Source organism: Hymenobacter lucidus, from assembly GCF_020447265.1.
Classification (GTDB): domain Bacteria; phylum Bacteroidota; class Bacteroidia; order Cytophagales; family Hymenobacteraceae; genus Hymenobacter; species Hymenobacter lucidus.
On the sequence record NZ_JAJADR010000012.1, the window covers coordinates 1 to 55,765 of the forward strand.

The 55,765-nt window shown below is 59.7% G+C and carries 53 protein-coding genes and 2 tRNA genes; 31 read left to right on the forward strand and 24 right to left on the reverse strand.

Annotated elements, in window-relative coordinates; translation table 11 throughout:
• On the reverse strand, positions 1 to 1,307 hold a 1,307-nt coding region (locus tag LGH74_RS22815), incomplete at its 3' end, for a glycine-rich protein (protein WP_262904755.1).
• Positions 1,308 to 1,635: 328 nt separating this feature from the next.
• On the opposite strand from LGH74_RS22815, the gene LGH74_RS22820 reads away from it, so the two are divergent.
• Together LGH74_RS22820 and LGH74_RS22825 are read left to right on the forward strand one after the other, a co-directional pair.
• On the forward strand, positions 1,636 to 2,328 hold the full coding sequence (locus LGH74_RS22820) for a helix-turn-helix domain-containing protein (RefSeq protein ID WP_226180298.1): 693 nt from the start codon (positions 1,636 to 1,638) through the stop codon (positions 2,326 to 2,328).
• Positions 2,329 to 2,443: 115 nt separating this feature from the next.
• Positions 2,444 to 2,812, forward strand: coding sequence for a hypothetical protein (locus tag LGH74_RS22825; protein WP_226180134.1), 369 nt, complete (start codon positions 2,444 to 2,446; stop codon positions 2,810 to 2,812).
• Between the two features lie 227 nt (positions 2,813 to 3,039).
• Here LGH74_RS22825 and LGH74_RS22830 read toward each other — a convergent pair whose 3' ends face one another.
• Positions 3,040 to 3,681, reverse strand: coding sequence for a chloramphenicol acetyltransferase (locus LGH74_RS22830; RefSeq protein WP_226180136.1), 642 nt, complete (start codon positions 3,679 to 3,681; stop codon positions 3,040 to 3,042).
• A gap of 70 nt (positions 3,682 to 3,751) precedes the next feature.
• Between LGH74_RS22830 and LGH74_RS22835 the strand changes: the two genes are divergently transcribed.
• The 9 genes from LGH74_RS22835 to groL all read left to right on the forward strand — a co-directional run bounded on the left by LGH74_RS22835 (position 3,752) and on the right by groL (position 12,967).
• Positions 3,752 to 4,447 carry an HAD family hydrolase gene (locus LGH74_RS22835; protein ID WP_226180138.1) on the forward strand — a complete coding sequence of 232 codons (696 nt, stop codon included), beginning with the start codon at positions 3,752 to 3,754 and terminating at the stop codon, positions 4,445 to 4,447.
• Between the two features lie 307 nt (positions 4,448 to 4,754).
• A complete protein-coding gene (gene miaB / locus LGH74_RS22840; protein WP_226180140.1) occupies positions 4,755 to 6,200 on the forward strand; it encodes a tRNA (N6-isopentenyl adenosine(37)-C2)-methylthiotransferase MiaB in 1,446 nt (481 codons plus the stop codon).
• 37 nt (positions 6,201 to 6,237) lie between these two features.
• Positions 6,238 to 6,669, forward strand: coding sequence for a four helix bundle protein (locus LGH74_RS22845; protein ID WP_226180142.1), 432 nt, complete (start codon positions 6,238 to 6,240; stop codon positions 6,667 to 6,669).
• Between the two features lie 2 nt (positions 6,670 to 6,671).
• Positions 6,672 to 7,997 carry a sigma-54 interaction domain-containing protein gene (locus LGH74_RS22850; RefSeq protein ID WP_226180144.1) on the forward strand — a complete coding sequence of 442 codons (1,326 nt, stop codon included), beginning with the start codon at positions 6,672 to 6,674 and terminating at the stop codon, positions 7,995 to 7,997.
• On the forward strand, positions 7,978 to 8,514 hold the full coding sequence (locus tag LGH74_RS22855) for an LptE family protein (protein ID WP_226180146.1): 537 nt from the start codon (positions 7,978 to 7,980) through the stop codon (positions 8,512 to 8,514). Before LGH74_RS22850 ends, LGH74_RS22855 begins: the two co-directional genes overlap by 20 nt.
• A gap of 164 nt (positions 8,515 to 8,678) precedes the next feature.
• The gene (locus tag LGH74_RS22860) at positions 8,679 to 10,352 is read left to right on the forward strand and encodes a DUF8458 domain-containing protein (protein ID WP_226180148.1); all 1,674 of its coding nucleotides are present in this window, start codon (positions 8,679 to 8,681) and stop codon (positions 10,350 to 10,352) included.
• A complete protein-coding gene (gene secG / locus LGH74_RS22865) occupies positions 10,353 to 10,754 on the forward strand; it encodes a preprotein translocase subunit SecG (protein ID WP_226180150.1) in 402 nt (133 codons plus the stop codon).
• 240 nt (positions 10,755 to 10,994) lie between these two features.
• Positions 10,995 to 11,285, forward strand: a complete 291-nt coding sequence (gene groES / locus LGH74_RS22870) for a co-chaperone GroES (protein WP_226180152.1) — start codon at positions 10,995 to 10,997, stop codon at positions 11,283 to 11,285.
• A gap of 41 nt (positions 11,286 to 11,326) precedes the next feature.
• Complete coding sequence (gene groL / locus LGH74_RS22875; protein ID WP_226180154.1) at positions 11,327 to 12,967, forward strand: chaperonin GroEL; 1,641 nt, start codon at positions 11,327 to 11,329, stop codon at positions 12,965 to 12,967.
• A gap of 79 nt (positions 12,968 to 13,046) precedes the next feature.
• On the opposite strand, the gene LGH74_RS22880 is transcribed toward groL, so the two are convergent.
• Together LGH74_RS22880 and LGH74_RS22885 are read right to left on the reverse strand one after the other, a co-directional pair.
• Complete coding sequence (locus LGH74_RS22880; protein ID WP_226180156.1) at positions 13,047 to 14,384, reverse strand: MFS transporter; 1,338 nt, start codon at positions 14,382 to 14,384, stop codon at positions 13,047 to 13,049.
• Between the two features lie 72 nt (positions 14,385 to 14,456).
• Positions 14,457 to 16,190 (reverse strand): peptide MFS transporter, encoded by a 1,734-nt coding sequence (locus LGH74_RS22885; protein WP_226180158.1) that lies wholly within the window; start codon positions 16,188 to 16,190, stop codon positions 14,457 to 14,459.
• 253 nt (positions 16,191 to 16,443) lie between these two features.
• Between LGH74_RS22885 and pckA the strand changes: the two genes are divergently transcribed.
• A complete protein-coding gene (gene pckA, locus LGH74_RS22890) occupies positions 16,444 to 18,066 on the forward strand; it encodes a phosphoenolpyruvate carboxykinase (ATP) (protein WP_431357458.1) in 1,623 nt (540 codons plus the stop codon).
• Between the two features lie 77 nt (positions 18,067 to 18,143).
• Here pckA and LGH74_RS22895 read toward each other — a convergent pair whose 3' ends face one another.
• Positions 18,144 to 19,223, reverse strand: a complete 1,080-nt coding sequence (locus LGH74_RS22895) for an SDR family oxidoreductase (RefSeq protein WP_226180162.1) — start codon at positions 19,221 to 19,223, stop codon at positions 18,144 to 18,146.
• Between the two features lie 141 nt (positions 19,224 to 19,364).
• Between LGH74_RS22895 and LGH74_RS22900 the strand changes: the two genes are divergently transcribed.
• Positions 19,365 to 20,066, forward strand: a complete 702-nt coding sequence (locus tag LGH74_RS22900) for a 16S rRNA (uracil(1498)-N(3))-methyltransferase (protein ID WP_226180164.1) — start codon at positions 19,365 to 19,367, stop codon at positions 20,064 to 20,066.
• A gap of 36 nt (positions 20,067 to 20,102) precedes the next feature.
• On the opposite strand, the gene LGH74_RS22905 is transcribed toward LGH74_RS22900, so the two are convergent.
• The 3 genes from LGH74_RS22905 to LGH74_RS22915 all read right to left on the reverse strand — a co-directional run bounded on the left by LGH74_RS22905 (position 20,103) and on the right by LGH74_RS22915 (position 22,998).
• Positions 20,103 to 20,819, reverse strand: a complete 717-nt coding sequence (locus LGH74_RS22905; protein WP_226180166.1) for a DUF8737 domain-containing protein — start codon at positions 20,817 to 20,819, stop codon at positions 20,103 to 20,105.
• A gap of 83 nt (positions 20,820 to 20,902) precedes the next feature.
• Positions 20,903 to 21,484 (reverse strand): Crp/Fnr family transcriptional regulator, encoded by a 582-nt coding sequence (locus tag LGH74_RS22910; protein WP_226180168.1) that lies wholly within the window; start codon positions 21,482 to 21,484, stop codon positions 20,903 to 20,905.
• Positions 21,485 to 21,564: 80 nt separating this feature from the next.
• A complete protein-coding gene (locus LGH74_RS22915) occupies positions 21,565 to 22,998 on the reverse strand; it encodes an RtcB family protein (protein ID WP_226180170.1) in 1,434 nt (477 codons plus the stop codon).
• A 216-nt stretch (positions 22,999 to 23,214) separates the two neighbouring features.
• Here LGH74_RS22915 and LGH74_RS22920 point away from each other — a divergent pair, with 216 nt between their 5' ends.
• Both LGH74_RS22920 and LGH74_RS22925 read left to right on the forward strand, forming a co-directional pair.
• Positions 23,215 to 23,874, forward strand: coding sequence for a DUF4159 domain-containing protein (locus LGH74_RS22920; RefSeq protein ID WP_226180172.1), 660 nt, complete (start codon positions 23,215 to 23,217; stop codon positions 23,872 to 23,874).
• A gap of 98 nt (positions 23,875 to 23,972) precedes the next feature.
• A complete protein-coding gene (locus LGH74_RS22925) occupies positions 23,973 to 24,527 on the forward strand; it encodes a hypothetical protein (protein ID WP_226180174.1) in 555 nt (184 codons plus the stop codon).
• Here the strand turns inward: LGH74_RS22925 and LGH74_RS22930 are convergent, their stop codons facing one another.
• The 5 genes from LGH74_RS22930 to LGH74_RS22950 all read right to left on the reverse strand — a co-directional run bounded on the left by LGH74_RS22930 (position 24,528) and on the right by LGH74_RS22950 (position 28,486).
• The gene (locus LGH74_RS22930) at positions 24,528 to 25,043 is read right to left on the reverse strand and encodes a hypothetical protein (protein ID WP_226180176.1); all 516 of its coding nucleotides are present in this window, start codon (positions 25,041 to 25,043) and stop codon (positions 24,528 to 24,530) included.
• An 89-nt stretch (positions 25,044 to 25,132) separates the two neighbouring features.
• The gene (locus LGH74_RS22935; RefSeq protein ID WP_226180178.1) at positions 25,133 to 25,708 is read right to left on the reverse strand and encodes a 1-acyl-sn-glycerol-3-phosphate acyltransferase; all 576 of its coding nucleotides are present in this window, start codon (positions 25,706 to 25,708) and stop codon (positions 25,133 to 25,135) included.
• Positions 25,709 to 25,779: 71 nt separating this feature from the next.
• Positions 25,780 to 26,556: a patatin-like phospholipase family protein gene (locus tag LGH74_RS22940; RefSeq protein WP_226180180.1), complete on the reverse strand. Its 777-nt coding sequence runs from the start codon at positions 26,554 to 26,556 to the stop codon at positions 25,780 to 25,782.
• Positions 26,557 to 26,571: 15 nt separating this feature from the next.
• Entirely contained in the window at positions 26,572 to 27,420 is an 849-nt protein-coding gene (locus tag LGH74_RS22945; RefSeq protein ID WP_226180182.1) for an MBL fold metallo-hydrolase, read from the reverse strand.
• A 118-nt stretch (positions 27,421 to 27,538) separates the two neighbouring features.
• Positions 27,539 to 28,486, reverse strand: a complete 948-nt coding sequence (locus tag LGH74_RS22950; protein WP_226180184.1) for an acetyl-CoA carboxylase carboxyltransferase subunit alpha — start codon at positions 28,484 to 28,486, stop codon at positions 27,539 to 27,541.
• A gap of 278 nt (positions 28,487 to 28,764) precedes the next feature.
• On the opposite strand from LGH74_RS22950, the gene LGH74_RS22955 reads away from it, so the two are divergent.
• Together LGH74_RS22955 and LGH74_RS22960 are read left to right on the forward strand one after the other, a co-directional pair.
• A tRNA-Asp gene (locus LGH74_RS22955) sits at positions 28,765 to 28,838 on the forward strand.
• A gap of 918 nt (positions 28,839 to 29,756) precedes the next feature.
• Positions 29,757 to 29,830: transfer RNA gene (locus LGH74_RS22960), tRNA-Asp, on the forward strand.
• A 266-nt stretch (positions 29,831 to 30,096) separates the two neighbouring features.
• On the opposite strand, the gene LGH74_RS22965 is transcribed toward LGH74_RS22960, so the two are convergent.
• From LGH74_RS22965 to LGH74_RS22980, 4 genes are all read right to left on the reverse strand, one after another.
• A complete protein-coding gene (locus LGH74_RS22965) occupies positions 30,097 to 31,560 on the reverse strand; it encodes a GH1 family beta-glucosidase (protein WP_226180186.1) in 1,464 nt (487 codons plus the stop codon).
• 36 nt (positions 31,561 to 31,596) lie between these two features.
• Positions 31,597 to 32,607, reverse strand: a complete 1,011-nt coding sequence (locus LGH74_RS22970; RefSeq protein ID WP_226180188.1) for a glycosyltransferase family protein — start codon at positions 32,605 to 32,607, stop codon at positions 31,597 to 31,599.
• 81 nt (positions 32,608 to 32,688) lie between these two features.
• Entirely contained in the window at positions 32,689 to 33,558 is an 870-nt protein-coding gene (locus tag LGH74_RS22975) for a UDP-2,3-diacylglucosamine diphosphatase (RefSeq protein ID WP_226180190.1), read from the reverse strand.
• Entirely contained in the window at positions 33,551 to 33,745 is a 195-nt protein-coding gene (locus tag LGH74_RS22980) for a hypothetical protein (RefSeq protein WP_226180193.1), read from the reverse strand. Before LGH74_RS22980 ends, LGH74_RS22975 begins: the two co-directional genes overlap by 8 nt.
• A 220-nt stretch (positions 33,746 to 33,965) precedes the next feature.
• Here LGH74_RS22980 and LGH74_RS22985 point away from each other — a divergent pair, with 220 nt between their 5' ends.
• Entirely contained in the window at positions 33,966 to 34,517 is a 552-nt protein-coding gene (locus LGH74_RS22985) for a hypothetical protein (RefSeq protein ID WP_226180195.1), read from the forward strand.
• 105 nt (positions 34,518 to 34,622) lie between these two features.
• On the opposite strand, the gene LGH74_RS22990 is transcribed toward LGH74_RS22985, so the two are convergent.
• A complete protein-coding gene (locus LGH74_RS22990; protein WP_226180197.1) occupies positions 34,623 to 35,258 on the reverse strand; it encodes an NUDIX domain-containing protein in 636 nt (211 codons plus the stop codon).
• A gap of 98 nt (positions 35,259 to 35,356) precedes the next feature.
• On the opposite strand from LGH74_RS22990, the gene LGH74_RS22995 reads away from it, so the two are divergent.
• Together LGH74_RS22995 and LGH74_RS23000 are read left to right on the forward strand one after the other, a co-directional pair.
• Positions 35,357 to 36,811, forward strand: coding sequence for a DEAD/DEAH box helicase (locus LGH74_RS22995; protein ID WP_226180199.1), 1,455 nt, complete (start codon positions 35,357 to 35,359; stop codon positions 36,809 to 36,811).
• Positions 36,812 to 37,048: 237 nt separating this feature from the next.
• The gene (locus LGH74_RS23000) at positions 37,049 to 37,528 is read left to right on the forward strand and encodes a hypothetical protein (protein WP_226180201.1); all 480 of its coding nucleotides are present in this window, start codon (positions 37,049 to 37,051) and stop codon (positions 37,526 to 37,528) included.
• A 139-nt stretch (positions 37,529 to 37,667) separates the two neighbouring features.
• Here LGH74_RS23000 and LGH74_RS23005 read toward each other — a convergent pair whose 3' ends face one another.
• From LGH74_RS23005 to LGH74_RS23015, 3 genes are all read right to left on the reverse strand, one after another.
• Complete coding sequence (locus tag LGH74_RS23005) at positions 37,668 to 37,835, reverse strand: hypothetical protein (RefSeq protein WP_226180203.1); 168 nt, start codon at positions 37,833 to 37,835, stop codon at positions 37,668 to 37,670.
• A gap of 719 nt (positions 37,836 to 38,554) precedes the next feature.
• Positions 38,555 to 39,157, reverse strand: a complete 603-nt coding sequence (locus tag LGH74_RS25245; protein WP_226180205.1) for a helix-turn-helix domain-containing protein — start codon at positions 39,155 to 39,157, stop codon at positions 38,555 to 38,557.
• Between the two features lie 361 nt (positions 39,158 to 39,518).
• Entirely contained in the window at positions 39,519 to 41,240 is a 1,722-nt protein-coding gene (locus LGH74_RS23015; RefSeq protein WP_226180207.1) for a L,D-transpeptidase family protein, read from the reverse strand.
• Between the two features lie 320 nt (positions 41,241 to 41,560).
• On the opposite strand from LGH74_RS23015, the gene LGH74_RS23020 reads away from it, so the two are divergent.
• Both LGH74_RS23020 and LGH74_RS23025 read left to right on the forward strand, forming a co-directional pair.
• On the forward strand, positions 41,561 to 43,348 hold the full coding sequence (locus LGH74_RS23020; RefSeq protein ID WP_226180209.1) for a M1 family metallopeptidase: 1,788 nt from the start codon (positions 41,561 to 41,563) through the stop codon (positions 43,346 to 43,348).
• Between the two features lie 92 nt (positions 43,349 to 43,440).
• Positions 43,441 to 44,370, forward strand: coding sequence for a cyanophycinase (locus LGH74_RS23025; protein ID WP_226180211.1), 930 nt, complete (start codon positions 43,441 to 43,443; stop codon positions 44,368 to 44,370).
• 190 nt (positions 44,371 to 44,560) lie between these two features.
• On the opposite strand, the gene LGH74_RS23030 is transcribed toward LGH74_RS23025, so the two are convergent.
• On the reverse strand, positions 44,561 to 45,538 hold the full coding sequence (locus LGH74_RS23030; protein ID WP_226180212.1) for an isoaspartyl peptidase/L-asparaginase family protein: 978 nt from the start codon (positions 45,536 to 45,538) through the stop codon (positions 44,561 to 44,563).
• A gap of 150 nt (positions 45,539 to 45,688) precedes the next feature.
• Here LGH74_RS23030 and LGH74_RS23035 point away from each other — a divergent pair, with 150 nt between their 5' ends.
• The 3 genes from LGH74_RS23035 to LGH74_RS23045 all read left to right on the forward strand — a co-directional run bounded on the left by LGH74_RS23035 (position 45,689) and on the right by LGH74_RS23045 (position 47,911).
• Entirely contained in the window at positions 45,689 to 46,114 is a 426-nt protein-coding gene (locus LGH74_RS23035) for a DUF3127 domain-containing protein (protein ID WP_226180213.1), read from the forward strand.
• A 219-nt stretch (positions 46,115 to 46,333) separates the two neighbouring features.
• Complete coding sequence (locus LGH74_RS23040; protein WP_226180216.1) at positions 46,334 to 47,209, forward strand: SDR family oxidoreductase; 876 nt, start codon at positions 46,334 to 46,336, stop codon at positions 47,207 to 47,209.
• A gap of 78 nt (positions 47,210 to 47,287) precedes the next feature.
• On the forward strand, positions 47,288 to 47,911 hold the full coding sequence (locus LGH74_RS23045; RefSeq protein WP_226180218.1) for an ATP-binding protein: 624 nt from the start codon (positions 47,288 to 47,290) through the stop codon (positions 47,909 to 47,911).
• A 319-nt stretch (positions 47,912 to 48,230) separates the two neighbouring features.
• On the opposite strand, the gene LGH74_RS23050 is transcribed toward LGH74_RS23045, so the two are convergent.
• Positions 48,231 to 48,764 (reverse strand): DinB family protein, encoded by a 534-nt coding sequence (locus tag LGH74_RS23050; RefSeq protein WP_226180220.1) that lies wholly within the window; start codon positions 48,762 to 48,764, stop codon positions 48,231 to 48,233.
• Positions 48,765 to 48,855: 91 nt separating this feature from the next.
• Here LGH74_RS23050 and LGH74_RS23055 point away from each other — a divergent pair, with 91 nt between their 5' ends.
• From LGH74_RS23055 to LGH74_RS23075, 5 genes are all read left to right on the forward strand, one after another.
• Positions 48,856 to 49,374, forward strand: coding sequence for a YkvA family protein (locus tag LGH74_RS23055; protein WP_226180221.1), 519 nt, complete (start codon positions 48,856 to 48,858; stop codon positions 49,372 to 49,374).
• Between the two features lie 169 nt (positions 49,375 to 49,543).
• On the forward strand, positions 49,544 to 51,802 hold the full coding sequence (locus tag LGH74_RS23060; RefSeq protein ID WP_226180223.1) for a S46 family peptidase: 2,259 nt from the start codon (positions 49,544 to 49,546) through the stop codon (positions 51,800 to 51,802).
• A gap of 72 nt (positions 51,803 to 51,874) precedes the next feature.
• Entirely contained in the window at positions 51,875 to 52,714 is an 840-nt protein-coding gene (locus LGH74_RS23065; protein ID WP_226180225.1) for a hypothetical protein, read from the forward strand.
• A 102-nt stretch (positions 52,715 to 52,816) separates the two neighbouring features.
• A complete protein-coding gene (locus LGH74_RS23070; protein WP_226180294.1) occupies positions 52,817 to 54,064 on the forward strand; it encodes a metal-dependent hydrolase family protein in 1,248 nt (415 codons plus the stop codon).
• A 3-nt stretch (positions 54,065 to 54,067) separates the two neighbouring features.
• Entirely contained in the window at positions 54,068 to 54,511 is a 444-nt protein-coding gene (locus LGH74_RS23075) for a hypothetical protein (protein WP_226180227.1), read from the forward strand.
• A gap of 37 nt (positions 54,512 to 54,548) precedes the next feature.
• Here LGH74_RS23075 and LGH74_RS23080 read toward each other — a convergent pair whose 3' ends face one another.
• Positions 54,549 to 55,307, reverse strand: coding sequence for a glycosyltransferase family 2 protein (locus LGH74_RS23080; RefSeq protein WP_226180229.1), 759 nt, complete (start codon positions 55,305 to 55,307; stop codon positions 54,549 to 54,551).
• A 102-nt stretch (positions 55,308 to 55,409) separates the two neighbouring features.
• On the opposite strand from LGH74_RS23080, the gene LGH74_RS23085 reads away from it, so the two are divergent.
• Positions 55,410 to 55,709, forward strand: coding sequence for a hypothetical protein (locus LGH74_RS23085; protein WP_226180231.1), 300 nt, complete (start codon positions 55,410 to 55,412; stop codon positions 55,707 to 55,709).
• The last annotated feature ends 56 nt before the right edge of the window (positions 55,710 to 55,765 follow it).

Here is a 55,765-nt window from a genome sequence, read left to right on the forward strand (position 1 = left end):
GGGCCGGCCTGCGTGGCCCCCCGGCCGGGCGTGCCGCCGCCCACGCCGTCGGCCCCCACTGGCACCCCGCCCGAGCCGCCGGCGCTGGCGGCCGTATAGTCGCTGCCACCACCACCACCGGCCACTACCAGGGCATTGCGGGTGGTGAGGTAGTCGCCGGTACTGCCCGCGCTGCTGGCTCGGCGCACGTCGGTGGCCCCGCCGCCGGCTCCCGAATCACGGCCGTTGCCGCCGCCGTTGTAGCCACCCGCCACGGTGCCGCTGCCGCCGCTGCTGCCCGCCCCGCCTACGTACAGGGTCAGCACCTCGCCGGGCGTCACGAACACGGTGGCCTGCACCACGGCCCCTTTGGCCGGGGCCACCGAGCCCCCACCCGTGCCCCCGCTGGCCCCGGTGGCCGTCACCCGCACGGCCTTCACGCCGGCCGGCACGATGTAGGTCTGAGGGCCGCCGGTGTAGGCGTAGGCAACTACCGGGGTGATGGTCACGCTGCCGTTGTTCACGGCCGGGGCCAGGCGGTAGCTGATGTCGCGGCTGCCGGTGGGCATCACCCACGACGAGCCGCCCCCGCCGCCGCTGCCGCCCGAGGTGGTGGAGGCGCCGCCGCCGCCGTAGTAGCCACCGCCGCCGCCGCCGCATCGAAGACCGCTAGAGTTTCCGGATCCGCCGGTGGCCCCGCTGCCGGGTACGCCCCCGCCGCCGGGCGCGGTTTGGGTAGCCCCCAGGCCGGGGGTGCCCCGGCCCTGGCCGTCGCCCCCGTTGGGCACGCCGCCGCCCCCGCCCAGGGCACTATAGAGGGTCGTGTTATCTAAACCAGCTCCGCCGGACCCGCCGGCCACCAGCAGGGCATTGCGCGTGGTGAGGTAGTCGCCGGTGCTGCCCGCGCTGCTGGCCCGGCGCACGTCGGTGGCGCCGCCGCCGCCACCCGAGTATTTGCCGACGCCGCCGCCGTTGTAGCCGCCGGCCCCGTTGAAGAGGGTGAGGCTGCCGTTGCCGCCCTGGCCGCCCACTGCCACCGTGAGCACTTCGCCCGGTACCACCGTCAGGGTGGCGCGCACTACCGCGCCGTTGAGATGAGCCGCGTTGAAGTTATTATTATAGGTGCCCCCGCTGGCCCCGGTGGCCACCACCTCCACGGCTCTTATGCCGGCGGGCACGGTGTAGGTTTGCAGCCCGCCTGTGTAGGCGAAGCTGCTGGTTTGGGCCTGGGCGGCGCCGGCCAGGGCCAGCAGCAGGCCGAAGCCCGCCAGCAGGGGGCGGCGCAGGGGGCGGACCGCGCGGGCGGCGAAAGTAAAGGTGTGTTGCATAAGGGGGTTGGGGGCAGGGTACCCGGAGCGAAGGAGGAGGAAAGCGGCCAGCAAAGCCGGTGTTCCTGTAAGAAGCAAAAGAACAGTTCCTTGGCGCGCGCAGCAGGCCACGCAGGGTACCAGCACAAAGAACGACAATTCGCCGCCCCGGGGCAGATAAATTCCTGTTAGTCGTTGACCAGAAGAAGCTTTGGCAGGAATTTGTCCGTCCGCCAGAGACCTACTATTTACCCCCCGGGCCCGCTGCCCCCTGGTTAGGCGACATTCATTGAAAAATAAAAACGAATGTCGCCGGCCGGCAGCCCGGTGGCGCTTCCCCCTGCTGCCTATGCCCCGCCGCGCCTTTCCTTCCGCTACCCTGGCCGCCGCCGTGCGGGCCCACTTTGGCCTGAGCCAGGTCGAGCTGGCCGCCTTCATCGGCACCAGCCGCTCGCACCTGGCCGAGGTAGAGGCCGGCCGCAAGCAGCTGGGCCCCGGCCCCGACCAGCGCCTGCAGGTGCTGGCCCGCCAGCTGCCCCCACCCGACGGCCACGGCCCCGTGCCCCCGGCCTTCACCGCCGCCGAAGCCCCTGCCCCCACCAAGGCCACTGCCACCGCGGCCGCTGCCGCCGAGGCCGCCGAGGGCCTGTCCGCCCTGCGCCAGCGCCTGGCCCGCTGCCAGTGGCTGCGCACCAGGCTGCGGTTTGAAACCAGCCACCGCCACCAGCCCGGCCAAGCCCGGCACCAGCGCCGCCTCTGGGCCGTGCAGGTGCTCGGGCCGCTGCTGGCCGCCCCCCTGCCCCAGCCCGACTGGCTGGCCCCCGGCGGCCCCACGCTGCCGCTACCGCCCTACCCGCGGGCCACCCCCGATGCCCCCCGCGACACGCACTGGCTCCAGGGGCTGGCCCTGCGCCTGGCCGCCACCCCCGCGCCCCTGCCCCCAGCCGCAGCCGCCCTGGCCCGGGCCCGCCTAGCTGGCCTCGACGCAGAAATTCAGGTGCTTACGGCGGCCATAGTGGAGTTTGTAAAGCAGGAAGTGTAGCTTTAGAAGCCGGCGGGTACTCACGCGGTATCATTAGTTTCATCTATCATTCCTTGCTCGATTTTCTCATGGATTACTCTCTGCATTACTCACTACCTGAGCCCAGTGCGACGCCGTGCTGGCCTACGCCAAGGCCAAGCTGGAACTGCTCACATACCACGATGCCCAAACCGGCCGCCGGACCGGCAACCTGACCACCTCGGCCACCAACGACACTGCCGAGCTGCTCAGCCTGAATGCCTTCATCACGGCCATGACCCCGGTGGTTCCGACCCTGCTCCCCGGCAAGAACCGCGACAAACAAGTTAACGAGCTGCGCACCAGCACCGACCGCCGCGACACGCTGCTGGCCCGCCAGGGCCAGGTCGGCCCCGAAGTCCTCATCGAAGCCGAGGCCGAGAGTGGCCTGGTCGATATCCAGGTGCCCTTCATCGAAAACCTCATCACCCAGATTACGGCTCACCGGGCCACGCTGACCAGCTAGCCCGCCCGGCTGGTTGTTACACTCAAAAGGCCGCCCCGGAGTACCGGGACGGCCTTTTGTATAGGAGCGCAGATAGTGAACGTCATGTCGAGCCTTAGCGAGACATCTTGCGTGCTATGGTAATCCTATAGAATTGCGGAAGAGAGGATTCGGCTGCGTGGACGACAGATCAAGGTTCTTTTTGCTTTCTGACCACAGCACCCAACGCGCTGCCCGAACCCAACTCACTATTTGACCATCTCACTGCTAAGCCTGCGCTCGAAGGCCGCCAGGAACTGGCCCACATGGTAGCCGTCGGCCAGGGCGTGGTGCACGTTCACGGCCACGTTCATATAGGTGGCGCCGTTTTCCTGGTAGGTCTGGCTGAAGGAGATTTTGGGGCAGCTGTCGGGGTGGGCGAAGCTGCGGGCGTGGGTGAGGCCGGTGAAGCGCACCCAGGGAATGGCCGAGCAGTGCAGCACGTCGGGGCGGCCGGTGGTAGGGCCCAGGCGCAGGCCCGAACTGTTCTGCACGGCCTCGATTTCGGTCGTCGCGGCGGCCACGAAGCCCGCCAGTTCGTCGTTTTGCTCGATAAAGGAGAAGGCAAAGGTGTGGTCGGGCCGGCCCAGCGTGGCCGAGGCGTGCACCCGGTCATAGAGGTATACCTGCCCGTCTTCGATGCGGGTGCGTAGCTCGGGCACCTCGTTGGCGGCCTGCACGGCGTGGTAGAGGTAGTAGAGGAAAAACGACACGCCCCTCTCCTTCGCCGCCGCTTGGGCCCCGGTGCAATTAACGGGGGCGACCAGCCCGAAAAAGGGTTCTTCAAAGGCCCCAAAGAAGGCGAAATGCTCACGGCGGTTCCACGTCGCCAAGTCAATCAGCTGTTTCATGGGCGGCAAGTTCGGTAACTTTACGGCCTAGGCCGGCCTTTCCGGCGGTTTTTCCCTCGCTCTTTCTGCTATGGACGCTCCCTACCTCATTGCCTTCGACGCCGACGACACCCTGTGGTCCAACCAGCCCCACTTCGACCAAGTGGAGGCCCGCCTGCTCGACATCCTAGCCCATTGCGGCGAGCCGGCCCGTATTACCGAGCAGCTCAACGCAGTGCAGCGCCAGAACATGCGGCTCTTCGGCTACGGGGCCAAGTCGTTTATGCTCTCCATGATTGAAACCGCCATCCAGCTCACCGACAGCCAGGTGACGGGCGTCGAAATTCAGCAGATTCTGGACATGGGCAAGGACTTGCTGCGCTACCCCATCGAGCCGCTGCCGGGTGTGGTGGAGGTGCTCACCGAGCTGCGCCGCCGCGGCCACCGCCTGATGGTACTCACCAAGGGCGACCTGTTTGACCAGGAAAGCAAGCTGGCCCGCTCCGGCCTGGGCGACTTTTTCGACCACGTCGAAATCGTGAGTGAGAAGGACGAGGCCACCTACCAACGCCTGCTGGCCCGCTACAATGCCCTGCCCGGCGAGTTTTTCATGATCGGCAACTCCCTTAAGTCCGACATTCTGCCCGTGGCCCGGCTCGGCTACCGCACCATCCACATTCCCTACCACGCCACCTGGGTTTTCGAGCACGTGGACCCTGAAAAGCTAGAAGGCCTCGATTTTCACGCCATTACCGACCTACGCGAGGTGCTGGAGCTGGTGAAATAGTGAGTTTGTGAAGTTGGGAGTTGTCGTTCAACGACTCGTGTCATTGCGAGGCACGAAGCAATCCGTCCTCTGCGAAGGTAGTCAGACCCTTTTACCACAAAGCCCTTTTCCATTGTTACGAGAACAGGGCTTTTCAGTGAAGGAAGCGCGGCGCATTTCAGCGGACGGATTGCTTCGTCGTGCCTCCTCGCAATGACAGAACATAAAACTCACCATTTCACAACTTCACCACTTCACCGCCTCTGCCATTCTGTCATTTTGGGGCAAAAACCGTTACCTTTGCCCTCCTTCTGTGTTTACGATACCTATGTCCCAGCCTCTGCTCACCCTCGACTTTCTGGATACGCCCGTCGCACCCGTTGCCGACGACCACCAACCGGCTCAGGATGTGCGCGTCAGCCCGGCCACGCGCACCGGCCGGCAGCGCAAGCTCTATATCGAGAGCTACGGCTGCCAGATGAATTTCTCCGACTCCGAAATCGTGTCGTCCATCCTCTTCGAGGAAGGCTTTGATACCACCGAGCAGCTCGCCGACGCCGATTTGGTGCTGCTCAACACCTGTTCCATCCGCGAAAAGGCCGAGCAGACCGTGCGCATGCGCCTCTCGCAGATCAACAGCCACAAAAAGCGCAACCCCGGCCTGCTCGTGGGCGTGCTGGGCTGCATGGCCGAGCGCCTGAAAAGCAAGTTTCTAGAAGAAGAAAAGCTCGTCGACCTCGTCGTGGGCCCCGATGCCTACCGCGACCTGCCCAACCTGATCCGGGAAGTGGACGGCGGCCAAAAGGCGGTGAACGTGCTGCTCAGCCGCGACGAAACCTACGCCGACATCACGCCGGTGCGCCTGAACTCGAACGGCATTACGGCCTTTGTGAGCATCATGCGCGGCTGCGACAATATGTGCTCGTTCTGCGTGGTGCCCTTCACCCGGGGCCGCGAGCGGAGCCGCGACGCGCACAGCATCGTGCAGGAGTGCCGCGACCTGGTGGCCCAGGGCTACAAGGAAGTGACCCTGCTGGGCCAGAACGTGGACTCCTACAAGTGGACCTCCGAGGATGGCCTGGAGTTCGTGAATTTCGCCCAGCTGCTGGAGCGCGTGGCCCTCATCAGCCCTGAGCTGCGGGTGCGCTTCTCCACCTCCCACCCCAAGGACATTACCGACGAGGTGCTCTATACGATGGGGCGCTACGAGAACATCTGTAAGTACATTCACCTGCCCGCCCAAAGCGGTAACTCGCGCATTCTCAAGCTCATGAACCGCACCTACGACCGACCCTGGTACGAGGATCGGGTGCAGGCCATTCGCCGCATCCTGGGCCCCGAGTGCGCCATTAGCACCGACATGATTTCGGGTTTCTGCTCTGAAACCGAAGAGGAACATCAGGACACGCTCAGCCTCATCGAGTGGGTGCAGTACGACATGGCCTACATGTTCTTCTACTCGGAGCGCCCCGGCACGCTGGCCGCCCGCAAGCTCACGGACGACATTCCGCTGGCCGTGAAGAAGCGCCGCTTGCAGGAAATCATCGACTTGCAGCAGAAAAGCAGCGCCGCCCGCAACCAGCTGGCCGTGGGCAAAGTGCACCGGGTGCTGGTCGAGAACTTCTCCAAGCGCAGCGACGAGCACCTGAGCGGCCGCAACAGCCAGAACCAGGTCGTCATCTTCCCTAAGAAGCACTACCAGAAAGGCGACTACGTGAACGTATTCGTGCACACCGGTACCGGCGGTTCGTTACTGGGCGACGCGGTGGCTTAGTTGTTAGTTGCTTGTTGTCAGTTGTTAGGCCACTGGTATGGAAAAGTCTTATACGGAGTTGAGTGTTTGGCTGCAAAGCCGGCAACTAACCAAACAGGTATATGAGCTTACCCAACAGTTTCCTAAAGAAGAACTGTTGGGCTTAACGAATCAGCTTCGCCGGGCAGCCGTTTCAATTCCCTCCAATATCGCCGAAGGCTGCGGCCGGCAATCTACAGCGGATACACTACGGTTTTTATTTATTGCCCGAGGCTCCCTATTTGAAGTAGAAACGCAACTTTATCTAGCCTACGACTTGCTCTATATCACTGAGCATGAACTTCATCTGTTGCTTGTGGCAGTTACCAACTGCAAGAAGTTGCTGCAAGGCTTTATCTGTTACTATCGTACTCTCACCACCTCGTCACAAGTCAGCGAAGTTGCGCCCAGCTACCTTCCTGACAACGGACAACTAACAACTGACAACTAACCTTGACACCTTCCGAAATACAATCCATCAAACAACGCTTCGGCATTATCGGCAACGCGCCGGCGCTGAACTACGCCATTCAGGTGGCGGCCCAGGTAGCGCCTACCGATATGACGGTGCTCATCAGCGGGGAAAGCGGCTCGGGTAAGGAATCCTTTTCCAAGATCATCCACGCCCTGTCGCCCCGCAAGCACGGGCAGTTCATTGCCATCAACTGCGGCGCCATTCCCGAGGGCACCATCGACTCAGAGCTGTTTGGGCACGAGAAAGGCTCGTTTACGGGCGCCCAGGAAGCCCGCAAGGGTTACTTCGAGGTGACCAATGGCGGCACCATCTTCCTCGACGAAATCGGGGAAATGCCGCTCGGCACCCAGGCCCGCCTGCTGCGCGTGCTCGAAAACGGCGAGTTTATCCGCGTCGGCTCCAGCAAGGTGCAGAAAACCGACGTGCGCGTAGTAGCCGCCACCAACGTGAATCTGCTGGACGCCGTGCGCGAGGGCAAGTTCCGGGAAGACCTCTACTACCGCCTCAATACGGTGCCCATCACGGTTCCACCGCTGCGTGAACGAGGCGATGATATCTACCTACTGTTCCGCAAGTTCGCTACCGATTTTGCCGAGCGCTACCGCGTCCGGCCCATTGCCCTCAGCCCTGAGGCCGTGACGGAGCTGCAGCGCTTCAGCTTCCCCGGCAACATCCGCCAGCTCAAGAACGTGGCCGAGCAGATGTCGGTGCTGGAAACGGAGCGGGACGTAGACCACGTGCGGCTGCGCCAGTACCTGCCCGCCGAGCAAGCCAGCCGCCTGCCCATGCTGCTGAGCGCCTCGGGCACCCACGGCGCCGATGCCAACACCTACTCCGAGCGCGACCTGCTCTACAAGGTGCTCTTCGACATGCGCCGCGACATGACCGACCTGAAAAAGCTGGTGCTGGACTTGGCCGCCGGTCAGCGCCCGGCCGAAACCCAGGAGCTGCTGCGCCAGAACAGCCACCTGTTCAACAGCCTGAACGTGGCTCCAGCATACGAAAACAGCCGCCTGTCCCGTTCTGCCCCTGCCGACGGCGGCGCGACGGAGTATTTTATCACGCCCCGGCCCGAGCTGGCGGTAGAAGACGCTACACCTTATGAAGATGAGGTGCAGCGGGTGGAAGACATTCCGCACGAAACCGAGGAGGAAACCCTTTCCCTGGAAGCCAAGGAAAAGGAAATGATTATGAAGGCCCTTAAAAAGCACCACAACAAGCGGAAGTACGCTGCCCACGACCTGGGAATTTCGGAGCGCACCCTCTACCGCAAGCTGAAACAATATGATCTGGAGCAAATTTAACCGTCTGACTCTTTGGCTGGTAGTACTGGCGTTGCTACCCGCACTGGCCGGGTGCATCCGGTATTCCTTCACCGGCACCAACATCGACCCGACGGTGAAAACCTACTCCGTCCAAACCTTTCAGAACACGGCCAGCAACGGCCCGTCGTTTCTCTCTCAGCGCTTTACGGAAGAGTTCAAGGATTATTTTCAGCGCAACACCAGCCTCAAACTGGTGCCGCGCGACGGTGACCTGCAGTTTGAGGGGCAGATTGTGGCCTACGACTTTGCCCCGGCCGCTATTCAGAGTACCAATGGTATCGATCAGGCCGGCGTAAACCGCCTGACGATGCAGGTGCGGGTGCGCTTTACCAATACAAAAGACCCCAAGCAGGACTTCGAACAGACCTTCCAGAGCTACGGCGACTTCCCGGCCACCCAGGATATTGCCCGCATCAACAACGACCCGGTGTCGTTGCGCCGCATTACGACCAACATTATTACCGACACCTTTAACAAGTCGGTAGCCAACTGGTAGCCGGCCGGCGGGGCCGGGTTTTTCGGAAGTAGTGGGTTTACTGGGTAAATTGATGCACTTTTGCCGCCCCGTAAATCGGGCTGCTCCTCTGGGGTAGCTCCCGGCCGGGTCTGGCAATACCGGCCAGAATCTTAGGTAGCGCCTCACCATCACCGTTCCCGCCTATGACCCGCGCGTCGCTGTTGCAAATTATTGATCATGTAAGCGTCATCTCAGATTCTGAGATTCGCGAGCTGGAGCAATTGGCGGCGGCGTTTCCGTACTGTCAAACCGCGCACGTGCTGCTGGCCAAGGCCGCCCACGACCAGGGCAGCATGCTGGCCAGCCAGCGCCTGCGCCGGGCCGCTACCTATGCCGCCGACCGGCAGCTGCTCCGCCAGCTCATTGAGGAGCCCGCCCCGGTTTCGGCAGCAACGATTGGCTTTGAGCCAGTTACCTACACCCAACCACTATCGGCTACTGAGCCTGAAGTGGAAATTCAAAGCGAGCCAACTCTGCCGGAAGCTACCGACTTGGCGGTAGTGGAAGAAACTACTCCGCTGCCGGTCACAAATGAGCCTGAAGCCACTGATCTGACACCGGAAGAAACTATTGCGCTGGCTGTTACAACGGAGCCGGAAGCTACCCCGGAAACTGTTTCTGTTACCGAGCCAGATTTTGCTGTCACGGAATCTGCTGATGTGCCAGCTACGGATGTGCCAGTTACGGATGCGCCGCCACTGGAAACTGCCGACGCAGAAATAGCAGATACGGTACTAGTAGAAACACCGGTAGCTGACACGGTGGAGCACTTGGACGAGCCACTGGTCGCTGAGCCGCACGCTACTGAGGCCACCGCCGACTCGGAGCAATCAGCGCCATTTGCTGTTGCTGCTGACTTGGTCCCGGAAGAAGTGGCTGCGGACAACAGTTCGACGCTAGCCCGTGAGCCGGAAGAAACAGAGAATACCACCCCGGAACCAGAGGCAACCATAGAAGAGCCGGTCGAAACGGAAGCAGGCCAGCTGCTTGCAGAAGCCCCGGAGCATTCGGCAGAATTCACGGAGGAAGATGCGGAACCGGAGGCGACTACCCAGAAAGCTGAAGTGCCACTGGAATCAGGAGCCGGCAGCATTGCGGAGAATCAGGAAGTTACAGCTGAGCTATCAGCTTCGGTAGATGCGGCAGAAACGCCGGAGTTGACAGCCGTAGCCGCCGACAGCCTTCTGGGCGACATAGATATTCTGCCGGCAGTAGCCCCACCCATCCGGCCGCCGGTTGAAGTCGGGTCCTCCCGCTTTGAGTTCGGCCTGGGCCTGCCCGAGCCGGGCGGTGCGGGCGCCTACGAGCTACCCACGCTGCTGGAAGAGGAAGCCGAGGCGACGGTGGAGCCTGCAACAGTAACAGCCGGCTTCCGGGGTGATGAGCACATGGGCTACGCGCTGGGTGGCGGCAGCCGCTTAGGCTTCTGCCTGCAACTAGCTGACGACCTTACCCAGCCACTGCCCGCTACGGAGTTTTTTGCCCCCGATGCGCTGCTGCACGCCCAAACTCCCCACTACCTGCCACCGCCACCGCCCGCGCCTTCCCCGTTTGATCTGATCAACAAGTTTTTGCGTAATCAGCCCCGGCTTCGGACGCCGGCCGCGCTGCCGGTTTCGGCCGAGGAGCAGGCCGATTTGTCGGTGCGCAGCACCCAGGGCGTGCCCGATATTGCCTCCGAAAGCCTAGCTAAAATCATGGTGCGCCAGGGTAAACTGCAGAAGGCAATCGAAATATATGAGCGGCTAATAGTGCGCCAGCCGGAAAAAAAGGCGTATTTTGCCGAACAAATCCAACAACTGAAATCTACCGAGTAAATGTATTACGCTCTCATTGGCCTGATTCTTTTTGTATGCCTGCTGCTGGCGCTGGTAGTGCTGGCCCAAAATCCGAAAGGCGGTGGACTGTCGAACCAGTTTGGTTCGGGCGGTGCAGCCAACCTGATGGGCGTAAAGCGCACCGGCGACCTGCTGGAGCGCCTGACCTGGGGTTTTGCCATCGGCCTGATGGTTCTCACGCTGGGTACGCACGTACTGAATGGTACTTCCGATGCCGCTGGCCCGGTCCGCAGCGTTAACCAGCAGAAAGCCATGGATACCAAGCTGCCAGCCGGCCCGGCCGCTCCTACCGGAGCCCCAGCTCCTGGCGCTACGGCTCCGGCCGCTACCCCGGCTCAACAGCCCGCAGCTACTCCCGCCACGGCTCCTCCAGCCCAATAAGCTGATCCTTCCTTTTGCCTTTATAAGCCGCTGGCTCCTTCACTGGGGTCAGCGGCTTTTGCTTTTCGGCTCTGCCTTTTTCGCGCCCCGGCCTGACACGTGGGCACGCTGCCGTGAAAACCTGACTGCGAATAGGGCGAAAACGTGTTCATTCTGTCAGGTTCGAAGAGGATGGCACAAGAAGTGCCGGGTGCCGACCCAGGTTCCTAATACCAAAACCTTTCAACCAAAACGAACAATATGTCACTAAGCATGAAACCGCTGGCGGACCGCGTCATCATTGCACCGGCTGCTGCTGAGGAGAAAACCAAATCGGGCATCATCATTCCCGATACAGCAAAAGAAAAGCCCCAGCGTGGCGAAGTAGTGGCTGTAGGCGCAGGCAAGGTGGCCGATAGCGGCAACCTGATCCAGCCTCAGGTAAAAGTGGGTGACCAAGTACTGTACGGCAAGTATGCCGGCACGGAAATCACCGTGGAAGGCACCGACTACCTGATCATGAAGGAGTCAGACATTTTCGCCGTTCTGTAAATCACCCTTTCCTTTCGACTTAATTCCCTCTACCCAATAAGATGGCTAAGAACATCCAATTCGATACCGACGGCCGCGACAAGCTGAAACGCGGTGTAGACAAACTGGCAAACGCAGTAAAAGTAACCCTGGGCCCCAAAGGCCGCAACGTGGTTATCGATAAGAAATTCGGCGCCCCCACCATCACTAAGGACGGTGTGACGGTAGCCAAAGAAATTGAGCTGAGTGACCCAGTAGAAAACATGGGCGCCCAGCTGGTGAAGGAAGTAGCTTCCAAAACAGCCGACCAGGCCGGTGACGGCACCACTACCGCTACCGTACTGGCCCAGGCTATCTACGCCGCCGGTTCGAAAAACGTGGCTGCCGGTGCCAACCCAATGGATCTGAAGCGCGGTATCGACAAGGCCGTGAAGGCCGTGGTTGAAAACCTGAAGCAGCAGTCGAAAAAGATTGAGAACTCCTCGGAAATTGCCCAGGTAGGCGCTATTTCGGCCAACAACGACATGGAAATCGGACAGATGATTGCCGATGCTATGGATAAAGTAGGCAAGGAAGGCGTTATCACCGTGGAAGAAGCCCGCGGCACCGAAACCGAAGTAAAAACGGTGGAAGGCATGCAGTTCGACCGGGGCTACCTCTCCCCTTACTTCGTGACCAACCCGGAGAAGATGGAGGCCGAGTTCGACAACCCTTACGTTCTGATCTACGACAAGAAGGTGAGCACCATGAAGGAGTTGCTGCCCGTACTCGAGCAGGTAGTTCAGACTGGTAAGCCCCTGGTTATCATCTCCGAGGATGTAGACGGCGAAGCCCTGGCGACGTTGGTAGTAAACAAGCTGCGCGGCTCGCTGAAAATTGCGGCCGTGAAGGCCCCCGGCTTCGGCGACCGTCGCAAAGCCATGCTGGAAGACATTGCCGTGCTGACCGGCGGTACCGTTATTTCGGAAGAGCGCGGCTACAAGCTCGACAGCGCTACGCTGGAATACCTTGGCACTGCTGAGAAAATCATCATTGACAAAGACAACACGACGATTGTCAACGGCAAAGGTGAGAAAGAGACCATTACGGCTCGTATCAACGAAATCAAAGGCCAAATCGGCACCACGACTTCCGACTACGACAAGGAGAAGCTGCAGGAGCGTCTTGCTAAGCTCTCGGGCGGCGTAGCTATTCTATACATTGGTGCCTCTACGGAGGTAGAGATGAAGGAGAAGAAGGACCGTGTGGACGATGCTTTGCACGCAACCCGCGCTGCCGTAGAAGAAGGTGTAGTGCCCGGCGGCGGTGTAGCCCTGGTGCGCGCCCTCGACGCGCTGGATGCAGTTGACACTATCAACGGCGATGAGCGGACCGGTGTAAACATCATCCGCACGGCCATCGAAGCTCCCCTGCGTACCATCGTGGCCAACGCCGGTGGCGAAGGCTCGGTAGTAGTGCAGAAGGTGCGCGAAGGCAAAGGCGACTACGGCTACAACGCCCGCGAAGACCGTTACGAAAACCTGATGGCCGCCGGTATCCTCGACCCAACCAAAGTAACGCGCCTGGCGCTGGAGAATGCCGCTTCGATTGCCGGCCTGCTCCTGACCACCGAGTGCGTTATTTCGGACGAGCCCGAGGCTGACAAGGACCACGGCCATGGCGGTGGTAACCCCGGCATGGGCGGCATGGGCGGCATGATGTAATTCAGCCCCCGGCCAGCTTCGCTGACCAATGAAAAAAGCCCCATCAGAGCAGTCTGGTGGGGCTTTTTGTTTATTGTTCTTACTGATTCAGCCAGTAGCTTACCGCGGCATCCGCCAGATTGTAAGCCACTATGCTACCCATCAGCGCCAACGCCATGAGCCGCGTTTGGACCCTAACTGGAGCGTGCTGACTAATCATGACCGGCAACATAAACAACAGCCAGGCTACGGCCGCGTGTAGCAGCAAGGCCGGCGGCAAGCCCAGAACCGTTGCGGTACCGCCATCCAAGTAGGGCCCCATGTGCAGCAGCACCGGGCCGGCCACCGCGCCGATGCCCAAGCCGGCCAGCCCCAGCCCGCCGAAAGTAAAGCGACGCTCCACTCCTGCGGATGAGCTTTGACGGGCCCCAAAATATAGCGCCAGGATGGTTAACAAGGATGTTCCGCCCCATAAAGCCTGTTGTGCAGGCGTAGCGGCGGGCCCATATCCCAGGCCGATTGCCAGTTCCAGCACGACAGAGAGGATGAATACCGCTGCTATAAGTGCCGGCAGGTAGTAGCTTCGGCCCTGCTGCTGCGGGGAACGGGCGAGTTGCCACGCCAGATACCCAAGAGAAATAGCGAATATCCCCAGTCCCAGGCCCGGCAGGCCCACCATTCCCCGTAGCAGGTACGGCAGAATTGTGGCGGCCAAGCTCAATAGCGCCAGCACCACCGGCTTTACAAATCCGGGCATAGAGCGGGGCCCAACTCCGGCTATTCTCGTGCCGCTGGCGAGGCGCCCCCACTGCAGCAGCACGAGCAGCAAGGCCAGCGCCGCGGCACTGATAATCAGGGCAACGCCACCGAGGCCATAGCCGGCCGATACGCTGCCGACCATCAGGGGGAAGAGGATACCAGCCAAGCCACCGACAAGGCGGGCCAAGAGAAAGTTAGTCAGGCTTTGAACTTCCTGGGTGGATACATTTCCAATTGCCACCAACAGGCTTGGCGCTAACAAGCTGCTGCCGGCTCCCAACAGAATCAGCAGGCCGCTCAGCACAGCTACGGGGGGCAGCCCCGCTTGGCTAAGCTCGAAGTGGAACCCAGAAAGCAGCGCCAGCAGCAGGTACGTCAGTAGCACCAACCCGGCCCCTATCAGTAAGGTGCGCCGGGTTCCCCACCACGCATCGGCAACCCAGCCGCCCGGCACCAGCAGCAACGTATTCGTTATAAAGTACAGGGCCAGCAAGGAAGCCGCCTCCGCCCGCCCTATAGCTAACACAGCCACGAGCTGCATGGTCAGGATGGAGCGCATGGAGTCCACGCAAAAGCGCTCCAGAAACGTGGCGGCGAATAGTAGAGCCCGGGCTTGTTTCTGAGCACTGGCAACAGCAGCGGCCGGGGCAACGGCAACCGGCGGGTAAATTTCCGTCATAAGTGGTAGGGCTTCAACAAAAAGCCCCGCTGATAATATCAGCGGGGCTTTTCGCTTAGATAAGTCGGGCAGCTACGCTGTTACCGGCTCGGCCATCATCGTGTTCAGGCGCTTGTAGAGCACGAACAGAATGAGCGAAGCCACCGCCGACAAGCCGACGAAGATCAGGAAGAAGTCGTAGAGGCTCGTGATTTGGAAGCCCAGGAACGAGGGCCAGTGCGAGGTCAGCTCCAACTCGGTCAGCTTGGCCGTAACATCGGCCGTGGCCTGGGAGGTACCGTTCAGAATGTTGGGCAGGTTGATGCCGGCCTTGGAAGCTTTGGCAAACTCCCCAGGGCCGGGAGGATACAGCCCCGACAGCACGCCGGCCAGCTTGTTGCCGGCCGCCGTAGCCAAGAACCACACGGCCATCAGCAGGGAAGCAAAGCGGGCCGGAGCCAGCTTGTTAACCAGGGCCAGGCCAATCGGCGACAAGCACAACTCGGCGAAGGTATGCACCAGGTACATCGTAATCAGCCAGAACATGCTCACCTTGGTGCTAGCATCGACGCCCTTCACCCCGAAGGCAATGATGAGGTAACCTACAGCCATCAGCATCAGGCTAATAGCCATTTTCAGGGGCGAAGAAGGCTCAGTGCCCCGTTTGCCCATCCACGTCCAGAGTACGGCGAAGATTGGAGCGAAGATGATAATGAACAAAGCATTGGCCGACTGGAAGTAGGAAGCCGGCACTACCGAATTACCCAGGGTGCGGTCGGTTTGCTCGTCGGCAAAGAAGGTAAGCGAGGCACCGGCCTGCTCAAATGTGCCCCAGAAGAAGATTACGAAGAAGCTCAGGATGAAAATAACGTAGATCTTCTGCTTTTCGCGGGCTGTTAGCGTGGGGTCGGTCAGGATGGTAACCGGGGCCACAATCATGGCCGAGAATACCAGGGCTCCAATCCAGTCGCGGTCCATGAGCCAGGCAATGGCGGCGTAGACTACTGCAAACAGGCCGATGAGCATGGGCAGCTTGCTGGCAAAGCTCTTGGTGGGCTGAGCAATGGTTTCGGAACGAACGGGGCCGTCGGTTTGCACGGGCACTACCGGCGAGGCTTCCACTGTGCGCTCGGGCTTGGCCCCCAGCGGGGCGCCGTCGGCGGTTACCACATATTTGCTTTTCAGCAGCTCAAACGTGAGGCTACCAACGAGCATGCCGATGCCGGCGGCCAGGAAGCCCCACTTAAAGTCGGCTGGGTTGCCCGTGTCACCGAGCGTACCGCACACCAGAGGCGAGAAAAATGCGCCCAGGTTGATACCCATGTAGAAAATGGTGTAGGCCGCATCAATACGGGAGTCGCCTTTAGGATACAGCGACCCAACCATCGAGGATATATTGGGTTTAAAGAAGCCGTTACCGAAAATCAGGCAGCCCAGTCCCAGAAAGAACAACAGCAGCTGAGTGGAAGGCACGGCAGTTTGCCCCGTCTGAAACATGGAGGCGCTGAAAAACAGACTGAACTGCCCGGCCGCCATCAGCAAGCCACCCACCAGAATGGAGCGGCGGTTGCCCCAGTAGCGGTCGGCGACGTAGCCGCCCAGCAGCGGCGTGAGATACACAAGGCTGGTATAGTTGCCGTAGATGAGTGAAGACATCTCCTTGTTCATCAGGAGGGCTTTGATCATATACAACGACAACAGGGCGCGCATGCCATAATAGCTGAAACGCTCCCACATTTCGGTAGCGAAGAGCACATACAGGCCCTTGGGATGACCAGTCGACACGGGCACGGAAGAAGGCTCGCGTACGGCGGAGGCTGTTTGCATGAAAGGGAAATAAGAGTGATGAAAGTGAGAAAGGACCGCTGACAGCCGCCAGACGGAGGTTGGTAAAGCTACAAAACTTTCGCAATTGGCAACCGTAACGCCTTTTTCGGGTTACTAGTCCCCCAACACAGCGAATTTTCGCTCCGATTTTGGCATTAACTAACGGTTGTAAGCGTCAGCATTGGTTTTTTGCCTATTTTTGTAGTACGGTTCCCCATTCTCCCACCCATTTTATTCTCTTCCCGGCCCCATGATGGACACTGCCGCTACCACCTCTTCCCGCAATCGTTTGCAGCCGCTCGGTTTCACCCAGACTGGCGAAGTACACCTAAATCTGCCACCGGCCGCCCTCGTGGAGCACGCCTTGCGCCGCGGTGAAGGCACGCTCACCGACAACGGAGCCCTGATGGCCGATACCGGCAAGTTCACCGGCCGCTCGCCCAAAGACCGTTTTGTGGTGAAGGACGCCAACACGGCCGACTCGGTGTGGTGGGGCGACATCAACATTCCCTTCGACGCTGACAAGTTTGACCAGTTGCAGGAGAAGATGGTGCAGTACCTGGCCGACAAGGAACTGTACGTGCGCGAAGCCTACGTCGGGGCCAACCCCGATTACCAGTTAAAGCTTCGGGTAGTGAATGAACTGGCGTGGCATAACCTGTTTTGCTACAACATGTTCCTGCGCCCAGCCGAAGGCGCCGACACTACCTGGACACCCGATTTCACCATCATCTGCGCCCCCGGCTTCGAGGCTGACCCAGCCGTAGACGGTACGCGCCAAGCCAACTTCGCCATCCTGAACTTCACCAAGAAGATGATTCTGATTGGCGGTACGGGTTATGCTGGTGAGATGAAAAAAGGCATCTTCGGCGTGCTCAACTACCTGCTGCCCCACGAGAAAAACACCTTGAGCATGCACTGCTCGGCCAACGTGGGCGCGGACGGCGACACGGCCGTATTCTTCGGCCTCTCGGGCACGGGCAAAACGACGCTGTCGGCTGACCCGAACCGCGGCCTTATCGGCGACGATGAGCACGGCTGGACCCCGGATGCGGGCATCTTCAACTTCGAAGGCGGCTGCTACGCCAAAGTTATCGACCTGAGCCGCGAGAAGGAGCCCCAGATCTGGGACGCCATCAAGTTCGGCTCCATCGTGGAGAATACGCGCTTCATTCCCGGTACCCACACCGTGGACTACGCCAACAAGAGCGTTACGGAAAACACCCGTACCGCCTACCCCATCAGCTACATCGACAACGCCATTGAGCCTTCGGTAGCCGATGCTCCCAAGAACATCTTCTTTTTGACGGCCGATGCGTTTGGCGTGTTGCCTCCCATCAGCAAGCTCGACAAGAGCCACGCTATGTACCACTTTATGAGTGGCTACACGGCAAAGGTTGCCGGCACTGAAATGGGCATTACCGAGCCCCAGACGACTTTCTCGGCCTGCTTCGGCGCCGTGTTCCTGCCCCTGCACCCGACGAAGTACGCCGAAATGCTGGGTCAGAAAATGGACGAGAACCCCGACGTGAATGTGTGGCTGATCAACACCGGCTGGACCGGCGGCAGCTACGGCGTTGGCTCGCGCATGAAGCTGGGCTACACCCGCGCCATGATTACGGCCGCCCTGAATGGCGAGCTGAACGACGTGACCTTCACCAAGCACCCTATCTTCGGCGTGGAAGTGCCGGCCGCCGTGCCCGGTGTACCGAGCGACATCCTGGACCCGCGCAATACGTGGTCGGACAAGGAAGCCTACGACAAAACGGCCGCTTCGCTGGCCGATAAGTTTGTGCATAACTTCCAGAAGTATGCCGATTTCGCCAACGAGCAAATCCTGGCCGGCGCCCCGAAAGTGGCTGAGGTAACGGCGTAGTTTCCGAGGACATTTTGAATATAAAAAGCCCCGCTGGCAGCTGCCAGCGGGGCTTTTTGTTTGCAGTTGATTCTAAACTATTCGACCCACTGAGCGCTGTTTGACTCCTGTACTAACCCGTTGCCAGCCCGGTCCTCCGAGCTGCTCTGGCCGTTCTTCGACTTGCGGACCAGCGCCGCGACGCCCAGCCCTACCACGCCGGCTACGGCCGCGGCGGCCAGCGGATGCAGGGTGGCGGTGGTGTAGTAGCTGTTTTCGCGGGTGCTGCCGGGGTAGTTGCCCCGCTCCTCGAGGCGGCCGGCGGCGTGGTCGAGGCCGTTCTGGTGGCGGGGGCGCGGCGGGTAGTCGGCCTTTTCCTGCTTGGCAAACACGTTTTCCATGAACTTATCGAGCAGGCGGGGGGCCAGCTGAGCCATGCTTACCATGGCCCGGCCGCCGCCGCCCACAGTAATTTCGCGCTCCGGCGTTTCGCAGCAGTGAATAATGGCGCGGGCCACAGTTTCGGGAGCGTAAGCCGGCGGCGCGTGCTGGGCTTCGCGCTCCATGTAGTTTTTGGCGTGCAGCGGATAGGGCGTATCGATGGCAGCGGGCTTGATGAGGGTAACGACGATGGGGGCCTCATCCATTTCCAGCTCCATACGCAGGCCGTCGGTGAAGCCTTTCACGGCGTGCTTGCTGGCCGAGTAGATGGTTTGCAGAATGGCCGTGCTTTCCGACAGAATGCTGCCCACGTTGATGATGGCTCCGCCGCGCTGCTTGAGGTGTTTTACGGCTTCCAAAGAGCCGTATACCAGACCCCAGAGGTTGGTATCAAATAGCTTGCGCATATCATCAACGGGAATATCGACCAGCTTGCCGTAGATGGATACTCCCGCGTCGTTGATCCAGGTATCGAAGCCGCCGAACTTGGCCTGCGCGGCCTGGGCAATGCGCTGCACGTCGTCCTGGCGGCTCACGTCGGCCACCACGTAGGTGGCCTCGCCGCCCGCGTCGTTGATTTCGTCGCAGAGCTGGCGCAGGGCATTTTCACTGCGGGCGGCCAATACGAGCTTCGCGCCCTTTTCGGCCGCCATGCGGGCCGTAACCAGACCAATGCCGGAGGAAGCGCCAGTGATGACAATGACTTGCTTAGATAGTTTTTTGAGTTTGGTGGCCATAGCGGAGAAGTTGTGGTTGGGAAGCTTTCTTCTACGACCTGCCGCCCGCTTGGATACAGTAAAACCGGCAACCCGGGACTTTACAACAGGCAAAACCCGGTGCTTACTGCATCCAAGCGCCGGAAAGCCTACTTTTGCCCCATGCCTACTTTTTACGCCCCCGACCTAGCCGGCCCCACCTACACCCTGCCCGAAGACGAAAGCAAGCACGCCGTGCGGGTGCTGCGCCTGGGCCCCGGCGACGCGGTAGAGCTGGTAGACGGGCGCGGCGGCGTGTACCAAGCCGCCATGGCCGATGCCAACCCCAAGCGCTGCCAGCTGCGCATCACGGGCAGCGTGCAGGTGCCGCCCCGCGCCTACTTAACCCACATAGCCGTAGCGCCCACCAAAAACCTGGACCGCATGGAGTGGCTCGTGGAAAAAGCGGTGGAAATTGGGGTGGAGCGGATTACGTTCCTGCGTTGCAGCCGCTCGGAGCGGCGCGAGTTGAAGCTGGAGCGGCTGGAGAAAATTGCCGTCAGTGCCCTCAAGCAGTCGGGCCAGGCGTGGCTGCCCCAGCTGGATGAGCTGACCGACTTTGCCGCGTTTCTGCCAACCGTAGCGCCCGACACCACCTTTATTGCCCACCTGGAAGAAGGCGAGCGGACCGCTCTTTCGCAGGTGGCGGCCCAGGGCGCGGGCTGCTGCGTGCTCATCGGCCCCGAAGGCGACTTTACACCCCAGGAAATTGAGGCCGCCCGGCAGCGCGGCATCCGGCCCGTAACGCTGGGCGCCTCTCGCCTCCGCACCGAAACGGCCGCGCTGGCCGCAGTGCATACCGTGCACATCGTGCGGGAGTTGTAAGCAAAAACCTGCGGCAAGACGGATTCCAGCTCCGATTTAGGCCACCATAATCTGGCCAGCCGGCTGCGGGTTGGCAGTTCGAGCTTTCAGCCACAGCTGCCGAATGGCCACCAAATGGGCTACCAACACCAGCGGCACGACGCACCCGGGCAGCCAGACGAAGGGAAAATACAGAATACCCACGTTGGGCTGCTCGAAGGCAAACTGCTGCAACGGTGAAGGCACCGACAGCATGGCGTTGATGACGATATTGAGTAGTAAACCCAGCCCGAGGATGTTCCAGAGCAGAAGTCCGGCCGTACCCAGCCACTGCCGGCGGAAAACCAGGTAGTAAACCACCGGCGCGCTCAGGCCCGACAGAATGTCCCAGTTGCGCCCCTCAAACGTCATAAGCCCGGGCACGGCGCGGTGCAGAAACAGCCCGAACAACACCAACTCCACCGGTAGCCGCACGAGGTGCAGCAGCGTGAGAACATCCAGGCGCAGGCCATCCAGAAAGGCCCGGCCCCGGCGGGTGGCAAACAAGCCCACGAGCAGCAGTAGCGGCGGGCCCAGCAGCAGCGACAGTCGGGGCGGCAGGGTATTCGTGACGGTGTAGAAGCCGCTCCGGCCCACCATTCCCTGCCCCAGCAGCCAGAGCAGCAGGCCCGCCAGCATCGGCCGGGAGCTGTGCGCGGCCCGGTAGAAAATGTAAACGGTCAGGGCGGTTGTCAGCCCGAAGGCGAGGCCAAGATGAGCGGGCAGGTGTTCCATTTGTGGCGTGGTTCAGGTACGCAGCAAAGGAACCGGCCCCGGGCGAAACAACGCTTGCCAAATGACAGGAAATGCGGGGCGGCCTACTTGCGGAGGCTTTCTTTGCGGATGCGGCTCAGGGAAGTGTCGGTGATGCCGAGGTAGGAAGCCACGGTTTTCAGCGGCGCGTGCTGCACAATTTCGGGGCTGGCCTTGAGCAAGGCTTCGTACCGCTCGGCGGCCGTGGTGGTTATCATCTCCAGCATCCGGCCTTTCAGATTCGCGAAGCCCCGCACCAGCATAGCCCGGCCAAACTCCCGGAACTCCGGCCGCGCGTGGAACAGGCCGTTTAGCTGGGCGTAGGTGATTGTGCAGCCGGTGCAGTCAGTCAGGGCCTGGATGTTCTCTTGGGAAGGCGTGCGGTTGAAGAACGAGGCCACTTCCAGCACGACCTGCCCGCCAGTATAAAAACCGGTCGTGACGTCATTGCCGTCGGTATCGTAGGCAAAGGCGCGCATACAGCCCGTTTCCAGGAACAGATACGCGTCGTTGATATTGCCTTCCCGGAGCAGAAACTCGTGGCGGCTCAGGGTCCGGGCCGCAAAGTGCGCGGCAATATCTTCGGCCTGCGCGGCCGTAATAAAGCCCGTCTGTTGCAGAAACCGCTGCAGCATTCCTTCTATCATTTCCTACGCCCAAACAAGCCCGTTGGCCGCCGCCACTCACTCATGACTGCCGCTAACAAGTTGACTTATATAATTTTGATTTATTCTTCCACCAGCGCCGATTCATCCGCCTGCTCATCCTGGGCGGCCAGCCGGGCGGCCTCCTTAGCCAGCTTCTTCTTGCGCCAGGGCGCATCCAGCTCCCAGTCCCCGGCCATGATGCAGCCGTAGGGTAGGATTTCGTCGATGGTCGTGGCCAAGTTGAATTCCGTAATCTGGCGCTTCACTTCCTCGGCATCCTTGTAGGCGCTGGGCAGCTCGGAAATGTCAATCCGGTTGAAATAAAACCGCGCGTCAATGCCTTGGGTTTCCTCGGCAAAAAGCGCCTCCTTCGTCTGCCCGACTTTGCTGTATTTATGGCGGGTGCGACTCAGGTTACGGCCGGCCCCGTGGGGCGCAAAGCCCAGATTATTGCCGGTAGTAGTACCTTCTACAATCAGGATGGGCTGGGCCATGTTCAGCGGAATAATGCGCGGACCGGTGATGTCGGGCATGAACTTCGGGTCCAGGGGCGTGGCGCCCTTGGCGTGGTAGTACAGGTCCCCGTCACGAAACACGAAGTTGTGCTCGTTCCAGTAGCGCTGCTGCACGGCCGCGCCCAGCTGCTGGCCGATGGCGTCGTGCAGGCACAGATGGTTTTGCTTGGTCCATTTGCGCACGGTTTGCAGCGCGGCCCAATACTGCCGGCCTTCCTCCGACTCGCTGGGAATCCAGGCGTTGGGCGGGGCCGTGTCAGGCGAAATGGCTTGCCGGAACCGCTCAGCCACTTTCATGCCCTGCGTATACAGTGCCGCGCCCACGCCCCGGGAGCCGTGGTGAGTCACGAGCACCGTGTCGCCGGTATTGCGCGACACGCCCACGTACAGGAAGTGGTTGCCGTCGCCCTGGGTGCCGAGGTGCTCCTGGGCCGTGCGCAGGCTGCGCGCCGAGTTCAGAAACGGGTTGGCCTGGAGCTCAGCCAGAAGGTCGGCCGGCAGCGCAAACTGCCGCTCGGCGGGCCGGCCACCGGGCCCGAAGTGCGTAATCTGCTGGGCCGCGTCCAGTACCGTTTTCGGATCGACGCGGCCCAGGTTGGTGAGCATCACCGAGCAGCAGATATCGGCGCTGTGCATACCGGGGTGAATGGCGTTGCGGGTGGCCACGATGCCGCCCACCGGAATGGTGCCCAAGGGCCCGGCCGGGCAGGCATCGGGCATAATGGCCCCGGCCACCACCGTGGGCGTGCGCATCAGCAGCTGCATCGACTGCCGTACGTAGTCGATGTTGGCCTGCTCCACGGCCGTGTCGGCGCTGATATTTTCGTGAAACGGCACGGGCTCGGTCAGCAGCGGAATAACCGGGGCCGGCTTCACCGTATCGAGGTAGGCATGCAGGTCGTCGCCGGCCAGCGCGTGGGCGTTGATGTGTTCGAGGGCGTCCTTAAACCACTTGCCTGACTTTAACCCCAGGTTCAATAAATCTTTGCCGGTTACCATTCGCAGGTCGGTTGATAAGCATAAATGGAGGGGCAAAAACCCTTCCGGGCGGCAATAAACAACTTTTTACCGCCAAGGCTCTGTTAAGGACCCTTACCTTGCAATCGGGCGCCGAATAGCGCGTCGTTAGGCGGCTGCCTGCACCGGCCGCGCCTGAACTTTCCCGCCTATCCGTTACTTTGTACAACAGCCGGACCCCACTCCGCTGCCTGCCTTATGCTTAAACACCTGCTGCTTACCACTCTCCTGCTGTTCTCCCTCACGGCCGCCGCGCCCGCGCCGAGCTTCCGCATCGCCAAGCTGCACTACGGCGGCGGCGGCGACTGGTACGCCAACAAAACCAGTCTGCCCAACCTAATCCGCTTCTGCAACCAGGCGCTGCGTACCAACATCGCCCCCGACGAGGCCACCGTGGAGCTCGATTCGCCGGAGCTTTTCACCTACCCCTTCATCCACATGACGGGCCACGGCAACGTGTCCTTCACTGAGGCCGAGGCCAAAAACCTACGCCGCTACCTCACCGGCGGCGGCTTCCTGCACATCGACGACAACTACGGCCTCGACAAGTTCATCCGGCCCGAAATGAAGAAGGTGTTTCCCGAGCTCGAATTCGTGGAGCTGCCCTATTCCCACCCGATTTATCACCAGAAATTCCAGTTTCCCAAGGGCCTGCCCAAAGTACACGAGCACGACGGCAAGCGGCCCCAGGGCTTTGGCCTGCTCTACAAAGGCCGGCTGGTATGCTTCTACAGCTTCGAGTGCGACCTGGGCAACGGCTGGGAAGATGTGGGCACCTACGACGACCCACCCGCTACCCATGAGGCGGCCCTGCGCATGGGCGCCAATCTGGTGTCGTACGCCCTGACACAGGATTGATTTTCTACTTGAATCCTTGAATTATATACAGACTATAAAGTCTCTTTGGAGTAGGCTTCTATGCTACTAACAACAGCCGCGTTTTCCCGCCATTCTCGATGAGCTGGCACTGCTTCCGCCTGCTATGGGTGCTAGGCTTTTGCAGCGTTGCCCTTACCAGCCAAGCGCAGGAAACTACTTTCTATAGCCGGCCGCAGGCCCCGACATCCGACCCGATATTCGTACTTAATTCCACTGTTATCATCAATGGAATTGTGGCCGATTTCACTGCGGAGGACAACCAAGCAATAACTAAGATGATGGTCTACAAAGGGCCTTCCTCCCCTGGTGCCCAGGAAATTCCGTCTCACCTGCAGAACATCAGCCCGGTCGGCGTTATCGACATCACGTCGCCGAAGCGCGTCCGCAGCCAGTCGTTTCCTCAGCTCGGGCGCCAGCTTGGCCTGCGCGGTCCGCTGCGCTTTGCCATCAACGGGTACCCACTTAACCAGACGGCCGTAGCCGCCCTGCGGATTGCGCCGGGCGCTATCGGACAAATTCACATCGTGCGCCCCACCGCCGAACAGCCCGAGACAAGGGTAGATATCTGGCTGGTTCCGCCCCCGAAACCCGATTACAGCAAGTACCCGCCAGGGACTATCTTTCTTCGGTAACTACTCAAACTTTCGCTTCAGTATCTCGCTCAGAATAAACGCCTCCCGCAGCTCAGCCGGGCTGCGGAGCCGGGCATTCAGGGCCGAGCGGCGGGCAGAGTCGGCGGGCGTTGACGGCCGTGGCTGGCGCGGCTGACTGGCAGGTTCACTATGATCCATACCCGTGTTGCGCCGGGCTACCGGGGCTGCCCGTTCCAACGACACGCTCGTGGCGCGCCGCTCCTGCGACACGGGGCGGGCGGCGGGTTGCTCCTGGGTGCGGGCCGGGCGGGCTACCTCGTGGGGCAGCTGCCGGCCGCCGGGCGTGGTGGCCGGAGACGTCGGCGCGTTGCCGCGGGCGTTCTGCTGCTGCATCTGCTTGAGCAATTCGTCGAAGGAGGTGCTGGGCAGCGGCACGCGGGTAGCGGGCCGTTCCTGCTGCTCCTGGCGGGTGGTGTCGCGCATTTTCTGCACCATGCGCCACACGAAGACGGCCATTCCGAACAGAATCAGGCCGAGGGTTTGCAGTTTTTCCATAGCGACGACGGGCAGGGGCTTAACGCGGAAAAGGTACGCCTTTTCGGGACGTACCTTTTCTTTTTGGAAGCAATACCCTCATTAACGGCCTATCGAACCCCTTTTTCGGGGAAGCGGCCGGCTTTGGTGCGGTAAAACGCCTTGATTTCCTCCAGGTCTTTTTCGTAGTCGCCGGTGGGCCAGAAGGCCGGGCCCACGCCGGCTTCCTTGTTCTTGTAGTCGAGGTAGCCGAGCAGAATCGGTACGTTGGCTCCCATGGCGGCAAAGTAGAAGCCTTTTTTCCAGCGGGGCTGGTAGGCGCGGGTACCTTCGGGCGTGATGAGAATTACCAGCTCGTCGCGCTCATTAAATAGGTTGACCATGCCATCAACGAGGCTGTTGTTTTTCTGCCGGTCTACGGGCAGCGCGCCCAGGGCCAGCATCAGCTTGCCCAGCACCGGAATATCCACCCACGATTTTTTCACGGTGAAGCGCACGTCCACGTCCATCAGGTAGAAGGCCGCCCGGGCAAACATGAAGTCCCAGTTGCTGGTGTGCGGGGCGGCAATCATCATGCTTTTCGGAATGCCGGGCGGCACTGTGGAGCCTAAATGCCAGCCGGTTATCCAAAACCAGAAACGGGAAAACTGATACCAGAACGTAGAGGTCTTTCGTGCTTTTTCCATGAAAATGTAAACGACTATTGCCGGAATGGTAATAGTCAGCCGGTAAAACTAAAGAAATTTCAAGTTGGCCCCTAAGCGCTGGGTTCAGCCAAAAGGTTCCGCAGCTTCTCGGCCTGGGCCAACGTGTAGTAGTAGCCGATGTCGAAAATGGCCTGAGCCTGGCGCAAATCCGTAACGCGGTACTTGCTCAGCTCCGGCGGCTCGATGATGAACTCGCACTGGGCCAGGCGGGGCTGCACGTTCATCGAAATGGCCAGGTAGGCCGTCCGCTCCCCTATTTCGCGCAGCGTGGTCAGCGGCGGCTCCGCACTCAGCGGGTTGCAGTGCACGCCCACCACAGCTAGATTGGCCTGGGCCAGCAGCGGCTCCACGGGCAGGTTGTTCATCACGCCCCCATCCACCAGCACCTGCCCCTGCCACTCCACCGGCCGGCACACGATAGGTACCGCCGCCGCGCCCAGCAGGGGCTTAATCAGCGGCCCGCTCTGGAAATACACCGTCTGGCCGGCGGCTAAGTCGGTGGCCACGATGGTGAGCGGCGTAGTCAGGTCGGCGAAGGTGCGGGCTGGGTCCAGGTAATGGCCGTAGAGCTTCTCTACTAAGTCGAGACGTACGAGGCCCAGGTGGAACGACGGCCGCAGCAGCCGCACGAAACGGGTGTCGGTCAGGAGCCGGAAAATCTCGCGGGGCGCGAAGCCGGCCGCGTAGAAAGCCCCGGCAATAGCGCCCGAGCTGACGCCCGCAATGTGCCCGATGGGCAGTTGCAGCTCATTTAGCGCCTCCAACACACCCAAATGGGCAATACCACGCGCCGCGCCCCCCGACAGGGCTAGTCCGAGCTTCCGCATAGCTGAGGGTTAGTTTTATAGATCTTCGAGGCGCAGGGTGTCGGCCACCCGCACGCCCTTTTCGGTGTGCTGCACCGTGCAGCAGGGCACCGTAGGGTCGTGTTCGAGTACCAGCACCCAGTTTTCATCGGCGGCGCAGCGCAGCACGGCTTCCTTTTCCGTCATCGTCACTAGGGGCCGCATATCGTAGCTCATCACGTAGGGCAACGGAATGTGGCCTACCGAGGGCAGCAAATCGGCCATAAACGCCAGCGTGCGGCCTTTGTAGTCGAGCAGGGGCACCATCATCTTCTCGGTGTGACCGTCGGCCATGATAATTTCGCGAAACTGGGGCAGCTCAGCCGGTACGCCGGCCGCTGTGCCCACGAACTTCAGGTGGCCGCTTTCCTGAATCGGCAGGATGTTTTCCTTCAGAAAGCTGGCTTTTTCGCGGGGGTTGGGCGTCACGGCCCAGTCCCAGTGCGCCTCGTTGCTCCAGTAGGTGGCATTGGGAAAGGCCAGCTCCAACTGGCCGGCAGCGGTGCGCACTACCGAGCCGCCGCAGTGGTCGAAGTGCAGGTGAGTCAGAAAGACGTCGGTAATGTCGGCCGAAGTGAAGCCCAGCTTGCGCAGTGACTTTTCCAGCGTATCGTCGCCGTGCAGGTAAAAATGCCCCCGAAACTTCTCATCCTGCTTGTCGCCAATGCCATTATCGACCAGCAGCAGCCGGTTGCCGTCCTCGATGAGCAGGCAGCGCATGGCCCAGGTGCACATGTTGTTGGCATCGGGCGGGTTCAGCTTCTGCCACATCGATTTGGGCACGACGCCGAACATGGCCCCGCCATCGAGTTTAAAAAGGCCGGTATCAAGGGTATGGATTTTCATGGAATGGGAATGTGGGTGGGCGCTTAGGGTTGGGTGGGCAAGGTAGCAAGGAATAAAAAAACGTCATGCCCGGCTCCGCAGAACCCGGCATGACGTTTCCATCGAACCTGCAAAGGATTTATTCCACCACTACGCCCATGGCCGAGAACTTGTCGATGCGCTGACTGATCCGCTCGTCGGCGGGCAGGGCTTCGAGCTCGTCCAGGGTTTTAATCAGGGTTTTCTTCAGCGTGTCAATCATCTTGGCCGGGGCGGTGTGGGCGCCGCCCAGGGGCTCCTTCACGATACCGTCCACGAGCTTGGCGCTCAACATGTCGGTTGCCGTCAGCTTCAAGGCTTCGGCAGCCTGCTCCTTATAGTCCCAGGAGCGCCACAGGATGCTGGAGCACGACTCGGGCGAAATCACCGAATACCAAGTATTTTCCAGCATCAGTACCCGGTCACCGATACCGATGCCCAGCGCCCCGCCCGAGGCACCTTCGCCGATAACGACGCAGATAACAGGCACCTTCAGCATAAACATTTCCTTCAGGTTGCGGGCAATGGCTTCGCCCTGCCCCCGCTCCTCAGCTTCCTGGCCCGGAAAGGCGCCCATCGTGTCAATCAGGGTCACGACCGGCTTGTTGAACTTCTCGGCCAGCTTCATCAGGCGCAGGGCCTTGCGGTAGCCCTCGGGGTTAGCCATGCCGAAGTTGCGGTACTGCCGCTCCTTGGTGTTGCGGCCCTTCTGCTGCCCAATAAACATCACCGAGCGGCCGTCCAGGTCGGCAAAGCCGCCCACCATGGCTTTGTCGTCGCCCACGGTCCGGTCGCCGTGCAGCTCCACAAACTTGGAAGTCATGCCCTCGATATAGTCGAAGGTATAGGGCCGGTCGGGGTGGCGCGAGAGCTGCACGCGCTGCCAGCGGGTAAGGTTGGTGTAGGTTTCCTTCTTGAGGGCCTTGATTTTGGCCTCCAGGGCGGTTACGGCTTCCGATACATCTACCTGGCTGTCCAGGGCCAGTTGTTGCATTTCGCGGAGTTTGCCTTCGAGGGCAGCAATCGGTTGTTCGAAATCGAGGAGCATTGCCGGGGTGAATGCGTCAGAGTGACAAAAATGGGAATACGGCCGGGCTACCGGGGCAGCCCAAAGCAAAGCAAAGGTAATCGAAACGGTTCCATACGTGCCGCCACGCGCCGGGAATGATTTTCCAAAAAAATAATGTCGCTGAGAAACAGTCATAAAGCTCCCTCAGCCCATTTTATTTCCGGAAAAAGCGGTGCTACAGTTGTGTAATCTGAAAGGAGCATCTACTTTTGCATCACAATAACGGAAAGCACATGGCTGCCCGCTTAGCGTAAAATGGTTCGGTAGTTCAGTTGGTTAGAATGCCGCCCTGTCACGGCGGAGGTCGCGGGTTCGAGTCCCGTCCGGACCGCAAAAGGCCCCTAAATCGCACGATTTAGGGGCCTTTTCGGTTTTAGCCCGTTCTGACGCCAACACCTGTTGCACAGCTCCAGCAGTGGTAGCTTGCCAAGTATCGACTGCAAGTACTGAGTGCTTACTTTTTAGGGCAATGATGGCGTCATTCAGTCAAAGCCTTATTGTCTGGCTTTAGTATGGCCTCTATCTTCCCCTTCACCCGCCTAGCCAGCCGCTGGGACTGTATTCGGAGGTGATGCTTTTTCCTCATATACAGTAGATATATTCCGTCGCCCAGGCAAAGTAATAAGGCAATAACAGTCCCCTGTAACATAACTGAACGATTAGAAAGTGTGAGTTCATCAGGGGCTGTGCCCCTTGCTGGTCAAGCGTCAGAAAGAACGCTCCGATAAGGAGACATAAGGTTACGATGAGCAACCACCCTACTTTATAGTAATTCCGGCCAAGTCTGTGGATGAGGCGTCTCAAAATGACAGCGTTAGAAGTCAGGAGGTAAATAGATTTTGAATATAATGAAATTATTTTAATTTTATTTTTAAATATTTTTATATAAATAATAGCGTTCCGTGTTATTTTTCTTGGCTTACCTGCCCACCCGGCAAATGAATTGTTAGACAGTTAAGCCATGGACGCCCGAGTCACCTTAAAGAAACAGGTACCCAGAAAAGGGTTCTACTCCTGACACTGTTCAACCAGCAATATCGTTGCCCTGCCTTGCCGCTTCCCAACCCATCTGGGCCTTGGGGTAACCGCTCACCAAAGAGCGCTAAAATTAATGTTGCTTGAAATCAGCGACAAACGAACTATAGCGCATTTTTTTCCTCGAAAACATAGCGCCGCTGTTGTGTAATCTAAAAAGGCGTTCTACTTTTGCACCACTTCAACGGAAAGCAGCTGGCTTTCCGGAAGAAATGGTTCGGTAGTTCAGTTGGTTAGAATGCCGCCCTGTCACGGCGGAGGTCGCGGGTTCGAGTCCCGTCCGGACCGCAAAAGGCCCCTAAATCGCACGATTTAGGGGCCTTTTCGGTTTTACAGCTTTCTACAACCCGCTTACTCATTTCCCGCGCTTACTAACGATAAAGCTCAGAAGCAGGCCTGGTAGCCACCAGAACGGGGCTTTGATTATGGCACAACTGAGCTTTGCCCAGCGAATCACGAGTCTGGTAGTAGACTAGGTACAGGCCCAGAGCTAGGCCGGCATTTCTCACCCGACGAGCTTGGCGCAGCTGCTGAGGCCGGGGCAATAGCCATTGCTATGATTGGTGCTCTATCTTTTCCTGGCTTGCCAAAGATTCTTGCCGCACCCCTGTGCCTACCCCACCAGTCAGAAAATCCCGGTACCACCAACCCGAGTCCTTCACCGTCCGCGTCTGCGTTTGGAAGTCGATACCGACCAGACCGAAGCGGGGCTCATAGCCTTCCGCCCACTCGAAGTTATCGGTAAAAGACCACGCAAAATAGCCATCTACGGCTATTCCCTCCCGCTTGGCCCGCAGTACCTGCCCAATGCAAGCCCGCAGAAAAGCCTGCCGTTGGGGGTCAGCAATTCGGCCCTGCGTCGGCGTCGCATCCGGGAAGGCGGCGCCGTTTTCAGTTACCAGCAGGCGGGGCACATTGGGGTAGGCCGCAAATTGCTTCAGCATGTGGTACAAGCTCTCGGGGTACACCTCCCACCCCATTTGGGTATAGGGCATACCGCGTTGCCGGGCTCCCACCAGCGTGGCCCAGGCCAGCGGTACGAAGGGCGAGTAGCGCACTACTTCGCGGGTGTAGTTCTGCACGCCCAGAAAGTCGAAAGCAAACGGCAGTCTGTTCTCGTCGCCGGGCTGGATGTAGCGGTCCAGCCAATTGAGTACGGGCAAATCGGCGGTGGGGTAGCCCAGACCCAGCGCGGGCTCCACAAATAGCCGGTTGAGCAGCGCGTTGGCCCGGCGCGTGGCCCGCACGTCGCGCGGTGCGGCGGGCCGCCACGGCGTGAGGTAGGAACACGAAAAGGTAGTGCCGATCTGAGCGGCGGCGGGCAGAACCGCCCGCAAGGCCCTCCCACCCTCGGCCTGGGCCAGCGCCGCGTGGTGAATAGCAGCCAGAAAGCCGCCCAGCTGCCGCTGTCCCGGGGCATGCAAGCCCAGCAGCTGCCCGGCCCCCACAAACACCATCGGCTCGTTGAGCACCATCCAGTGGGCCACCCGGTCGCCGAGGCGGGCTGCCACCCGCTGGGCATAGTCGCCGAACCAGCCCACCACGTCGCGGTTGGCCCAACCACCGCGGCGCTGCAGGGCGGCCGGCAAATCCCAGTGGTAGAGCGTGAGCCAGGGCGTGATGCCCCGGGCTAGGCAGCCATCCACGAGCCGGTCGTAGAAGTCGAGGCCGGCGGCGTTTACCGGGCCGATACCCAAGGGCTGCACCCGCGACCAGGCCACGGAAAAGCGGAAATCCGGCACGCCCAGCTGTTGCAGCAAGTCCAGATCCTGGGGCCAGCGATGGTAAAAGTCGCAGGCAATATCGGCCGTTTCGCGGCGGCGAATCTTGCCGGATCGGTGCACAAACTCGTCCCAGATGCTGGGCCCTTTGCCATCCACGTTCCAGGCCCCTTCGGTCTGGTAGGCCGCCGCCGACACGCCCCAGCGGAAATCAGGGCCAAAATCGGCGCGGGAAAAGACGGCGGGCGTGGTAGCAGGGAAAAAGGCAGCGGGCAAGGCCGCAGGTATATCGGGCATAAGGCAATAACGGATTGGAAGCGGCAACGGCCGACACTAACGCGCCGGCACGGGCAGGTGGTCGAGCAGCATCTTGTCGACGACGGCGGCGGTTTCGTCGGGGTAGTGTACAGGCACCGTCCGGCCCTGCCACAGCCACTGATCAAGCCCGGCCAGGTGCTTGTCTTTCAGGCTTTTTACCACCGGCACACCCAGTCGCGCCAGTGCCGCCGCGTTGCAGGCCTGCTCGTACTGGTTTTTCATGGGTATTACCAGCAGCTTTTTGCCCAGATACAGCGCCTCGGCCGGGGTTTCGAAGCCGGCCCCGCACAGCACGCCCGCGCTACGGGCCAGGCTGTCGGTAAAGGCAGCCCCGCTCACGGGCCGCACCCGCACGTTGCCGTGCTCCGACTCCTGGGTACTGTGCTTGGAAAACACCTCCCAGCGGGTAGCGGCGCTCAAGTAGCGTAGGCGCTTTACCAGCGTGGCTTCGTCGAAAGCGGGCAGATACACGGTGTAGTGGCCATCGTTGCGGGCGGCCAAATCCCGCACCTGCCGCCGAATAACGGGCGTGTGAATACTGGGCTCGTACCGGTCGAAATGAAAGCCGTAGTGTGCCGTGCTGGGCGCGTAGTGCCGTAGCACGGCCCGCCCAATCAGGTCTTCCCGGGTGGGGCGGGGCGCGTAGTCGCTTAGCACCGCGCTCTGGTGGCTCAGGGCCACGCAGGGCACCTTGCGCAGCTGGCAGGCCCAGGCCGACACCGGCTCAAAGTCACTGATTACTAAATCGTAGCCCTCTACCGGCAGCTGCCGTATTTCGCGCAGAAAGGCGGCCGAGTTGAGCTGCCAGAAGGTTTTCACGAAGTTGACCCCACCTTTTTTGCCGAAGATAAAGCCCATACCCTGGCAACGGTAGCGCACCGCAAACGGCAGCGAAAGGTCGGCGGGCGGGCCGCTGAGCAGCACATCCAGGCGGCTGGCCCGCTGCTGCAACAGCGGCACGATATCGAGGGCGCGGCTCAGGTGACCGTTGCCGGTACCCTGAATGGCGTAAAGAATGCGGGGCATTTAGGTTGCTGAGGGTTAAAAAATATTGCAGAGAGGTGCCAGAGCCGCCCGCTTGCCCGGTGGCTCTGGTCCCGCTCTGCCCTACTGCCGTAGCTGAAACTCGGCCAGCAGGTCGTTGAGCAGCGTGGCCACGGGTGCGTCGGCGGCCTGGTCGGCAGCATCGGCGGCGGCGGGCTGCTCCATGGCGGCATCTTGGGCGTAGCGGTAGAGCTGCCAGCCGGTGGCGGCCGAATACTCCAGCGCCGTCAGGTTTTCGACCCAGTCGCCGGAATTCAGGTAGGTTACTTCGCCACGGGCCGTGCGCAGAGTTTTTATTTCGGGCTGATGAATGTGCCCGCACACCACATAGCGGTAGCCCGCCTCCACGGCCAGGCCAGCGGCGGTTTGCTCGAAGTTGCTAACCAGGTTCACGGCCCCTTTCACCCGGTCCTTCACGGCTTTCGACAGGGCCACGCGGGGCCGGCCGAGCTTGTGCAGCCCGAAATTCACCACCCGGTTCAGCACAATCAGCAAGTCGTAGCCGTGGGCCCCGAGCCGGGCCAGCCAGCGGGAGTGTTGCATGGTCACGTCGAATACGTCGCCGTGAAAAAACCAGGCTTTGCCCTCGGACAGCTCCAGCACCAGCTTGTTGTCGATGCGCAGATTGCCCAGGCGGGTGCCGGCAAACTTGCGCAGCAGCTCGTCGTGGTTGCCGGTCAGGTAATGAATACGGGTGCCTTTGGCGGCCAGCCCGGCCAGGTGGCGCACCACGCGCATGTGGGCGGCGGGCCAGTAGTTTTTGCTGAATTGCCAGATGTCGACAACGTCGCCGTTGAGCACCAGCACCTTGGGCCGGATGCTTTTCAGGTAGCGCAGCAGCTCGGCAGCGTGGCAGCCGTAGGTGCCCAGGTGCACATCGGAAATTACCGCCACTTCGACCTTGCGCCGGCGCGGGCGTGGCAGCTCACGCATGGCGGGGCACCACTAGCCGCGGCGTGGCCCGGACCGACTCCAACTCCGGCTTTTTGCGGCGGAAAGCCGACGAGAGTCCGGCCGCCGAGTGCAGCAGGAACGCCAGCACCAGGGCCAGCTGAAACAGCGCGTAGGCCAGCCACCGCACCAAAAGGTGCCCAGCCGGAACAGTAAGGGGAGCGTGCATAATTGTCAAGCGTTGACCCGGCCCAAAGGTCCGGCGCTACTATGACGCCTGCATTATCCGGGCGTTAAGCCTGCGTCATGCTTTGGTTGGGCCCCATAATGCGGGTGTGCGCCGTTCCGGTACGGGGTTTGAACGAAGGCGGCGCGGCTGCTGTCTGACTCTTGCGTACCTTTGCCCAGTAGGAGCCTGCCCGCTTCCCGATTTTCCCTTTAGTTGCTTGATGAAAAAGCTTTTCCTCCTTATATCCCTCTTCTCTTCGCTGGCCGCTTCGGCCCAGATGGTGACGCCCGAGCGCAAACGCTACATGCGTCCCAAGAAGGACGAAGAATGCGCCCTGGTGCTGAACGTGACCAAAAACACCGACGAGGATTCCCAGAAAGATGCCTCGATGACGCGGGTGGCCTACCGCCCCTACGCCGAGTTGGTTACTGCCTTGGGCGCCATGCGCGAAATGAACCGCTGGGCCGACAGCACCTACCAGCGCCGCTTCAACAGCCTGCCGCCCGGTGGCGAATTGCAGGTAACCATGTACCGCCGCGGCGCCCAGAATGCCGACCCCTCGGCCCTGTCGCTCTCGGCCAAGACCAAGGACGGCAAGGAAGTATTCACCCAAACCTTGACGGCCGGCACCGGCCGCTTCTGGAATCAGGACCAGTACAAGAGTGAGCGGGTTATACCATTTGTGAAAATGGACGCTCCGCAGCCCCTGACGCTGATCATCACCGATGCCAAGCTGAAGCAGGACTTCGAGTACGTTATCAACGTCCAGTAAGCTCTAAAAATGCCCAAACAGAAAGCCGGCTGAGGTTTTACACCTCAGCCGGCTTTCTGTTATCCGGTTTCTACAAATGGTAAAACCGGTTTGCTTGCGCACTTTCTATTGTAGCTGAGCCCACTGCACAGCTATAATTGTTTTGGCATCCTGCCAGGGTTCCTCCACCATATCCTGCCGGCTCAGAAACACCAGCTCGATGTTCTCGTCCTCGTCGATGGCCCCGCCCCCGGCCCCGCTTTGGTGGCTTACCTCGGCGTAGTAGAGCCAGAGCTGCTCGGCACTGCCGCCGGGCGAGGAATAGAAGTTGGTGATGGGCGTGAGCCGGTCGACATCGTAGCCCAGTTCCTCGTGAATCTCGCGGCGCATAGCATCTTCCGGACTTTCGCCTTCTTTGTCGAGCATACCGGCCGGAATTTCCAGCAGCTCGGTTTCGGAGCCAATGCGAAACTGCCGCACAAACACGTAGCGCTGCTTTTGAGTATCGAATACCAGCGCGGCTACGGCCGAGCCGGGCTCAAACCGCTCCCGCTTGAGCTGCTTGCCGCCGTGCTGCACCAGCAGTTGCGTAAGTTTGTAGTGACCATCGTAAAGAATTTTGCGGTCGGTGATGTTCATAGGGTAGTCGGGGTTAGTGGCGGTGTAGCCAACCGGTGCGTATACCTGCTGCCCGGCGGCCTGGATTCTACGGTTTTGGCTGTTTTCGGCTGTATCGAAATCAAGGTTTCTATTTTTTGTCAAATTAATACGCTTTTCCCGCAGCCTGCTTTTTTAGAAAAAGGCTGCACCGGCCGTTTCAAGTTGTGCCGCGGCCTTTCTTCTTTTCCATTTCCTTTCTGATGACGTTCGACGAACTCAATCTTGTTCCGCCAATCCTGCGTGCCCTGCACGAGGAAGGCTACACTACCCCCACTCCCATCCAGCAGCAAGCCATTCCGCACGTGCTCGATGGCCGCGACCTGTTGGGGGTTGCCCAAACCGGCACCGGCAAAACCGCCGCTTTCACCGTTCCCATTCTCCAGATTCTGAGCCAGACGGCCAAGCTGGAAAACCATTCGCACTCCCGCATCCGCTGCATGGTGCTTACGCCCACCCGCGAGCTGGCCATCCAGATCGGGGAAAGCTTCGCCGCCTACGGCCGGCACCTGCCCCTGCGCCACACCGTTATCTTCGGTGGCGTGGGCCAGACGCCCCAAACCAATGCCCTGCGCCGGGGCGTGGAGGTGCTCATTGCCACGCCCGGCCGCCTGCTCGATTTGATGAACCAGGGCTTCGTGGACCTGCGCCACATCGAAGTATTTGTCCTCGATGAAGCCGACCGGATGCTCGACATGGGCTTCATCAACGACATCAAGCGGATTCTGCCCAAGCTGCCGGCTTCGCGCCAGACGCTGTTTTTCTCGGCTACTATGCCCGGCGCCATTCAGGAGCTGGCCGGCTCCATCCTGAAGCCGAACCCGGTGAAGGTGGCCGTTACGCCCGTTTCCAGCACCGCCGACACCATTACCCAATCGGTGTATATGGTGCCCAAAAATGACAAGCCCGAGCTGCTGGAGCACATTCTGCAGGATAAGGCCATCAAGCGCGTGCTCGTGTTTACCCGCACCAAGCACGGGGCCGATAAAGTGGTAAAAACCCTGGCTAAGGCCAACATTCCGGCCGAAGCCATTCATGGCAACAAGTCGCAGAACCACCGCCAGCGGGCTTTGTCCAACTTCAAGGCCGGCAGCACCCGCGTGCTGGTCGCCACCGATATTGCCGCCCGCGGCATTGATGTGGACGAGCTGACCCACGTAATCAACTACGAGGTGCCCAACGAGCCCGAAACCTACGTGCACCGCATCGGCCGCACCGGCCGCGCCGGCGCCGACGGTAAGGCCCTCACCTTCTGCGACGAGGAAGAGCGCGCCTATCTGCAAGATATTCAGAAGCTGATTCGCCGCCAGATTCCGGTGGTTTCCGACCATCCGTACTTCAGCGTGTTCGTAGTACCCGTGCCCCTCAGCGGCGGTCCGGCCATTCAGCGCCCCAAAGGCCCCGCTGGCCGGGCTCCCCGCCAAGGTGGCGGCGGACGCGGCGGCGAGGCTCGTCCGCCACGGGCAGCGGGCTCCGGCCAGGGTGCCGGGCGGGCAGCCGGCAGCTCTTCGGGACGCGGCGAGGCCCGGCCAGCCGCTTCGGGCGGCGTACGCTCCACTTCGGCTAATGCCAACCGCCCAGCGGGTGAGCGGCCCGCTGGCAGCGTCAATGGCGGCGGCCAGCGGCGGCGTTTCCGTGGCAACGGCAGCGGCCGGTAACAGCTACCGGCCGCAATAGCCACAATACTTCAAAGCAGCTGTCCGGACTCAGGGTTCGGGCAGCTGTTTTTTTATGGCCTTATACAGTGAGAATAACACCCAAGATGTCCTACCGGCAGCACCGGTACGAGAGTAGCGTTCAGGGTATCCGCAGTCTTTGAAACAAAAAATACTGGTTACGGCTTATTGAGATTCAAGCTGTTATTCTTACGTACTCAGTCCGCAATTTCTTCTGCCATGGCCCACAGCACTTTTCCCGTCATCCAGGCTCTGCGCGACACTGCCCAGCGCTTGGCTACCCAGGCTCCGTACCAGTGGGGCCATATGGGTAGCTGCAACTGCGGCCACCTGGCCCAGACCGTCACCCACCTAACCAAAGCCGAAATCCACAGCCGCGCCATGCAGCGCTACGGCGACTGGGAGCGGCAGCTACTCGACTATTGCCCCACCAGCGGCCTGCCCATTGATGAGACGATAGATGAAATGCTGGCCTTAGGCTTTACCCGCGCCGATTTGTCCCACCTGGAACGCCTTTCCGACCCGGCTATCCGGGCAGCCATACCGTTTGAGCGCCGCAACGCCATGCGCCACAACCAGCGCGACGACGTGGTACTCTACCTGCAAATCTGGGCTCAGCTTCTGGAAGCTCAACTGCTAAGCACTATTCAGCTACCGCTGGAAATAACATTCCCAGCGGAGCTGGTAGCGGCTCGTTGATTTCTTGGTAATTCGTTACCTGATTTCTGCTACGAATTACCCTAAATGCCAAAGCCCCGCCGACTCACGTCAGGCGGGGCTTTTTTTATAACATCGGGCAATCTTCAGTGTAGCTGGCTACCGCTTCCAGGGTTGGGAGCTATTGTGCGTTGCTACGCTGGGCCTCACGATAGAGTTCGGTACGGTGGCCACGCTTGTAGGCAGCATCAGCGTTAGGGTCTTTCTCCGGGTCTGGAGCTTGCTCACAGGACGAGAGGAACGACGAGGCACAGACGGCGAACAGGAAGAGCAGACGGGACTTTTTCATAGCCCAAAGGTAAGCACCGCCTCCAAAACAGCCAAGCATTCTGCTGCATCTCTTCCGGTCATTTTGCGGGTAAGGGATTCACACTCCTACAGCACAAATGTAATAAGCATAATCTAATAGTATCTATAGACTTAGCGCATACTCCAAAAATTACATTTGAAAACAAGTGTAGATATTGGCAAATTAAACTCTTCGTCCGAATAAGGCTCACTAAGCGCCCGTTATTGAATGATCTACCGTCTGTACAGCGGCAGCAGGCTCGATTCTGCTCAAGCTAAATTTGTTAGCCGGTACAGCGAGAAACACTATTGGCTTATTCCATCCTCAGACAGTGACAAGCCGCTTAGCAAATTTCAGGGCCTGAATCAGGTAGTAAAGCAGTTGCAACGGCGACCATTACAATTCCACTAATTTGAGATAAAACCTCAAACACTATGTGTGCTCAAATAGAAAATCACTGCTTTATCTAACAAATAGCAAGTTATTGAAAATAAGTATGTTATTAATGTCAATAACAAATATGTTAGCATTGAATCAAGCTGCAAATTAGTATAACTATTCAATCACCTGAAGCTCAGCAAAACAGTTATAAAAGACCTTGCTGTTCTAACAGGCACCGCGTGAGTAAAAAGCTTGTGATGACAGTCTGCCAAATTGCACTTACGATTTTATGGCACACCGGCAGTAGCTATAGAATGCTTGGCTACCTCCTCCTAGAGTTATTCCGGTTGATAGTCGCTAAAGGTACCATCCTGGTAAAAGATGACGATGCGCCTGATCTTCTTGCCTGGCGCCGCCAGGGCTGCTAGAGGCAGAGAACTGGGCATGGCGGCAGCATCCTGCCCAAGTGCCGGCCTTTCTTTGGCAGTCGGCGGGCTTGATATAGGCGGAATGACTGTTGTGGCCTGTTCCGCGGCAGTAGTGCTGACGGAGGCCTCAGTTAGGGGCAACGGCTCTACCGCTGGCACAGGCTCACTCTCGGTAGCGGGAGCAATAGCCGGGGCTTTCGCAGGCACCGTACGAATTCGTTTTATCGGTGCCTCTACTGCCTCGGGACCTGTAGTTGGCTGGGTGGGTGCTGTAGTTGGCAAAGCGCCGGTAGCAGCTACGGCAGCGGCCAGCATGGGCTCGATACCACTTAGCAACCATGGTAACGACAGATCCGGGAAAGCGCCGATGATTTTCTGCACTACCTCCAGGCTTGGCTTATTGCGCCCACTCAGAATATGGCTTACTATCGGCCGCGCTACTCCAATAGCATCAGCAAACTGAGTGGGCGTCAATTGCCGGCTCTGCAACAGAATTCTGATACGCTCAACCATAGCTAATATTGGACTGGATTTACAAATGTACACCTTGACACGAGGAAATCCACTTCAACTTACTATCATTACAATTGTAACAATAAGTTAAGCCTGATTTATGCCGGGGTACAAATGTATTCATCCAACTCGAGTCAGTTTACATTAGTAAAACAATTGTAATCTACTCTTCTATCCGCTTCATTCTCTAGGGAAGGAATGCTGCCCAGCCTGTAACAGGCCAGCACCGATTCATTCTTCGGCCCCACTCAGTCCACGTGGTGCCCACTAGCGGCAGGCTATAAAAAAAGGCTACTGACCGGGATGGTCAGTAGCCTTTGTGTTGGAGCTGCTCTGCTACCAGCTTCAGAGGTACCAGAGCCTAGTTGAAGTATTCCCGGGCTAGGGCCTTATCATGGTTGTAGATGTCATCCCGGAAATGAAGCTTGCCGGCATCATCAACCCAGGCCGTGAAGTAGACTAGGTACACGGGCAGAGTTTCCTTCAGCGCCACATACTTCTCCTTACGGTTGGCAATAGTATCCTGGATGGTTTGCATATCCCAACCGGGCTTGTTGCGCAGCAGATACTCAGCCAGCTTCAACGGCTCGGCCACCCGTACGCACCCGTGACTGAAGCCACGCTTAGCCTGGCTGAACAGCTCGTCGTGGGGAGTGTCGTGCAGGTACACATCGTTCGAGTTGGGAAAGATAAACTTCACCTCCCCCAGGTCGTTCTTCGGCCCCGGCCGCCGGCGCACGGTGTACTTGAAGGTCTCCTGCGAGATGCTCGACCAGTCGATGGAGCCCGGGTCAACGACTACTGCTTTCTTGCCATAGCCCTTCACCACCTCCATATCCAGGTGGTCGAGGTACGACGGGTTATTCATCAGCTTTGGCTTCAGTTCCTTCTCAATGATGCTCCACGGTACGTTCCAGTAAGGTGACAAAACCACGTATTCCATCTTGTCGCTAAAGACCGGCGTGGCGTTCATTGCCTTGCCTACGATAACGCGCATATCGAAAACTTCCTTGTTGTTTTCGATGACGTGCAGCTTGTAGTCCGGGATATTAACCAGCAGGTAGCTGGGTTCAAATTTCTTCGGCACCCAGCGCCAGCGCTCCATGTTGAGAATGATCTGGTCGATGCGGGCGGAGAGTGGAACATTCAATGCCTTGAGGGTTTCACCGCTCACGATGCCATCGGCTTTGAGGCCGTTCAGGTCCTGGAACTGCTTAACGGCTTCTACCAACGGGGCATCATATTTCTCTACCGGCGCGGCGGCGGTAGTAGTATTGGTAGTGGCCTGGACGGGCGTAGTGCTGGCGGTTGCCGGCTCCGGCACGGCCGGAGCGGCAGCATCAGCACCGAGCAGGCGCTTGCGCAGCAGAGCTACGGCCGGGGTAGCGTCACCGGGCTTGAGCTTAGTGGTAGCCGGCAGCGTGGGCCAGCCCCCGTTGCGCTGCAGGGCCCGGTACTCGGCCAGAGCTTTTTTCAACCGGTCATACTCCGGGTGTAGAGGCTCAAACTCATAGTAAGGATACGTGCTTTCCCGCTCCTTGAGAATGGTCATGAGAGCCTTATGCAGCTTAATTTTATTGCGCTTAACGTTCCAATCGATGTTTTTGACTTCACGCGGATTTACCGTGCCCCGATAAAAATCGGAAGCCCAGTTAAAGTAAGTACCTGATAATGAAACGTCTATTTCCTTTTCCAGCGCATTGCGCTTGGTCGAGTCCGACTGAGCCTTCTCAAGTTCGGTGAAGAGTTTATCAAAATCCTTGACTTTATAGTCGCGCGGGTCCAGGCCTTCGTCGGCGGCTTTGTTGATGACGCTCAGCAAGGTTTTGGCCTGGGGTACCAACTCGTGGTTGCGAAACCAGCCCAGGCGGAAGTCCCGCTCCCGGTAGAATTTCTTGCCCCACTCCAGCTGGTCTTTAAAGGCCGGCACAGCCTTCATGTAGCTGATGATGTAGGTACTGTCGAGCTTGGGCTGCGCGCCGCCGGCCTTAGTGAGGCCACCAGGCAGCGCATCCTGTATTTTTTCTTTCTGATCCTGGCTGCACGCCGAGCCCATCATCGTCAGGCTGATAAGCCAGAACAACAGGACGGTTAAGAAAGCAGGACGATTCGGTTGATTCATGTACGTAGGTCGTGGTGAGAAAGGCAGTAATGGTTGCTGCCGGTTCTGGTCGGGTAAGAATCGACCAACGTGCCGGCGCAGCACTCTGCGCGTTCTACTGCTTTCCGGTTGCGGAGGTTGCCGGCGAAGCAGAACTATGCCACGCGGCAAGATACTAGTTTTGCCGCTATTCGGTGCGGATTACGAGAGCAAACCCAGCACTTGGTTTGGCCTATATTTGCCGCCCGGCCCCGTTTCCCGTACAGCGAATTCAGTGTTCCGCTTCTTTAGCTTTCCTACCGATGTTTATTCCCGACCCCCACAGCCACGCCCGTCCTGCCGAAGTGCAGGTGCGCCACCTTGCCCTCGACCTGCAGGTTGATTTTGCCAGTCGGACCCTGCGGGGTGAGGCGACTTGGCAGCTTACCAACCACACCGGTGCCACGGAGCTGTGGCTCGATGCCCGCACACTTACTGTGGAAGCGGTATTGCTGGGCGGCCCCGCCGGCGAACTTACTACTTTCGAGCTGGGCCCCGACGACCCGGTGCTGGGCCAGCCCCTGCGCATCGACATCCATCCCGATACCCGGGTGGTGACCATTCGGTACCAGACTGCGCCCGAGGCCTCGGCCCTGCAGTGGCTGAGTCCCGAGCAGACGGCCGGCCGGGAGCAGCCATTTATGTTTACCCAGTCGCAGGCCATTCTGGCCCGCACCTGGATTCCGTGTCAGGACTCGCCCGGGGTGCGCTTCACCTACGAGGCCCGCGTGCGGGTGCCGGCCCATCTGCTGGCTTTGATGAGTGCCGAGAATCCGCAGCAGCTCAGTTCGGTTGGTGAGTACTCGTTTCGGATGGAGCAGCCGATTCCGTCGTACCTGATGGCGCTGGCTGTGGGCAACGTGGAGTTTATGCCCCTGAGCACCCGTACCGGTATTTACGCCGAGCCCGCCACGCTGCCCAGCGCCACCCACGAGTTTGTGGATCTGGAGAAAATGGTGGGTGCCGCTGAGGAGCTGTACGGCCCCTACCGCTGGGACCGGTACGATTTGCTGGTGCTGCCGCCCTCTTTCCCTTTTGGAGGAATGGAAAACCCTCGTTTAACATTTGTAACACCCACTATCCTGGCCGGCGACCGAAGCCTGACCAGCCTGGTGGCCCACGAGCTGGCCCATTCGTGGTCGGGCAACTTGGTGACCAACGCCACCTGGAATGACTTCTGGCTCAACGAAGGCTTCACCGTCTACTTCGAGCGCCGCATTATGGAGCGTCTCTACGGCCGCCCTTACGCCGATATGCTGCAGGTGCTGGGCCACACCGGCCTGCACCATACCGTAGCCGAACTCGGGGCCGACAGCAAGGATACCCACCTGCACCTCGACCTGGCCGGCCGCGACCCGGACGAAGGCCTCAATGAAATTGCCTACGAAAAAGGCGACTACCTCCTGCTCACGCTGGAACACCTGGTGGGCCGCGAAAAGCTGGACACATTTATTAAGGAGTACTTCGCCCGCTTCAGCTTCCAGTCGATGGACACGGTTTCGTTCGTGGCCTACCTGCGCCGCGAGTTGCTCGATAAAGAGCCGGGGCTGGAACAGCAGTTGCAGCTCAATGCCTGGATAAATGGTCCCGGCATTCCGGCGGTAGCGCCGCCGGTGTCGTCGGAGCGCTTCGCCGCCGTGGAGGCCGCGCTGCAAAGCTGGCAGCAGGGCACGCCGGCCGCAACCCTGCCCACGGTCGAATGGAGCAGCCACGAGTGGGTACACTTTCTGCATGGCTTACCAAAAAACTTAACCCAGGCCCAGCTGACTGAGTTGGACGTGGCCTTTGGCTTTACCAATTCAGGCAACGCAGAAATTCTATCGGCGTGGTTTCCGTTGGCCCTGGCGGCTGGCTACCAGCCCGCCAACGCGCCCGTGGAGCAGTTCCTGACCAAAGTGGGGCGGCGCAAATTTCTGGTTCCGATTTACAAGGCTCTACTGGCTACGCCCGGCGGCCCCGAGCAGGCCCGCAGAATATACGCGCGGGCCCGGCCCAATTATCACTCGGTTGCTACCAGCACTTTTGATACAATGGTGGGCCAAATCGTTTAACTTACTGCTCAGCTTCGGCGGGTATGGCGTGAACCTTGCTTGCCGGTGCAGAGTTATTTTCCTTTTGTTGTCATTAAAGTTGAGTTGTCGCGTTGAAAGCACCAAAACCTCTCGGGAAGTTAATTGCCATCGGGGGCAATGAAGACAAGGGTACCTACCCCAACCCGCGTACCAAGAAGAAATATTACCTCAACTTTTTTGAGTTGGGCATTCTGAAGCGCGTCGTCACGGAGTCGGGCAAAATCAATCCGCGTATCGAGGTCATCACCACCGCGTCTATGATTCCGGAGGAAGTGGCCAAGATCTACGTGTCGTCGTTTGCGATGCTGAATTGCCTGAACGTGGGTATTCTCGATATTCGCACGCCCGAAGATGCGCAGCAGCCCGAGTACCTGGCCCGCGTGCTCGAAGCCGATATCGTGATGATGAGCGGCGGCAACCAGTCGCGCCTGAAAATGATGTTCGGCGACAGTGAGTTTCTCCGCCGCCTAACCAACCGCTACTTCACCGAGCCCAACTTCGTCATTGCCGGCACCAGCGCCGGAGCCATGGCCATGTCGCACACCATGATTATGGGCGGCAGCGTGCCGGATGCACTGATGAAGGGCGCGGTAAAAATCGGTACCGGCCTGAGCCTGGTGTCCAGCGTCGTCATCGACTCCCACTTCGTGAAGCGGGGCCGGTTTGGCCGCCTGATGGAAGCCGTGGGCCTGCACCCCAAGCTCATCGGCATCGGGCTGGGCGAAGATACCGGGGTGCTGATTACCGAAGGCAATGTCATCGAAACCATCGGCTCCAACCTGGTCATCATCATGGACGGCCACTCGCTGCAGCACAACAACGCGGCGGCCGCCAAGAAAGGCACGGCTCTCTCCATGGAAAACATGGTGCTGCACGTACTGGCCAAAGGCAACACCTACGACATCCAGCAACGCAAGTTCTACGCCGACCGCACGGCCTACGCACCCGCACCCACCGTTTCGCCGGAGGCCTCGCCCGAAGCCCAGACGACCAACGCGTAATACTCGCCTGATTATCAAACGACAACGCCGACTCTCTCACTGAGAGCCGGCGTTGTCGTTTGAGATTTAGAGAAGCCAGAATGCGTTGTTTCTACTCCTTATATATATGGTGGCAAAAATCCGGTGAAATGAAGCAGGGCAGACCTGCCTTTTTTCCGCCGTTTTTGTGCGGGCCGGCGAGCGGGTTCGCCTAGTCTTTGTAAATACCCACGTAGAGGGAACCCTTGGAGCTGAGGCTGGCGCGGTACATCCCGTCGGAGTTGAAGGGCAGCGCAATCTGGCCGGTGCCGTCGATGGCCACCAAGCCCCCTTCGCCCCCAACGGGCGCTAGCTTATCGTGTACCACGATGCGGCAGGCTTCAGCTAAACTCAGGCTGCGGTATTCCATCAGGCAGGCAATATCGTGGGCCACCATGGCCCGCAGGAAAAACTCGCCGTGCCCGGTGCAGCTGATGGCGCAGGTGCGGTTGTCGGCAAAGGTGCCCGCCCCGATGATGGGCGAGTCGCCGATGCGGGAGTAGCGCTTGTTGGTCATGCCGCCGGTGCTGGTGGCGGCGGCCAGGTTGCCGTGCTGGTCGCGGGCCACAGCGCCTACGGTGCCCATCTTTTTCTTCGGATCTTCATCGACGAAAGCGGCGGGCTCGGCCAGCGGGACTTTGGCTTGGCTATGATCGAGACGCATCCGGCCTTCGGTCAAGGCTTCCTGGAGCTGGTCGTAGCGGTGCTGGGTGAAAAAGTATTCGGCGGGCTGCATGGCCAGGCCATATTCGCGGGCCAGTTCCTCATTGCCGGGGTAGGCCAGCAGTACGTGCTCGGTTTTCTCCATGACCAGCCGGGCAGCCCGAATCGGGTTCTGAATGTGGCGGGCACCCGTTACGGCGCCGGCGGCCCGGTCGCGGCCGTCCATCAGCGACGCATCCATCTCATGGTGGCCTTCGTGGGTGAATACCGCACCGCGCCCGGCATTGAACAAGGGGCAATCCTCGAGGCTGATGACGGCGGTTTGCACTGCGTCGAGGGCCGCGCCGCCGTGGCGCAGCACGTCGTAGCCGGTTTCCAGAGCGGCCTGCAGCGCTAGTCGATACTTCTGCTCGGCCTCGGCCGTCATCAGGGTGCGGGAGATGGTACCGGCACCACCGTGCAAGGCTAAGGCGAAGGGAAAATCCATGGGAGGAAGGAGTATTTAGAGGACTGAGGGCAAGATCGAAAGGCAAAGATACGCAGCTCAACGGTCCGGATTTTGGGCGGCTTCGGTAGCCATACCGCGTTTTTTTTCGTACGTTTGAAGGACCGATTTCCCCACTTAACTATTTTTTTTATGGCTTACGACGCTACCGGCCGCCTGCACGAGATTTTTGACGAACAGCAGGTGAGTGAGAAATTCCGCAAGCGCGAATTTGTGCTGGAAGTTCAGGATGGCCAGTACCCTGAGCATATCAAGTTCCAGTTGGTTCAAGATAAAACCGCCCTCATCGACTCTTACAAAGTAGGTGACGAGGTGAAAGTTACCTTCAACCTGCGTGGCCGCGGTTTCAACAAAAACGGTCAGATGCTGTACTTCACCAACCTGGAAGCTTGGCGCATCGAAGCTGGCACGGGTGGCGGTGCTCCCGCCGGCGGTGGTGGCTACAACCAGCAAGCTGCTCCCCGCGCGGCTGCTCCGGCTCAAAATCAGAACCCCAACCTGCGGGCTGCTCCCGCCGCGCCCATTGCCGGCGACGACGACAACGACCTGCCTTTCTAAGGAAAGCTAGTCGGGCAGAAGCCTGCTAACTGCACGAAACGGAAGCTGAAGCCTCGCACGGGACTTCGGCTTCCGTTTTTGTGTGTATATACTACCGGCCTTTCCAATCCGGTTCCAATAAAAAGTAAAACTTCCCGGTATCCTTTTATCGTTTAGCTACCGGCCCGCTACTTTCCGCCAGTTGTAGTGGGCTTTTTTCCTGGCTTCTCCCCTGCCCGCATGGCTACGCTTACTGATACTCACCGACTTGATGGGCAAACGATTCTTATTACCGGCGCATCCGGCGGTATCGGGCAGATTACGGCGCGGGAGCTGGCCCGGCGCGGGGCCCACTTGGTGCTGGTGTGCCGCAACCCCGAGCGCGCCGCCCACACCAAAGCCCTGATTCAGGAAGTAAGCCCCACGAGTGAGCCAGACGTTCTGCTCTGCGACCTTTCCTTGCTGGCCGACGTGCGGGTGCTGGCCGCCGAAATTGCCCGTCGTTACCAGAAGCTCGATGTGCTCATCAACAATGCCGGTATCATGCCCGGCCCACTCACCATTACCAGTGAAGGCCACGAACTGAGTTGGGTAACCAACCACCTGGCCCCGTTTCTGCTGACCAACCTGCTGCTACCCCTGCTAGAGGCGGCTGGTAGGGCCCGTATTATTACCGTAGCTTCGGAGGCTCACTGGCTGGGCGAGATTGAGCCGGCCCAGAATTTTCGCAATGCCCAGGACAAATACAGCTCCTTCACGGCTTATTGCGACTCGAAGCTGGCCAACATTTTGTTTACCAATGAGCTGGCCCACCGTCTGGAGCTGACCGGCATTACGGCCAACTGCCTGCACCCCGGCATCGTGGACACGGGGCTGGTGAATCCGGGCAGCTCGCGGCTGTTAAAGCTGATGTGGCTGCTGGCCCGGCCTCTAATGGTTACGGCGGAAGTCGGGGCGCAAACCAGCATCTTTCTGGCTACCGACCCGAAGGTGGCCGCCGTAAGTGGCCGCTATTTCAAGCGCAACAAACCCGCCCGAACTTCGGCCACGGCCCAAAACCGCGCAGAGGCCAGCCGGCTGTGGCGCATTTCGGCGGAGGAAACCGGGCTGGAGTAGCGCGGTTGTATCAATGCACGTAGAACCACTGATTCAAAACAAGCAGGGAGTTTCCGTATCACTAGCCGAACCATACCCATGTCGGAATTACAGGAACTGATAAAGCACGGCGAAGGTGAGCGGCTGGAATTCAAGAAGAAAACCACCCACCCAACCCGCATTTCCCGCACACTGGCTTCCCTGGCCAATACGCACGGCGGCCGGGTACTGGTGGGCGTCGATGATGACGGCCGCATTGTGGGCGTGCGCGACGCGGAGGAGGAAAAATACGTGCTGCGTCTGGCCGCCGAGCAATACATTGACCCGCCGATTGAACTGACTTTCAAGGAAATAGAGGAAGACAATCACACAGTGCTGGTGGTGACGGTGGCCGAAAGCAGCCGAAAGCCCCACCGGGCCCAGGTAGCCGAGGGCGACTGGCGGGGCTACGTGCGCGTGCGGGATGAGAGCGTGCAAACCAGCAGCCTGACGGAAAAGGTGCTGGAGCGGCAGGAGCCGCAGCAGTTCGAGAAAATCCCCCTCAACCGACACGAGCTAGCGGTACTGGAGTACCTGCGCAAACACCCGCGCATCACGCTGGGTCAGTATATGCGGCTCGGCAACCTGGGCAAACGGCGGGCCTACCAGACGCTGATTAAGCTGGTGCTGCACGGCTACATCCGGCACCACGACAAGGAAAAGGAGCCGTATTACACGCTGTAGAACCGGAGGTTAGATTATGTCGCCCCAGACGTTTTTTGGTCTGATTATCTACGACACGAAAAATCCCCGCCGTCTACCTGAAGACGGCGGGGATTTTTCATTCACTATAGGCAGCGCAAATAACTACTCGCTGCTGCTGTTCTTAGCTTTTTTCTTTTCGTCTTTGGCGGCCTTTTTCTCTTTGGTGGTTTTGGCCGGCTCCTTTTTTTTCTCTTTGCGGGCGTCTTGTGCTTTAGCCATGATGCAGAATGGTTTGGGTAAGAAAATGGACTTACAGGTTCCTAACGCAAGGTAGCGCGTCGGTGTTGTGCGGAAAAGCCTAAACCAGCGCGGGCAAATACCGCTCGCGCAGAATGCTCAGGTGGTGGCTTTCGTGGCCGGGAATGATGAAGAGCAGGGCCCGGACACTGGCCGGACCGCCATTGGCCCTGCCGGTGCGCTCCAGCTGGACGGCCGAAAACGAGTGGAACAACGACAGTGTGGCAGCCCGCACCGTGGCGTACTCCTGCAAGATGTCGCTCAGCGGCCGATTGTTGGCTTCGGAGTTAGGCACGTAGTCGTCCTGCTCGAAGCCGGGCAAATCGGTTTGGTCGTTGCGGGAGAAGCGCAGGGCGCGGTAGGCGAAAATCCGCTCGGTATCCAGCATGTGCACCAGCATTTCCTTGATGCTCCACTTACCGGGCGCGTAGGCAAAGCGCGCCTGCTCGTCGGTGAGCGAGCCTACAAGCTGGGTGAGCTGCGCAGGCTGCTCCGCCAGAATCTGCAACGGATCAGCTTCCTCGGGAATGTGGCGGATGTAGGTGTCGTAATAGGGCTGATACTGGCCGGAAACGGGCCGGGAGGTGGTTGACATGGGCGGAGGAGCTTGGTATCGGGGCGAAGGTAACCAACTTCCCGAGCTACGGCTGCGTACACGAGGCAATTATTCCTCCAACCTCTCTCCTATGTCGTCACTCGCCGAAAAAGGTCTTTCCATTTCCAAAAACGCGCTGTTCAGCGTCTTCATCAACCGCGCCGGCCGCCTGCTGGGCCGCCCGTTCAAAGTGGTGCTGGTACTCAACGAAGTAGCCAATAAGCTGGCCGACAAAAAAAGCGGCGACAACAAGTTCAAGCAGCTGCTCGACGTGATGCTGACCGTGGTGCGCATGGTGAAAAACTACGTCAGCGGCTCTTACCGCCAGATTGAAACCCAGACGATTCTCTCGGGCCTGGGCGTGCTGCTCTACACCCTTTCGCCCATCGACCTGGTGCCCGACTTTATTCCCGTAGTCGGTTTTCTGGATGATCTGAGCCTTATGAGCTGGTTTGTGGGCAGCTTCCAGGATGAAATTACCAAGTTTCGGACCTGGGAAGAAACCCACGCCGAGGAAGCCGAAGAGGCCGAAAAAGATCTGGTGCCCGCTGCCAAAGCCCTTGACACGACCAAGGCCTCGCCAGCTGTAGCCGAGCTGGGCCACTCGTAAAGAGCTAGCGGCGCGCCGCTTAGTATTGCCTCCGTAACTGAACCCCGATGCCGCGCGTCGGGGTTTCTTTTTTAGTGACTTTCAGATGGCGCTTAACCTTGCCGAAAAACCACGAAATTTGCCGGACCGCCCCGGCGGCCCGCCTTTCCCGCTCATCTACCCCTCTCCTATGCGCATTACCGCCCGGCTGGCGCTGCTGGCCCTCACGTTTCTTTCCTTTTTGCCCGTCGCCCGCGCCGATGAAGGCATGTGGCTGCCGTTGCTGCTCAAGCAGCTCAACGAGGCCGACATGCAAAGCAAAGGCCTCAAGCTCACCGCCGAGCAGATTTACAGCGTCAACCAGGGCAGCCTGAAAGATGCCGTAGTACAGTTTGGGGGCGGCTGCACCGGCGAAATCATTTCCGACCAGGGGCTGCTGCTCACCAACCACCACTGCGGCTACGGTCAGATTCAGCAGCACTCATCGGTCGAGAAAGACTACCTCACCCACGGCTACTGGGCCATGAACCGGGGCGAGGAACTGCCAAACCCGGGCTTGACGGCCACGTTCATCGTGCGCATGGAAGACGTGACCAGCCAGATTCTGGCCGGCGTGCCGACCAGCAACATCACCGAAGCCGACCGCGAAAAGCTGGTGCAGACCAACATTGCCCGCGTAGCCCAGGCCGCCGTGCAAAACACGCACTATCAGTCATTTATTCGACCCTTTTACAATGGTAACGAATACTATATGTTCGTTACGGAGGTGTTTCAGGACATCCGCCTGGTGGGGGCGCCGCCGAGCAGCATCGGCAAATTCGGCGGCGACACCGACAACTGGGCCTGGCCCCGCCACACCGGCGACTTCAGCATCTTCCGCATCTACGCCGGCCCCGACAACAAGCCCGCCGCCTACTCGCCCGACAACAAGCCCTTCAAGCCCCGCCACCACCTGCCCATCTCGCTCAGCGGCATCAAGCCCGGCGACTTTACGCTGGTGTTCGGCTTTCCGGGCCGCACCAACGAATACCTGACTTCCTGGGGCGTAGACGAGGTGTATTCCCTCTCGAACCCGGCTAAAATAAAGGTGCGCGACGCCAAGCTGCGCATTCTGGACCAGGACATGAAGGCCTCCGACAAAGTCCGGATTCAGTACGCGGCCAAATATGCTGGCATTGCCAACTACTGGAAAAAGTGGATCGGCGAAACCAGGGGTCTGAAGAAGCTCGACGCCGTGACCCGCAAGCAGGAGCAGGAAGCCAAGTTTACGCAGTGGGCCCAAAATGGCACCGAAGCCCAGAAAGCCGGTTTCGGCCCGCTATTGCCCCAGCTGGAGCAGCACTACCGCGCCGTGCGCGACTACACCCTGGCCCGCGACTACGTGACGGAAGTGGCCCTGGGTATCGAGCTGGTTTCGTACGCCAACAGCCTGCTGCCTTTGGCCGATATGATTGAGAAAAAAGCCTCGGCCGAAGAGCTGGCAACGGCCGTGGGCAAAGCCAAGAAAGGCGTGGCCGGCTTCTTCCGCAACTACACTGCCGCAACCGACCAGAAAGTGGCCGCAGCCCTGCTGCCCCTCTACGCCGAAGGCACCCCGCCCGGCCTGCTGCCCGCCTACGTGAAGAACCTACAGAAGCAGTACGCCAGCAAAACCGGCTGGGCCACGTACGTTAACTCGCTCTACAGTAAGTCGAAGCTCACCTCTGAGGCCAGTGCCCAGGCCGTGCTCGATGAAGTAGCCAAAGGCAACGTGCGCGCCCTCACCGACGACCCCGCCGCCCAGTTGGCCAGCGCCATTATCACCAACTACCGCGCCGCTATTTTGCCGGCCTACACCACCCACACCGACCAGATTGCCCTGCTGCAGCGCACCTATGTGGCCGGCCTGCGCCAGATGCAAACCGACCGGAAATTCTACCCCGATGCCAACTCGACCCTGCGCGTCGCCTACGGGCAGGTGGCCACCTACGAGCCCGCCGACGGCGTGAAGTACGACTACTATACCACCCTCGACGGCATCATGGAAAAAGCCGACCCGACCAACCCCGACTTTGAGGTGCCGGCCCGCCTCGTGGAGCTCTACAACAAGAAGGACTACGGCCCATACGCCCTGAACGGCACTGTGCCGGTGGCCTTTATTGCCACCAACCACACTACCGGCGGCAACTCCGGCTCCCCGGTCATCAACGGCCGCGGCGAGCTAATCGGCACCAACTTCGACCGGAACTGGGAAGGCACCATGAGCGACATCATGTTTGACCCCGACCGGGTGCGCAACATCACCCTCGACGTGCGCTACATGCTTTTTGTGGTGGATAAATACGCCGGGGCAGGCCACCTGGTGAAGGAAATGACGCTGGTGGGCGGCCCCAATAGTCCGGCCGCGCCCGAGCCCAGCAAGGAAGTGAAGAAGATGAAAGTGAAGCGAAAAGAGAAAGAAAAGGCCTAGCCGTTTTTCGCTGCCTGTACTAATACGCCCGCTGGAATGCTTACTTTCCAGCGGGCATATTTTTTTCTATTCATGAAACACGTATTTGGCATTGCTCTGGGCATACTCCTGCCCCACTTGCCCGGGGCCCCGAAACCTGATCTGCGGGCGGTAGAACAGGAAATTTTGCAGGAAGGGCTGACCTTGTACCAATCTGAGCGGGCCTCCTGGGTAGCCACCGATCTGCTGCTGGCCCAAAAGCCAGATATGAGCGGCATGGGTGGCTATTTGTCCTATATCGAGGGGGATTCTGTCCGCACTGTCTTCTTCCAGAAGCCCAGTCAGGCCGGGCCGCTATACGCCCGTTTTATTTTCAGCTTCGCCAAAAACACTATTGAGCCCCAAAGCGGGCACCTACTGGCGGGCCGCCCGGCCACGGCCACGGAGCAGAAATTATACACCGTGCGGCAACACGTCAATGAAGAACTTTATGAGCACAAAGTGCAGGGCTCGGCCTACGGCTTTCCACAAAACACCCGACCTAATATTGCCTTGGTAGAGCGCCGGGGTCACCTGAGGGCCTACGTCCTGACCGGCCCGCAGGAGGGCAGGGTTTTGCCTATTGGCAACGACTTTATGATGGAAATCGGACCAGACCTGCAAGTGCGCAGCGTAGAGCGTCTGCACAGGTCGTATCTGGCGCTGGAACTACCGGAAGGCCAGACGGTTGAAAGCAGCATCCATTCGCACCTGCCAGCCCACCCCTACATTACGGCCACCGATATTTGTGCCATGCTGTTGTATCAGCAGATTTTTCCGGCTCCTCAGCACACCGTAATAAGTCCTGATTATGTGTCGCTCTTTAACGCCCCGCAACAGCAGCTTACCATCATTACCCGCAAGGCTTTCGAGAAAATAGCGAAGCATAAATAGTCCTTGTCGGTCCTTCTCATTCTACCCGCCTCCTGCCTTTTGCATACCATTATCCGCCTCCGCCGCGCTACTTTTTTTATTTCCCTGAGTTTGCTCGGCGCGATGCCCCAGGCTCATGGGCAAGCAGCTACCAGCCCACTGGCTACTCCCTCACTCCTGCTGCGCCCTGCCGCCGTTTTCGACGGCGAAACCATGCACCCGGGCTGGGCGGTGCTGGTGGAAGGCGACAAAATAAAAGCTGCCGGCCCCGCCGCCCAAATCAGTACGCCGGCCGGGGCCCGCACCATCGAGCTACCGGGCCAGACGCTACTGCCGGGCCTTATCGAAGGCCATTCGCACCTGCTGCTGCACCCCTACAACGAAACCAGTTGGAACGACCAGGTGCTGCTCGAATCACAGGCGCTGCGGGTGGCCCGGGCCACGGCCCACGCCCGGGCCACGTTGCTGGCCGGCTACACCACCGCCCGCGACCTGGGCACCGAAGGTGCCGACTACGCCGACGTGGGTCTCAAGCAGGCTATTGACCAAGGCCTGATTCCCGGCCCCCGCCTGCTGGTGGCTACCCGGGCGCTGGTGGCTACGGGCAGCTACGGCCCCAAGCTCTCGGTAGATGTGGACGTGCCGCAGGGAGCCCAGGAAACCGACGGCGTGGATGGCATTGTGCGGGCCGTGCGCGAGCAAATCGGCCGGGGCGCGGATATCATCAAAGTGTACGCCGACTACCGCTGGGGCAAGGGCGAACCGTCGCGCCCCACGTTTTCGCAGGAAGAGCTGACCCTTATTGTGCAAACTGCTAAAGGCGCCGGTCGCCCCGTAGTGGCCCATGCCTCGACGCCCGAGGGCATGCGCCGCGCGGCCCTGGCCGGCGTCGAAACCATTGAGCACGGCGACGCGGGGACCCCCGAAGTTTTCCGGCTCATGAAGCAGCGCGGCGTGGCCCTGTGCCCCACCGTGGCCGCCGGCGACGCTATTTCGCAGTACCAGGGCTGGAAAAAAGGCCAGACGCCGGAGCCAGAGCGCCTCCAGCAAAAGCGCCTGAGCGTGCAGGCCGCCCGCAAAAGCGGCGTTGCTATTGTCGTCGGCGGCGACGTAGGCGTGTTCACTCACGGCGACAACAGCCGCGAAGCCGAGCTACTGGTTCAGGAATACGGCTTCGCCCCGCTGGAAGTGGTACAGGCCCAGACCAGTGGCAACGCCCGCCTTTTTCACCTACTCGACCGGGGCCGCATTCAGCCCGGGCTGCTTGCCGATCTGGTTTCCGTCGCCGGTGACCCAACCCAGCAGATTACCGCCTTGCGGCAGGTGAAGCTGGTCGTGAAAGGCGGCGTGGTATATACTTCCGATAAGTAGCATATGAATGATATTGCCCTGACCTCTGTCATTCAGAAGGCCCTTCCTCACTTCGTGACCGAAGATGCTACTGAGGACAGTGTGTATGAGTATCTCATTGCAGAAGGAGTTGAACCCGCAGTAGCGGACCGGATTATCATTTTTACGCCTACCACTTTTGGACGGGTAATGATGCGTCATCTGAAGCTTGTATTCCCAGAAACTTACCGAATTCAGCGTGAAAGCGGGGAATTATCTGACTCTCTTTTACTGAATTCAGAACCAGTTTTTCAGGCTGCCTTGAATCTAGCTAGTACGATTGCTAGTGCCCAAATCTGGGAGGAAGCGCTGCACTCAGAAGTAGCCTACTGGAGTGCAGAAACAGATTCTGTAAGTCAAGCACTGGTCGCAGGCTGCCCCGCGGCAAGTATTAAGCCCCAGGAACTGATTGTGCATTGGTACCTATAGCCGTATCCAAACAGGCACTCTATTACAAACCTTGCGCTTACCCCGGCCGCTCCACACCCAGCTGTTGCAGCTGCGTGGCATACTTGTCATAAATCACCCGCAGATCTTCGCCGTGCTCGCCGGCGTCCACGCCGATGCTGATGTTGCTGCTGTGGAAGCGGTGCAGGTGGCTGATGTGGGGCGAAATCACCGGCAGGTGCCCGGCCAGCAAAAACCGCACGTACAAATCCAGATCCTCGGCCATCGGCAGCTCTTCGTCGTAGCCGCCTACCTTGTCGAACAGCGCGCGGCTGTAGCACACGTTGCCCTGAATGAAGTGCTCGGCCTTGAAAATGGCCTGCAGCATGGCCAGTGGCGTCTCGAAGCGCCAGGCGTAGTAGTCCTCATTGGGCAGGTAGCGCCGGTCCTGGTCCATGCGCAGAAAATCGGCCACAAACCAGGGCTGCCGAGGGTGCTGCTCGATGAGGGCCGCGTAGTGGTAAAGGCAGCGCTGGAGCAGAATATCGTCGTCGTCGAGGGGCACGAGCCAGGCGTCGGCCTGGGTTTGCTCGATAAGGCGGTTGCGGGCCAGGCCGGCCCGCACTTTCTCGGGGTGGCTCCAGAAGCGCAGCGCCTGTGCAGGCTGGCTAGCGGCTTCCTGCAGCCATTCGGAGCTGCCGTCGGTGCTGCCGTTTTCGTAGATAAGGTGTTCCCGGGAAAAATCGAGCGGGGCGCTGATGCTGGCCTGTACGCTGGCTATGGCTTCGGGCAGATACTGGCGGCGGTTGTGGCTGGGGGTAATAAGGGCGAAATGCATACCCGGCTATTCTGGTTTCGGCGGCAAAAAGTTGCCTTAACAACCCATTAAGCCCAACTTTACCTTTCGGCCGGCGTTTAGCTACTACCCTATTTCCTTCGCATGGCTAAGTTCGTGGTTACCGTCCGCTTCCCCGATTCCTTTGATGAAGAGTTCATTGCGCTGATTCCGGAGCACCGGCATCTTATCAATGAGCTCATCGAAGCCAACATCGTGGAAGCCTATGCCATTAGTGCCAACCGCACCCGAGGCTGGATTACGATGAATGGCAGCAGCGAAGATGCCATCCGCGTCACGGTGGAGCAGTTTCCGCTTTACCGTTTCTTCGTGCAGGTCGAAATCGATGAGCTTTTTGTGTTCGACAGCACGGCCTCGCGTTTTCCCAAAATAAGCCTGAATTAAGATTAGAGTACCTTATCCGCAGCTCCGGCGCGGTTTTGGCGGAGGGCGTTTTTCAG

What these genes read in the sequence shown, in the direction of transcription:
- LGH74_RS22905 (WP_226180166.1), bottom strand. Translation starts at nt 20,819, where the DNA reads ATGGAACACCTGCCCGCTCATCTTGGCCTCGCCTTCGGGCTGACAACC.
- LGH74_RS22975 (WP_226180190.1), bottom strand. Translation starts at nt 33,558, where the DNA reads ATGCGTGAGCTGCCACGCCCGCGCCGGCGCAAGGTCGAAGTGGCGGTA.
- LGH74_RS23085 (WP_226180231.1), top strand. Translation starts at nt 55,410, where the DNA reads ATGGCTAAGTTCGTGGTTACCGTCCGCTTCCCCGATTCCTTTGATGAA.
- LGH74_RS22910 (WP_226180168.1), bottom strand. Translation starts at nt 21,484, where the DNA reads ATGATAGAAGGAATGCTGCAGCGGTTTCTGCAACAGACGGGCTTTATT.
- LGH74_RS22895 (WP_226180162.1), bottom strand. Translation starts at nt 19,223, where the DNA reads ATGGCCACCAAACTCAAAAAACTATCTAAGCAAGTCATTGTCATCACT.
- secG (WP_226180150.1), top strand. Translation starts at nt 10,353, where the DNA reads ATGTATTACGCTCTCATTGGCCTGATTCTTTTTGTATGCCTGCTGCTG.
- LGH74_RS22880 (WP_226180156.1), bottom strand. Translation starts at nt 14,384, where the DNA reads ATGACGGAAATTTACCCGCCGGTTGCCGTTGCCCCGGCCGCTGCTGTT.
- groES (WP_226180152.1), top strand. Translation starts at nt 10,995, where the DNA reads ATGTCACTAAGCATGAAACCGCTGGCGGACCGCGTCATCATTGCACCG.
- LGH74_RS22835 (WP_226180138.1), top strand. Translation starts at nt 3,752, where the DNA reads ATGGACGCTCCCTACCTCATTGCCTTCGACGCCGACGACACCCTGTGG.
- LGH74_RS22950 (WP_226180184.1), bottom strand. Translation starts at nt 28,486, where the DNA reads ATGCTCCTCGATTTCGAACAACCGATTGCTGCCCTCGAAGGCAAACTC.
- LGH74_RS22920 (WP_226180172.1), top strand. Translation starts at nt 23,215, where the DNA reads ATGCTTAAACACCTGCTGCTTACCACTCTCCTGCTGTTCTCCCTCACG.
- LGH74_RS23000 (WP_226180201.1), top strand. Translation starts at nt 37,049, where the DNA reads ATGGCCCACAGCACTTTTCCCGTCATCCAGGCTCTGCGCGACACTGCC.
- LGH74_RS23055 (WP_226180221.1), top strand. Translation starts at nt 48,856, where the DNA reads ATGTCGTCACTCGCCGAAAAAGGTCTTTCCATTTCCAAAAACGCGCTG.
- pckA (WP_431357458.1), top strand. Translation starts at nt 16,444, where the DNA reads ATGGACACTGCCGCTACCACCTCTTCCCGCAATCGTTTGCAGCCGCTC.
- LGH74_RS23070 (WP_226180294.1), top strand. Translation starts at nt 52,817, where the DNA reads ATGCCCCAGGCTCATGGGCAAGCAGCTACCAGCCCACTGGCTACTCCC.
- LGH74_RS22945 (WP_226180182.1), bottom strand. Translation starts at nt 27,420, where the DNA reads ATGAAAATCCATACCCTTGATACCGGCCTTTTTAAACTCGATGGCGGG.
- LGH74_RS23060 (WP_226180223.1), top strand. Translation starts at nt 49,544, where the DNA reads ATGCGCATTACCGCCCGGCTGGCGCTGCTGGCCCTCACGTTTCTTTCC.
- LGH74_RS25245 (WP_226180205.1), bottom strand. Translation starts at nt 39,157, where the DNA reads ATGGTTGAGCGTATCAGAATTCTGTTGCAGAGCCGGCAATTGACGCCC.
- groL (WP_226180154.1), top strand. Translation starts at nt 11,327, where the DNA reads ATGGCTAAGAACATCCAATTCGATACCGACGGCCGCGACAAGCTGAAA.
- LGH74_RS23050 (WP_226180220.1), bottom strand. Translation starts at nt 48,764, where the DNA reads ATGTCAACCACCTCCCGGCCCGTTTCCGGCCAGTATCAGCCCTATTAC.
- LGH74_RS22855 (WP_226180146.1), top strand. Translation starts at nt 7,978, where the DNA reads ATGATCTGGAGCAAATTTAACCGTCTGACTCTTTGGCTGGTAGTACTG.
- LGH74_RS22860 (WP_226180148.1), top strand. Translation starts at nt 8,679, where the DNA reads ATGACCCGCGCGTCGCTGTTGCAAATTATTGATCATGTAAGCGTCATC.
- LGH74_RS22930 (WP_226180176.1), bottom strand. Translation starts at nt 25,043, where the DNA reads ATGGAAAAACTGCAAACCCTCGGCCTGATTCTGTTCGGAATGGCCGTC.
- LGH74_RS23020 (WP_226180209.1), top strand. Translation starts at nt 41,561, where the DNA reads ATGTTTATTCCCGACCCCCACAGCCACGCCCGTCCTGCCGAAGTGCAG.
- LGH74_RS22935 (WP_226180178.1), bottom strand. Translation starts at nt 25,708, where the DNA reads ATGGAAAAAGCACGAAAGACCTCTACGTTCTGGTATCAGTTTTCCCGT.
- LGH74_RS22900 (WP_226180164.1), top strand. Translation starts at nt 19,365, where the DNA reads ATGCCTACTTTTTACGCCCCCGACCTAGCCGGCCCCACCTACACCCTG.
- LGH74_RS22995 (WP_226180199.1), top strand. Translation starts at nt 35,357, where the DNA reads ATGACGTTCGACGAACTCAATCTTGTTCCGCCAATCCTGCGTGCCCTG.
- miaB (WP_226180140.1), top strand. Translation starts at nt 4,755, where the DNA reads ATGTCCCAGCCTCTGCTCACCCTCGACTTTCTGGATACGCCCGTCGCA.
- LGH74_RS23080 (WP_226180229.1), bottom strand. Translation starts at nt 55,307, where the DNA reads ATGCATTTCGCCCTTATTACCCCCAGCCACAACCGCCGCCAGTATCTG.
- LGH74_RS23030 (WP_226180212.1), bottom strand. Translation starts at nt 45,538, where the DNA reads ATGGATTTTCCCTTCGCCTTAGCCTTGCACGGTGGTGCCGGTACCATC.
- LGH74_RS22970 (WP_226180188.1), bottom strand. Translation starts at nt 32,607, where the DNA reads ATGCCCCGCATTCTTTACGCCATTCAGGGTACCGGCAACGGTCACCTG.
- LGH74_RS22940 (WP_226180180.1), bottom strand. Translation starts at nt 26,556, where the DNA reads ATGCGGAAGCTCGGACTAGCCCTGTCGGGGGGCGCGGCGCGTGGTATT.
- LGH74_RS22845 (WP_226180142.1), top strand. Translation starts at nt 6,238, where the DNA reads ATGGAAAAGTCTTATACGGAGTTGAGTGTTTGGCTGCAAAGCCGGCAA.
- LGH74_RS23065 (WP_226180225.1), top strand. Translation starts at nt 51,875, where the DNA reads ATGAAACACGTATTTGGCATTGCTCTGGGCATACTCCTGCCCCACTTG.
- LGH74_RS23035 (WP_226180213.1), top strand. Translation starts at nt 45,689, where the DNA reads ATGGCTTACGACGCTACCGGCCGCCTGCACGAGATTTTTGACGAACAG.
- LGH74_RS23075 (WP_226180227.1), top strand. Translation starts at nt 54,068, where the DNA reads ATGAATGATATTGCCCTGACCTCTGTCATTCAGAAGGCCCTTCCTCAC.
- LGH74_RS23040 (WP_226180216.1), top strand. Translation starts at nt 46,334, where the DNA reads ATGGCTACGCTTACTGATACTCACCGACTTGATGGGCAAACGATTCTT.
- LGH74_RS22820 (WP_226180298.1), top strand. Translation starts at nt 1,636, where the DNA reads ATGCCCCGCCGCGCCTTTCCTTCCGCTACCCTGGCCGCCGCCGTGCGG.
- LGH74_RS22980 (WP_226180193.1), bottom strand. Translation starts at nt 33,745, where the DNA reads ATGCACGCTCCCCTTACTGTTCCGGCTGGGCACCTTTTGGTGCGGTGG.
- LGH74_RS22925 (WP_226180174.1), top strand. Translation starts at nt 23,973, where the DNA reads ATGAGCTGGCACTGCTTCCGCCTGCTATGGGTGCTAGGCTTTTGCAGC.
- LGH74_RS23045 (WP_226180218.1), top strand. Translation starts at nt 47,288, where the DNA reads ATGTCGGAATTACAGGAACTGATAAAGCACGGCGAAGGTGAGCGGCTG.
- LGH74_RS23005 (WP_226180203.1), bottom strand. Translation starts at nt 37,835, where the DNA reads ATGAAAAAGTCCCGTCTGCTCTTCCTGTTCGCCGTCTGTGCCTCGTCG.
- LGH74_RS22965 (WP_226180186.1), bottom strand. Translation starts at nt 31,560, where the DNA reads ATGCCCGATATACCTGCGGCCTTGCCCGCTGCCTTTTTCCCTGCTACC.
- LGH74_RS22885 (WP_226180158.1), bottom strand. Translation starts at nt 16,190, where the DNA reads ATGCAAACAGCCTCCGCCGTACGCGAGCCTTCTTCCGTGCCCGTGTCG.
- LGH74_RS22915 (WP_226180170.1), bottom strand. Translation starts at nt 22,998, where the DNA reads ATGGTAACCGGCAAAGATTTATTGAACCTGGGGTTAAAGTCAGGCAAG.
- LGH74_RS22985 (WP_226180195.1), top strand. Translation starts at nt 33,966, where the DNA reads ATGAAAAAGCTTTTCCTCCTTATATCCCTCTTCTCTTCGCTGGCCGCT.
- LGH74_RS22830 (WP_226180136.1), bottom strand. Translation starts at nt 3,681, where the DNA reads ATGAAACAGCTGATTGACTTGGCGACGTGGAACCGCCGTGAGCATTTC.